Genomic DNA, 56,670 nt, shown 5'->3' on the forward strand with positions numbered 1-56,670 from the left:
TAGCCCATGGCAACCATCAACTCGAAGAACTGCTTCTTACGAACAGGATCCATCGGCTCGGGAAGGGCTTGGTTACCGTCGCGGAGATCGACAGGCACCCACAGCGGTGCCTCGGTCAGCCGTCGGTCCGGCCAGCGACGTTCCGTCAGCGGGATGTCGACCTTCGAGTAGACGTCACGGTAACGATGTGACGGCATCTGGGAGTGCCGCTGCCGATTCCATGTGGGCGCATCGGAGGGGACGGGACCAGCGGGAGTGGACAGGGTGGGAAATGCAGACATGGTGGAGGTACCTGTTCTGATCGGACGGTGAGGCGAACCGGCAGGCATCGGGCTCCACGACGGGGTTGCCGGTCCTGGCTATTCCCCGTCGTGGCCGATAAGGAGAAGGCCCGTGAATGTGCGCATGCGAGCAATGTAGCACCACTCCTCAGACAAGCTGAGGAGTAGGGTTCCGGTGTGAGTGCGATACGCCGAACATCCTTGGCCGATCAGGCCGCCGAACTGCTGCTTGCCCGAATTCAGTCCGGCGAGTGGCCGGTCGGCACCAAACTGCCAGGTGAAACCACCCTTGCCCCCATGTTCGACGTCGGTCGATCGACGATGCGCGAGGCCATCAGGCAACTGGCGGGGCGCGGAATTCTCGTCACCAGGCAGGGCTCCGGAGTCTTCGTCGAATCACTCGACGAGGCACGTACGGAATGGGACCGAGTTCTACAGCGGGTTCACATCACCGCAGTCCTCGAAGCCCGCCTCGCGATCGAAGGTGAGGCCGCCGCCCTCTCCGCAACCAGACGCACCCCCACCGATCTCGACACCATTCGCAGCTCACTCGAAACGCGCAATACGACTCGTAGCGACGCAGTCGATTTGGTGAACGCGGACATGGCTTTTCACCGCTCCATCGTGGTCGCGTCACACAACGACATTCTGCTCGAACTCTTCGACTCCATGGCACCACGTCTTTGCGACGCCATGATCGACATGTTGCGAATCGCCGGATCCTTCGGCGACGATGCAGACCACGACACGCACGCAGACGTCGTCGAGGCAATCGCGGAACGCGATTCACAACGAGCTCACGCCCTCACACGCACGCACCTGCTGGACTTGTCGGACTCGATGAACCCGTCGACGTAACAGGCCGAGGCGGAGGGAGGAACAAGGTGTATCCGGGATGGGACTACGTGCGGAGCAACAGCTTGGTGTGGCGATTACCCTTGTACGCGGACACGATTGTCCCTGAAGGCAATCCCCCGTTCGAGCCACCCGTTGCGTGGACAAGCGCACTCGACGCCGTTGCACGTGACCTCGAGTGCCTTCGATTCGGGCGTGAAGTGAACATGCGCCCACTCGTATGGGAGTTCGAGATCACGCCCCAATACTGCGTGATCATCGGGTGGGCCGGAGCCGAGGGCATGGGAGGTTTTGGCCGAGGCGACGGCATGTCGATGGATTCGACCTATCCCGACGCGGCCGTATGGGTGGCAGAGACAGTACAAACGGAGTTGGCCGGGTACGAATTCGTACAGTGGCCGAGCCACGGCAAGCACTTACTGAAGCCGTCCGCCCACTCGAACGGCCCGCGATGGATAGATCCGCACGACAACACCGTGGTGGCCGATATCGGATCCCTCTGCATTCCCTGAAGACTCTTCACACAGGGTTGAGTCTTGTTCGCAGCAAACAGAATTCATTACCTTCAGGATCGGCGAGAACGTGCCACGACTCCTGGCCGGTCTGACCGATCTGCACTCGTCGTGCGCCGAGGGTAAGAAGTCGCTCGAGTTCGGCGTCCTGTTCCCGGTCGGTTGCGCTCACGTCGATGTGCAAGCGAGGCTTCGACTTTTCGGGATTCTCGTTGCGACTGAGGATGATGGTCGGCTGCGACCCTCCGAACCCGTCGCGCGCACCGATCTCCACGGAACCGTCGTCCTCCCGGTCCAATACGACGAAGTCCAACACCTCACACCAGAACGTGGCCAAGGCCTCGGGATCGCGACATTCGAGCACGAGTTCACTGATTCGACATGCCATGGCGCGAATCTACACCTGGCACGGGGTCGAAAGTGCGTTGACGACCGACCTCCGCCAAAGACCTTTGTTTTCATCGGAATTGCCCGGGTATGCGCCCTGGATGGCCGAACACGCTACCGAACCCGCACCCACCGAAGCAGATCCCGACGATCCCCGTAAGGCGGATTCACCGGCGGATCTGACCAAGCCGTCGTGGATCTACGTACTGAAGAAGACCGCACGTGAGTTCTCCCGAGACCAGTGCACCGACCTCGCAGCCGCGCTGACCTACTACGCCGTGCTCTCGCTCTTCCCCGCGATTCTGGCCATCGTGTCGTTGCTGGGCGTATTCGGTCAAGGGCAGGCCACAGTCGACGGAGTACTGCAGATCGTCGGCGATCTCGGACCCCAATCGGCGGTCGACACCCTGCGTGAGCCCATCGAACAGCTCGTCCAGGCACCTACCGCGGGCGTCGCGTTGATCATCGGTATCGCCGGTGCGCTGTGGTCTGCGTCCGGCTACGTCGGCGCATTCGGCCGCGCGATGAACCGCATGTACGAGGTGGACGAGGGCAGGCCCATCTGGAAGCTGCGTCCGGTGATGCTCCTGGTCACGCTCGTCGCTCTCGTACTCATCGCACTCGCCGCCGTCATGCTGGCGATCAGTGGGCCCGTGGCGAAAGCAGTGGGCGACGCCGTCGGACTCGGCGATACCGCATTGACGATCTGGAACATCGCGCGCTGGCCGCTGGTGCTGATCGTTGTAGTGCTCGCCGTCGCGATTCTGTACTACGCAACACCGAATGTGCAGCAGCCCAAGTTCAAATGGATCAGTTCCGGTGCCGCCGTCGGCATCATCGTGTGGATTCTGGCCACCGTCGCGTTCGGTTTCTACGTCGCGAACTTCTCCAGCTACAACAAGACCTACGGCTCACTCGCTGGAGCCATCGTGTTCCTGTTGTGGCTCTGGATCACCAACTTGGCCTTGCTGTTCGGAGCCGAGCTGGACTCCGAACTCGAACGTGGTCGTCAACTCCAAGCAGGCATCGTCGCCGAGAAGCGATTGCAACTGCCGCCCCGGGACACCCGCGTGTCGGACAAGAACGACGAGAAGGATGCGCAGGCCGTCGAGCAGGGCCGCCGGCTGCGGGAGGAACACAACCCGGAACAGTGAGCTCGGCGGCAGGGCTAGACTTCGCGACGCCGTGCCCGACCACCTTTGGAGTCTCCACATGCCCAAGCTGAAGACCGTCAGCGAATTCACCGGCAAATGGTTTGCCCTGATCGTCGTTGCGGCGGGCGCTCTGGCCCTGATCACCCCCGACACGTTCAGTGGCGGCACACCGGCAGTTCCGTGGTTGTTGTCGGTCATCATGCTCGGCATGGGAATGACGTTGCGGCTCTCCGACTTTGCCGTAGTGGCCCGTCGACCATGGGCACTGCTACTCGGCGTTGCCGCGCAGTTCATCGCGATGCCCCTACTCGGACTGGGCATTGCCAACGTGCTCGGGCTCTCCGCTGCGCTCACTGCCGGAATGGTGTTGGTCGGATCTGCCCCGGGCGGTACCGCGTCCAATGTGATGGTCTACCTGGCCAAAGGTGACACCGCACTGTCGGTGGCGATGACCTCGGTGTCGACCTTGCTCGCACCGATACTCACGCCTCTGCTGGTGCTGTGGCTCGCCGGTGAGTATCTGCCGGTCGACGCAGGTGGACTGTTCGTATCGATCCTGCAAATAGTTCTGGTACCCGTCGTACTCGGAGTTGTACTGCGCCTGCTGTTTCCGAAGATCATCGACCGCATGCTCGATGCCTTGCCCCTGATCTCGGTCGCCGGAATCACCGCCGTCGTCGTCCTCGTCGTGGCCGCCAGCGCGCCGACGCTGCTCTCGATCGGTGCCCTCATCGTCGTGGCCGTCGTGCTGCACAATTCGCTCGGACTCGCCGTCGGCTACGGCATCGGCAAGGCGTGCGGACTCGATGTCGCCAGCCGGCGTGCCATCAGTATCGAAGTGGGAATGCAGAACTCAGGGTTGGCGGCGGCATTGGCATCGGTGCATTTCAGTCCCGCAGCAGCTCTGCCTGCAGCCATCTTCTCGGTGTGGCACAACGTGTCCGGATCACTTCTCGCCAGCTACTGGTCCCGGCGATCGATCGAACCGCGGCCGGCCGAGCGCGCACCGGAGTCGACACACACGACGACCGAGTAGGGCCTGCACGCTGGATTACACACAGAATCCGGTGTAGCTGACCGCGCTGAGCGCGGTGAGCTGCACCGGATTTTTCAGTTCTGCTCCGCGGAATTCCCTTACGCAGGTTCAGTGCCATCGGCGTAGATTCCTTGCGTTATGTGCACTCGCTATGCAATATTTGCGTCACGCTCAGCGTCCGCCGAGCTCAACGTCGAGGAGGCCCCATGATCACAGTGACCAGTGCCGCGGGTGGTGTCGGCCGCTTGCTCGTTCGACAGCTCGCCACGCAGAAAGTGCCGGTTCGGGCGGTAGTCAAGAACACAGCGCAAGCGGAGACCACCCGCAAGGACGGAGCGACCGAGGTCGTCGTCGGTGACCTCCGGTCTCAGGACACGCTCCATACCGCCCTGGCGGGGACCGACATCCTTTACCACGCTGCACCGACGCAGATCATCGACGAAAAGCCGATCATCGATCACCTGATTGCAGTGGGACCGGCAAGCGGGTTGAAGCACATAGTTTTCCATTCCGTAATCCACCCGAACCTGCATCAACTGACGCACCATCACCAAAAGGACATCGCCGAAGGGATGCTGCGAGACAGTGGAATTCCCACTACGGTGCTCAGGCCGTCGCACTACATGCAGAACTACTTGGAAGTGTGGGAATTTCTGCAGGCCGGAGTGATGCCCTACCCGGTGTCACCGGACAGCGTCATGGGCGTTGTCGATGTAGCCGACGTCGCCGAAGCGGCCGCGAACATCCTGATAGACCCATCGCCGCACACGGGTCGCGTCTACGACCTGTCCACCGTCGAGCTCACGCGTCACGAGATGGCAGAGATCTGGTCCGATGTGCTCGGCCACAAGGTAACTGCCATTCGGATCCCGCCGTCGTCGCTGACGAACTCACTGACGGTGCTGCCTGCGCTCGCCTCGGTCGTCGGACACGCGTTGCTCTCGACGAAACTGAAGTCTGTCGGCCACCTCGTTCGTGGTGCCCAGGCAGCGTCCAATCCGCGTGACATGAAGAACTGGCCCGCCGACGCACGCACGGCATACCGCACGATGATGACCCACTACGACGGCCACGGCCTACCGGCAGGAGACCTGAAAGTTCTCCCGACGCTGCTCGGCCACGCGCCCACGTCGTACGAACAGTTCGCACGACGCTCGGCCGCCGAGCTCGGGCGGTCGGATCGATGATCCGCCGAGGCCCTCACTACCGTCCCGGCCGGTCGTTGGTCACCGGCGCGAGTTCCGGAATCGGTGCCGAGTTCGCCCGGGCGCTGGCCGCACGAGGGTCCGATCTCGTACTCGTCGCACGGCGAGAAGACCGACTGACCGCTCTGGCAAAGGAGCTCGAGCAGGCATACGGAATCCATTGCCGCACAGTGGCCTGGGACCTGTCGGAAAAATCGAGTGGCCGCCTCTTGCGTGAATTGGTGCCCGAGCAGATCGATCTCGTCGTCAACAATGCGGGGTTCGCCGTACAGGGACCCTTCGCAGACGGCAATGCCGATGACTTCGAACGTCTTGTCGCCGTCGACATCCGCGCTGTCGTGGACATCTGCTCGGCGTTCCTCCCGGACATGATCGACCGCAGGGACGGGAACATCGTCAACGTGGCCAGCACGACTGCTTTCCAGCCCGTACCGTCGCTCGCTGTGTACGCGGCCGCCAAAGCCTTCGTCCTGAGCTTCAGTCAGTCCCTGTGGTACGAATCGGCACAGAACGGAGTCAGAGTGTTCGCACTCAACCCTGGCCCGACCCGCACCGAATTCTTCGATGTCATCGGAAACTCCGCCGCAGCGACCGGTACCTACCAAACACCGAACGAGGTCGTGGCCACTGCAATGCGCGCACTCGATGCGAAAAGATCTCGACCGCAGGTGATCTCGGGCCGGCGAAACACCGTTCAAGCCATCGCGGCGGGTCTCGTCCCCGCGCGGATTCTCTTGCCCGCCCTCGATCGCATGCTTCGCTAGTTCGACTCCGAACGCGACATTTTCCCGACTTTCCCACCGAAATGTAGTGTCACGAACATGGCCAGGGTCTCCAGATTCACACTCGCCGATCGGCAGGCAGCGGTAGCGCGCGCCTTCGGTGGTGCCGAAACCCCAGCGGCCGTAGCGACGTCGCTGGGCATCCACACCACTACGCTCTATCGCTGGGCCGGGTCGTCGCCCACCGACGATCCAGGGCCCGCACCGGCCAGACTGGTCGAGGCCACCCAGGAACTGCTGCGTCACGACGACTACGCAGACATCACGATCGAAACCGTCGCTGCTCGCTGCGGTCTCGCACCGAGAACCGCATATCACCACTTCCCCACCAAACGTGAGCTCTTCCAAGCCGCAGTCGACGACGCCGCTAGCGTGCTGATAGACCGTATTCACGACAGGTCGGTTGCGACCACGTGGCCGGACACCCCACTCGAGCAATTGCAGACATTTCTTCGCATCGCGGCCGCGAGCATCTACGACACCCCGCGTACCCATGTGCTGTTCCGCAATCTCGGAGTACCGAGATCCGAGGGCTCGGCAGAACGCTGGCACGACAGTTTCGTCGACGCGATCGCCCAGCTACTGAGTGCCGCCGCAGAGGCCGGTCAAATCGACCGCGACACAGACATCGTCGCTGCCGCCCACCTGATCACCGGTGCGATGCGAGGGATACACAGAGCAGTATTCGAGGGCGCGGACGCTGGCACTGCGTTGAGCCTGGTCGAGAGAGTTCACTTGTTGGTCCCACCGCGCTGACATTCGGTGTGGGCCGATGCCGCGTGGAGCCCATAATACCGCTCGACGTGCGAGAATTGTCCGGTCCACGAGCAGGCCGTTCGACAAAGTTGGGGAGCATCATGACCGGTCCGGTTACCCAAGGAAGCGCGATGAAGCGGCGCAATCCCGTTGTCGTCTGGATCCTGTTGCCGCTCATCACTCTCGGCATCTACCACTTCGTCTGGTACTACCTCATTCACCGCGAGATGGCAGACTTCGACCGTCTGAAGGTCAACGCACCCGTCGCCGGGCCACTGCTGGTTCTACTGCTGCTCGGCTGGACGATCATCGCGCCGCTGATCAGCTACTACAACACCGGAAACCGCATCGCCGACGCCCAACGTGCGGCCGGCCTCCAGCCGACGTGCAGCTCGATCGTCGGGCTTCTACTCACGTTCGTGTTCGGCTTGCAGAGCCTCTACTACCAGCTGGAACTGAACAAGATCACGGCGCGATACAACGACGCCGCACCGGGAACCGTTGTGCCGCTTGCGGTGTGACGATCGAGATCAACACTGACGAAACGTACCAATGCCTTCCCTCCACCATGCTCCGCTTGCCGGCGTAGAGCCGAGCACGCTGTACCGAATCATGGCGCTTCGCGTTGCAGTGTTCGTGCACGAGCAGAAGATCGTCGATGAGGTCGAACTCGACGGCGCAGACCTACTGGCGACAACGGAGTTGTTCTGGATACAGGACGAACACGGAGAGGTCTTGGCTACCCTCCGCGTCCTCGTCGAGGACACGGTCCACATCGGCCGCGTCGCGACCGCGGTCGAGGGGCGTGGCCGCGGCTATGCCGGCGAACTCGTCGAGGCGGCACTGAAGGCATACCCCGGGGTGGTCGAGATCTCCGCGCAAGCACATCTCGAAAAGTGGTATGGGCGCTTCGGATTCGTTCGGGTGGGGGAGGACTACCTGGAAGCCGGGATCTCGCACGTGAAGATGCTGACCCGCGCCGGTTGAGTCACGGCCGACTCCTCGGGTGCGAGGCCGCGACGATGGATCCCCCGAGCACCAGTGCATTACCGACCAGAATGCCCGTCACCCCGAACGGCCCGGCGATGGCACCGACCGTCAGTGGGATGAGAATCTGTGCCGATCTGTTGGCCGACATCCGCAGTCCCAAAGCCTCCCCCTGCGTGGATTTCGGGACGATCGACACCACCCACGACATGGTCAGTGGCTGCGGAATACCCAACGCGATTCCGAGTGCGATCATGACTCCGATGGCTCCGACTGCCTGCACGAACGGCAGCACTGCGAGAGCGATCGCGCCCGCCGCCAGCGAAACATTGAGCAGCACAGTGCGACCGAACTTCGCATCGAGTCTGCCGAGGCCTACTCGGCTGACCACCGACACACCGGCACGCAACGCCAGCAGCCACCCCACCGTCGTCACCGACACCCCACGCTCGACGGCCCACGCCGGCACGAAGGCGTAGAGCAGATCGACCGTCACCAGCACTGCGCCGCTGACCGTCAACGACTGCCACATGCCCGGCAGCTTCAGCAATTTCAACCCCGATGCTTCCCCCTCGGCAGGTTGCTGCGCGCGAATGTGGTTGCGGCCGAGCATCAAGAACAGTGCGGTGGGGAGAGCTACCGCGGTGAACGCACCGGCAGTGAGGATGCCTGCCGTCGTGTTCGGACTCTCGACGCTCGCGCCGCCGAATCTCGACGCGACGGCCGTCACCGCGAGCGGACCGACCAACTGACCCATCGACGCGGCGGCAGTCAATGCGCCGAAGGCACTTTCGTTCTTGCCGTCGACGTGGACGTGTGCGACGAACGCCTGCTGCCCGATCATGATGAGCAGATTGCCCAGACCGAACGCGGCCGTGCACGCGAGCAAGGCCCACATTGCCGAAAACGCAACGAGTACACCGGTTGCGATCGAGCACAGAACGATTCCCGATACGATCACCACCGGACCGCCGAACCTGTCGGCGATGCGTCCGATCGGCAGAGCCGCCAATACTGCGGGCGCAGCGAACAGTGCCGCGATCACCGCAAGCGTTCGAGTGTCGGCACCCTCGGCGATCGCCCGATAACCGATCATCAACCGCACCCCGACCCACCCGGCCTGCGCAGTCGTCGCCTGAACGGTCAGAGCAATGGAATCACGAGAAGCCATCAGCGCAAGGGAATTTCGTCGGTTCCTCCGACCAACCTCGATACGTCGTTGATGTCGTCGCGCACCGCCCCGTACCGATCGGGATCGAGGTGGAAGATTGCCAACTGCAGTGCGTAAGCAATGGCAATGGGAATGATGAGAGTGTTGTACTCGGAATCGTCTCCGCGTTGCGCGACGAGGAGATGCGTCGGCGCGGGCCTGAAGTGATAACCCGGCGCATCGCTGATCAGAATCGACGTGCCGCCGCGTCGTTCCGCTTCACGGACCAGAGCAGGCAGCTGAGACGGCGCCTCGCGCAGCGCAAATGCAATAAGGATGGAGTCCTCGGTGAAGCTGACGAACCGCTCGGCGAGGTCCTTTCCCCCGAGACCGAGCTCGACGACGACAAGACCGAGTCGGCGGAGACGACGGGCCAGCATATCCAGGGCCGGGCGTTCGTCGGCCTTGGAGAACAGGTAGACCACCCGCGCCCGATGAATGGAGGTCGCCACGTCCACCAGCTGCTCCTGCGGGATGAAGCTCGACAACCGCTCCAGTGCACGGGCCTCGTCGCGCGCGAAGACAGCCAGTTCGTGACCGGTATCGCTGCGCATCAGAGCCGATGCGGTCACGGGTTCGGGGTTGTCGCGTTCGAGATCTGCGCGCAAGTCCGGGAAGCCGCTGTATCCGAGCTTCTGCGCCAACCGCACGACGGTCGACTCGTGAGTTTGCGCGCGGGCCGCGACGGGAGCCGCTCGCAGACTCGACGGCTCCGGCTCGCCGAGAAGCACCGCAATGACACGTTTTTCGGACGCGCTCAGCGACTTTCCGCTGCTCGCCACCACTGTTCGGAAGCTCATACCCTCCACTTTCCACTGTGTCTGTTGACACACTCAACCACAATCCTGTAAACCTGTGCAAGATTGCAAGTGATCCACAGCACAGCAATCCGGCCGACCTTCTCAGGCCGCATCCGAACATATGTCAGAAAGGCGGCAGGCCGTGAAGGTACTGCTCGGCACACAACACACGATCGAATGGATCGTGCTCGGCGCGACCCTCGTCGTCGGCCTGGCGACGGTCACCATGGCAACCGGGTACGGCGTCACGGCCGACCCCGGCGTCGGGGCAGGCTTCCTGCCTTTGGTGGGCGGCCTCGGCATGATCCTCGGCGGTGCGATGTGGGCAATCCAGCTCGTCCGAGCACCGCGGACGAGCGCGCCCGAACCGGATCCCGAACTCGAGCCCGCTACCTCCGCAGCCGTCGCGTTCCTCTCCAGTGACAACGAGGAGGACGCCGACGAGGCCGAACTGCCCGACCGCGCAGGTTGGGTCAGAATCGGAGTGGTCGTTGCCGCGATCGCCGGAGCCGCACTGGTGCTGCCCACACTCGGCTACACACTGTCCATGGCGCTGATGCTCGCCGTCGTGTTGACGTTCGTCGGCAAGCGCACCCCGGTGGTCGCCGTCGGCGTCGCAGTGGCCACCACCTTGGCCACCCGGCTGGTGTTCGACGTCTGGCTCGGCACGGCACTGCCGGCTTCCTCCATTCCGTTCCTCGCTGATTGGGGGTTGTGAGTCATGGGATTTCCCGATCTGATGGCAGGCTTCGTCAACGTCCTGACTCCGACGCATCTGCTGTTCGCACTCCTCGGCTGCGTGCTCGGCATGCTCGTCGGTGTCCTCCCCGGGTTCGGCCCCGCCGCCGCGGTATCACTGCTGATCCCGATCACCTTCGGACTCGACGCCACCACAGCGCTGATCATGCTCGCCGCCATCCTGTACGGCGCAGCGTTCGGCGGCACCGTCACCGCTGTGCTGCTGCGCATTCCGGGTGAGGCGTCGTCCATCGCCACCACGCTCGACGGCTACGAGATGGCCAAGAGTGGACGCGGCGGACCCGCTCTCGTCGTCGCTGCACTCGCGTCGTTCGTCGGCGGACTGGTCGGCGTCATCGGATTCGTCGTCGTCGCCCCGTTCAGCCGATTCGCACTCGAATTCGGCGCTCCGGAACTGTTTCTGGTCGCACTGCTCGGCATGGCCCTGATCACCAGCTTCTCGGGCAACAACCCCGCGAAGGCACTGATCAGCGTGGGACTCGGCCTGGCGATCGCGTCGGTGGGCATCGATTCCGGCCAAGGCGTCCAGCGATTCACGTTCGGCATGCCGGAACTGTTCGACGGCGTCGCACTCGTGGCCGTCGTGATGGGCTGCTTCGGCCTCACCGAAATCCTCATCCAGGCCCGCTCGGCGGGAGGTGCCGGCCGACGACCACTCGCCGTCGGCAAGCTGCTGCCCACCAAGACCGACATCACCAGGTCTGCAGGCCCGACGATGCGCGGATCGGTCATCGGCTTCTTCATGGGCCTGCTTCCCGGATCTCCGGGTGCCGCAACCTCATTGGCGTCCTACGCGATGGAGAAGAAGCTCACCAAACGTCCTGGGCAATTCGGCAAGGGCGCCGTCGAGGGTGTCGCCGGACCGGAATCGGCCAACAACGCGCTCGCGCTGTCGTCGATGATTCCACTGTTCACCCTCGGTATCCCTACCTCCGCCACCGTCGCCATCATGGCCAGCGCCTTCACCATCAACGGTCTGATCCCCGGCCCACTGTTGTTCCGCGACAACCCCGAGGTCGCCTGGACCATCATCGCCAGCTTCCTCGTCGGCAACATCATTCTGCTGATCCTCAACGTGCCACTGGTTCGTCTGTGGATCGCGGTACTGAAGATTCCGTTCCACTACCTGATGGCGATGATCCTGGCCTTCATGTTCCTGGGCGTCTACAGCATCAACGGCAGCGTCTTCGACATCTTCATCATGCTCGGTGCAGGCGTCATCGGATACCTGTTCCACCTCACCAAGATTCCGCTCACACCCCTCGTCCTCGCGCTGATCCTCGGACCATTGCTGGAAGAGAACTTTCAACGCTCACTGTCACTGTCCCGCGGTGACTACGGAGTCTTCGTCGAAGGCCCCATCAACAAGGTTCTTCTGCTCGTCTTCATCGCAGCCGTTCTGTTCGGAATGCTGCGCCCCGTCCTGGCTCGCATCCTCTCCCGCCGCGCCACCGCGAACCACCCCATCAAGGAGCCCGTCTCATGAGAAAACTGCCCATCCTCGTCGCGGCCATCTCCACCGCCGCACTCATTGCCGGTTGCAGCGGGGGCACAACCGATTCAGGAGCACCGTTCCCACGTGACGGTGCCACTGTCGAATGGGTCGTCCCGTCCGCCGCAGGCGCAGGCAACGACATCCTGGCCCGCATCATGGCACCGGCCATGGAAGCCGAGCTGGGAGTCCCGGTCAAAGTGGTCAACAAAGAAGGCGGCAGCCAGGTCGTCGGACTGAACTACCTGGCAAACGCCGAGCCGGACGGCGAGACCATCGGCTTCACCAACATCCCGTCGATCCTCGGGCGATACCTGGACCCGAGCAAGAAGGCCGGCTTCGATCGTGAAAGCTTTTCGCCCATCGGGTCGTTCGCGTCCAACGGCATCGTGATCGGGGTCAACAAGTCCAGCCCCTACGCGAACATCGGCGAACTGTTCGATGCAGTGAAGGCCAACCCGGGCACCATCACGGTAGGCACCGATTCCCGTGCGGGCGACGACCACGTCAACCTGCGCACCCTCGAAGACACTCTGGGCCTGGACTTCAACATCGTTCACTACAACAGTGGTGCAGACAAGATCTCGGCACTGGTCTCCGGCGAAACCGACTTCGCCCTCGGCGGAGTGTCCAGCTTCTACGGCCAGTTCGCCTCGGGTGAGGTGAACATCCTCTCGGTTCTCACCGAGGAACGGAACAAGCTCATCCCCGACGTCCCGACGTTGGCGAGCGAGGGATACGACGCCCCGTTCATGACCAACAACTTCGCCATCAGCGCCCCCGCAGGCACCCCGGACGCGACTATGACCACGCTGCAGAACGCCCTCGAGACCGCGCTGGCCGACCCGACCGTGGCCGAGAAGCTGACCGGCGCAGCGACACAACCCGATTGGGTCTCCGGGGCCGACGTCGAAACCCTGTGGGAACAGCGTGAAACCGAGATCGAGCCGATCATCGCCGAACTGCTCGCCGACCAGCAATAAGTCACCCGAAAGGCATTGATCTCATGAGTACCGAAACCTATTCCGCCACTGCCGTATCCGACGACATGATCGAACGCTTCTCTCGAGTGCCCGCAGCCAACGTAGGCGATGCCCAGGAGCGTTTCGGGATCATCGCCGGTCTCCGACCGATTTGGGCCGGAGCAGCAGTGACCGGCCGGGCCTACACCGTCTGGACCCGGTCAGGCGACAACCTCTACATTCACAAAGCTCTCGACGACGCCCGCCCCGGTGACGTCATCGTGGTCAACGGCTCGGGCGACGACACCCGCGCCCTCATCGGTGATCTCATCGGGATCCGCGCCAAATCACTGGGCATTGCGGGGTTCGTCATCGACGGTGCCATACGCGACGCCGACGCATTGGCCGAGTTGGGCCTGCCCGTGTTCGCCCGCAGTGTCACCCCGGCAGGACCGTACAAGAACGGGCCGGGCCGGCTCAACGAGCCGGTGGCGCTCGGAGGCGTCGTCGTATCTCCCGGTGACGTCATCGTCGCCGACGCCGACGGCGTGGTCGTCGTGAAGAGCTCCGATGTGGACGTCGTCATCGTCGCTGCCGAGGAAGTAGTGGCACGTGAGGCGTCGAAACGAGAGAGCTTCTCGGCCCGCAGCCACTGAACACCGCCTCAGACGAGCAGATCCACCGCTGCAGGGCGACCGATTCGGTAGCCCTGCAGCAGATCCGCCCCGACCGACATCGCGGCCTCGAGATCGTCGTCGGTCTCGACACCCTCGAACACACATCGCGCGTCGGTCTTGCGCGCGAACTCGAGCACGAGTTCGGCCAATGCCAGCTTCGCCCGGTTCGCCCTCATCTCGTGGACGACGAAGGCATCGAGTTTGACGATCTCCGGTTCCAGCAGAACGAGGTGACGCATACCCGCGTACGCCGATCCCACATCGTCGACCGCCACGGCCACCCCGCCGCGTCTGAGATCGCCCAGTACAGCCACCACCGCATCCTCGTCGTCGAGCGCGGCATGCTCCGTTATCTCGACGACCAGAGGTCGTCGACGAGCGGCGTCGAGCAGCAGTTCGATCAGCGGCGTATCGACCAGTAGCGTTGCAGCGCTGAGATTCACAGCAACGAAGGAGTCGCAGGGTAGACGAGCGGACTCGTCCAAGGCCCGGACAGCCGCCGATCTGTCGAGAGCAGGCCCCAGCCCACAGTGCGCGGCATCGGCAAACCACGCTGCGGTGTCACCGCCGCCGGCCGGAAAGCGGGACAGGGCCTCGTATCCCTCGACGGATCCGTCACACGCGCGGACGATCGGTTGGAACACGACGTTCGGGCCACCGCTTGCGATCACGGCCTCGACCCGACGCCGCGCACGCAACAGCGTCGAGTGCAGCGGTGTCGAGGCACCTCTAGTCGACGACACGGGTCCACACGGGAATCACCGAACACCGCTGAGCAACCACCGCGATCAGTCCAGAGTGCATGCGGATACGGGAATGTCGGCGAACCGGTCCATCAAGAACGTGGCAGCCTCTCCGCCGTAACCGTCGATCAACTGCGGTCCGAAGTGGTTCGGCAACACAGCACCCTGCAGAATCGGCGGCAAGGTATTCGTGCGAAACTCGACCGCGGCACCTCGCCCGCACCAATCCTTTGCCAACTGCCGGGCCTGGCCGTACGGCACCGTGTCGTCGTTGAGTCCGCTGGTGATCATCACCGGTGCGTTCGGTGTACTGCGGCCGATACGCTGCTCGTCCAGGATTCGACCGGCCTCAGGAATGGTGCCCAGGTTCTCGAGCATCGATCTACCGTCGACGGTCAGCGATTCTGTCTTCAGGAAAGGGTATTTCAGAATCGTGTCGCCGATGCACTCCGTGGACAGGTCATCGAGCACCGCTTTGCCATGATCGGTGAGTCGCTCGTCGATGAGTGGCAGCAGACTCGAATCTCGCTCGACGAAGCCGTTGAGGGCATATCCGATCACACCGCCGATCAGCGTCCCGTCGACGGTCTTCAACACCTCGAGCAGATCAGCCGTCGGAGCCCCGGCCCACGTTCCCTTCACGTTCAGCTCGGGCGCGTACTCGCCGGCGAGTTCTGCAGCGGCGGCAGCAGCTCCCCCGCCCTGCGAGTAACCCCAGATGCCGATCGGTGCATTCGCGTCGCCGGCCAATTCTGTTGCCGCGCGGGCACCGTCGAGAACCGCGTGCGCCTCCTCCGCTCTGTTCACGTAGGTGTGCAGGCCGGGCGTCCCCAGCCCGATGTAATCGGTGACGAACACGTTCGCCCCCATGGACCCCCACAGCGTCGACGAGAGCAGTTCCTGATTGAACGAGATCGACAATGGTTGCGCCACAGCGTTGATCGAGGTGGGAAATGCTCTCGACGGCGCGCACTGATCGCCCTGCCCCACGGTTCCAGGGGCGACGACGATGGTCGGTCGTGGGCCCGCACCTCGCCACGGCACCTCGGTCTCGATGAATGTGCCCGACACTGCCACCGGCGCATCGTCCTGTGTTCGAGAGGTGTACAACACCCGTTGCGCCTGGGCCGGATACGAGCCGTCCGTACCCGGCAGTGCAGCGAACAACGACATCGGTTGCGTCCGAACGACGGATCCGGGGCTGTCGGCGAGCTGGGCAGGAGGGACGTAGAAATCGTCGACGACGTCGGCCTGCGCCGCAGAGGCCCCGAGTACGGTTACCGAGGACGCAAGCACAGCAGTTGCGATTACGCCGATCATGGTGCGATACAGATGCATTGGACTCTTTCTACCGAGGGGTCAGATAAATGCGCCGAGGTCGCGGGCGACGATGTTGTCCAGTGCCCGCTCTGCCAGTGCCGCGATCGTCATGGACGGGTTGCAAGCCGCGGTGTTGCCGGGCATCAACGCACCGTCCAGAACGTACAGTCCGCGCTGGCCCTGTACGCGGCCGTCGAGATCGCACACCGGACCCATGTTCGCCCCGCCCAACGCATGCCAGGTGGACGGGAACAACGCATTGGTATCGGTGAGGATGCTGCCCGAACCGGCGATGCGACGTACCGTCGGATCGATGGAGCCGTACTGAATGATGGAGTCGCCGTTGGCCGGCCAGTACAGCTGGGCTCGGTCGCGTGCGGAATCGTAGGCGAAGTGTCCGCGACCGTCACTGACTCCGTAGCCGACGAGCATCGTGCTGTGGGCATCCACGCCCAACGGCGGAATGGATGCCTGAATGACCGTGTGAGCTGTGCGCGGGTCGTCCCAGTTCAAGCTGCCGAACACCACCGGACCACCCTGCGGCGTACCGAACTGCTGCTCGATGCTCGACCACACGTAGATGCGATCTGCGTTGGTTCCCCAGCCCTGCCCGAGTTTGTCCGGTAGATCGGGAATGGATCCGGTGGCCCCGGCACGGACCAGTAGCTTGGTGGTGTTCAGGCTGCCGGCGGCCATGATCAACGCGCCGGTGGTGAGGATCTTGTTCTCCAACACCGTTCCGTCGGAATCGATTCGGTCGACATGGACGGCCCAGCGACCATCGGCAGCACGCTCGATATGCGTGACGTTGTGTTGCGTCGCCACGGTGGCCAGACCCGTCGCCTCTGCAGCTGCAATGTAGGTGACGTCGACCGAGTGCTTGCCTCCGTTGTTCACTCCGAACGCGCCTGCACCGTTGGTGTACGACGGCTTCATCACCCCACGTGTTTCGTCGAGGGCGTAGTTCCAGTCGATCGGCATCGGAATCTTCGACACCGGCAGACCTGCCCGACGCGCACTGTCTGCGAACACCCGTGCCGCTTGGTAATTGGGCGTGGCGATCAACTCGTCCGGAGCTTGCTCGAGCTGCAGCATCCGCGCGACGCGGGGGTAGTGGACCGCGTTCAACGTGGCCCAGTCGAGGTCGACCGGAAAGTGAGTCTCGAACACGGCCTGCGAGGGCTGCAACGTCATTCCCTGGTAGATCAGGGACCCGCCGCCCACTCCGGCAGCGCACAGCGCAGTCATGTTCTCGCCGGAGACTGCCTCGAGCAAGCCAACGTACGGATCGAACGGAACCGGCCTACCGAATAGATTGGGGCTCGAGCCATACCACAGCATCCGCTTGTCCGGCGCGGTCGCGTTGGGGAAGGTATCGGCATTCGGCCCTGTGGGCCAACGCCTTCCGCGCTCGAGGACCAGAACGGGAACACCGGCCTCGGCCAGGCGCAACGCGGCGACACCGCCCCCGAACCCCGATCCGATGACGATTACGCGATGGTCCTCGCGGGTGAGCGGAATCCGGGTCCTGGCGCGGGTGCCCGCATGGGCTACGCCGGTCCCCGCCACTACAGCCAGACCGGCAACCGCAGTAGCGCCCAGAAATGACCGACGGTTCAGATTCGACACGTTCCCCCCACGCTCGCTGACGTGCACGCATCGAGACTCGGGTCACATGTACGTGCGGAGCCAAACTAGACAGAGTGAGGCTTGGGTGTCAAGTTTTCGATGCTAAGCAAAGGGCAGGACCGGAATCAACCACCGTTCGAGGTAGCGCCGCAAACCGTCGTCGTCGTGAATGGACGGGTCGTCGAACAGGATCACCGACAGCCCCACCCGCACGATGACGCCGTCGATGCCGTGGAACTGCGTGGAATCGAAGCCCGGATTGCGTGCGATGTACCCGTCGAGAAACTGGCGAACCACCGGCTGCGCGCGATCCATCATGTCCGCGTCGAACAGTGGGTTCGCGTTGCCCGAGCGCAACAACGAGTTCAGAACAGGTTCGCGCCGAATGAGATTGCGCGCAGCGACCACGGTCTCGACGATGAATTCCGTCGGAGTCTCGGCCTGATCGGCCTTATCCCTGATACCTCCCAACACGTCGACGATCAGTCCCACCATCGCCTCGGAGACCATGTCCTCACGAGTGGTGAAGATCGAATACACCGTCTGCCGCGTGACACCCGCAGCACGCGCCGCAGCCGCGATCGTGACACCCTCGAAGCCGCTCTCGGCGATCAACCCGAGGGTGGCATCGAGAATCTTCTGCTTGGACCGCACGGTCCGATTATGACGGTATTCGAGCGTTGCGGCCTCATCCGATGACGGGGCGGAGACGATAAGCTCGCACCTGTTCATCGAATGGGGGTTCACACGTGAGCGAGAAGACGACACCCGGGGCGACGCTGCGCATCATCACCGGCACCACCAGCGGAGACCTCGAAGCGGTCGAAGCCGACGGGTTGATCCACGCACGGGGAATCCCCTATGCCACCGCCACGCGATTTCGTAGACCCGAACCGCTCGACACCCCGGGGACGACGCGCGACGCCACCCGACGCGGCCCGGTGTGCATCCAAATGCCCTCCCGGCTCGACAATGTCACGGGCCCGATGGTCGACGGACTCGAACAGAGCGAGGACTGCCTCGTGTTGTCGGTGACCGCTCCCTCTGAGGCGGAGGGACTTCCGGTGATGGTGTGGCTGCACGGCGGCGGCTACGTCTCCGGCGGCGGGGAAGCCGAGAGATACGACGCCGACCACCTCGTTCGGGAGGGTGTCGTGGTGGTCAGTGTCACCTTCCGGCTCGGTGGATTCGGTTACCTGACCCCGAAAGGCTCAGGGGACAGCAACATCGGTGTGCAGGATCAGATCGCAGCACTGCGCTGGGTGTCGACCAACATCGCTCGATTCGGCGGTGACCCGCACAACGTGACGTTGTTCGGGCAGTCTGCGGGCGGCGATGCCGTCCTCGCGCTGATGGCGTGCGAGTCGGCCGCAGGGTTGTTCTCGAGGGCAATCGTGCAGAGCGCGCCTCTCGGGTTACGTTCGGGCCGTTCGGCTCTGTACGACACAGCCCGAAAGGCTTTCGCAGCGCACTTTCGTACCGACCCGGCCACCGCGCCCGCGTCGGATGTGCTCGATGCAGAGCGTGCCGTGACGCGTGCCGTGCGCAGGTTCGGTGCCGCAGGCGGAATGCCGTTCGGGCCGGTTGCTCACCTCGAGCCCCTGGCCGATGACCCCGACGCCGCCCTACGCAGAACTGCCCCTGGCGTCGAACTTCTGATCGGTCACACCAGAGACGATGCTTCACCGTTCGTGGACGTCGTATCGAACATGTTGTGGCTGAATAGGTTCGGTATCGTCAGTTCGGTACTGACCGCTCCGGTCGTCCGTCTCGTCACGAACCTGTTGTTCGGCGTCGACGGCATGGTGAAGATGTGGCACCGCGCCGGTGGTCAGGTCGCGTCGTACCGAATCGACTGGGCACCGAAGGGCGCACCGTTGGGAGCGTGCCACAGCATCGATTTGCCGTTGCTGTTCGGTGACGCGTGGTGGGACGCACCGATGTTGGCCGGCCATGCTCCGCCGGATGCCTTGGCCGCCAAAGTACGGCGGACATGGGCCGCGTTCGCCAGAGAAGGAGTGTCCGGGCTACCCGGACGCTCCATGGTGTTCTGACAGTCGTTCCGACATCTCGCCGTCGGCGTATTCTCAATTCGAGATGGGCACGAGGCGTAGGGGAAGTGCCGAGAATCTGTGGATAACGTTGTTCACGGCGATCCGGGGTGTTCCTGCCGATTCGATCCGATCTACGTGGCGCAGCAGAGCACGCAGTATCGCTTCGGTCTCCATTCGAGACAGCCCCTGGCCGGCGCAGCCGTGGACGCCGTATCCGAAGCCGACGTGCGCGGAGGCATCGCGGGTGATGTCGAACCGATCGGGTTCGTCCCACACCAGCTCGTCTCGATTCGCCGATGCGTACATCACGAGTAATTGCGACCCCACAGGCACCGGGACACCCCCGATGATCGAATCGGTCTCGGCGCGTCGGGCGAACGCCCGCAACGGAGACTCGATTCTGATCACCTCGTTGATCGCGTTGGGCAACAGTGCATCCGGGTCTCGCCGCAGCAGCTCCCATTGATCCGGGTTCTCGGCGAACAGCCACAGAGCTGCGGCGATCCCGCTCACCGTGGTGTCGATCGACGGCCCCAGATAGTCCATCAGGAAGGCAGGCAGATCGGCCGCGCGAAGGCGACCCGCATCGATGTGCTCGATCATCTCCTCGGCAATGCTTCCCGGAACCACGTCACGTCTACGGGCGAGGCTGTGCACGAAATACAGCATCCGCAGGCTGGCAACAGTGGACCTCACCGAGACACCGTTGAGCGGGCCGAGCATGTCGAAGATGGCCCCGGCCCATTTCACGAGCTCTTTCCTGCCACGCTGCGGCCAGCCGATCAGGTCCGGCACCACCGTCATCGGCAACTTCATCGCGATGTCCTCGACGCCATCGACGTAGCGGTCGGCCACCGCGGCGCGAACGACCTTGTCGGCGAACGCATCCACGTCCGCACGCATCGGACGCAACGCCCGCGGAGTGAGTCGATGCGCAGCCACCTTCCTCTGTGCGACGTGCGCATCGTCGTCGGACATCAAGAAACTGCGGTTGCCGACCCTGCGAGCAACGGGATTCATCGCGACGCTGCCCGACGAGCGGTATGTCGCATCGTCCGCCAACACCTGCTTGACCTCGGCGTAACGGGGTAGGGCATACATTCGTTGCTTCTCCAGCCACACCACCGGACCGAGTTCGCGCATTGCCCGGTAATGGGGATAGGGGTCCTCGATCGCCGAGACCGAGTACAAGTCCTCGGTGTAGACCGGGAGGCCGGTGGGTGTTCGCCGACGACCGAGGCGGGCCCTCGGTCGATCCTCCGGGCGGGAGCGGCCGGACCCGGAAGCGACCGGGCACTTCTGCACATCGGAAGTTCCATCGGATGACATCGACAAGTCCTTCGGTGTTCGGTGGGATCGATCCTCGGCAGCTATCGGTTCAACTGCAACTCGGCCAGTACCCCCGCCACCACGAAGCCTCCCGCAATGGCGCAGCCAGCCACTCGGGTGCGGCGCGGAAGGTACGCGGTCAAGGCGAATGCACCGGTGTCCCATACGTCGACGGCCACCCCGGCACGCAGCAGGGGGCGCACCAACTTCGGTGCGTACTTCGTGGCGGCGTACAGCCCACCACCGATATAGATCTCTCGAATCCCGAAGGTGCGTGCGGCAGCTCGCGTGGTCGCCACTGCGGCGTCGGGACCGGCGAGGAGTTCGTTGGCCCGCGTGGGGGCGATCATGTGGGCGACGCCGATTGCGGCGCGGCCCAACCCGACGATCTCGGGAAGGCGTCGTACGAGTGTGGAGCCAGTAGCCATGAATGCGTTCCTCAGGTAGTGGAGTGAGTGTTCTCGCGGGCCAGCCGCCGGAGCAGGCCGACGGGTTTCTTGATGCCGAAGGCCACGATGGTGGTACGGCCGTCGTCATGACTCCATTGCAGAAGGGCCGATCCCTCGTCCACGGACCCTTCGAGAACGGTCGGTTCTCCGTCGAGCGGAAGGGGGCCCACAACTTTGATGGACAGCCCGAGGATCTCGGTCCAGAAGTAGTCGTCGCTGGGTGCACACGCCGGGTCGAGGCCGAGCACGGACGCAGCCGCCACTTTGCCCTGCGCGACGGCGTTGGACCAGAACGGGGACCGACCGGACCCAGTTCGGGAGTAAGCAACGTCGCCTGCCGCGAACACGTCGGGAAGTGCTGTGGCGCAGCATTCGTCGACAGCGACACCCCGAGCATCAGCGATACCGGCGCCAGTCAGCCAACCGGCCTCGGGCACATCGCCTGCGCAGGTGACCACCACATCCGCCTCGAGGGTGCGACCCGCGCACTCGATCCCGCAGACGGGGCTGCCCACCAACGAGACCGGGCTGTCGGCACGGACAAACCGAACCGACGCCGCCTCGGCGCGGGCAGTGATCGCGTCGGACAGGTAGGGCCCCAGCAGCCGATGCAACGGGGGATCGACATCGACGACGGTCACCTCGATATCGCGAGCAATGCATGCACTCGCAACTTCCAAGCCGAGGAAGCCTGCCCCGACGACGACTGCTGTTCGAGCCGTGTCCAGTTTCGTACGCAGCGCCCGGACGTCGGCGAAGGTCCGCAACACGTTCTCGCCCGCTTGCTGCGGATCGGCTATCCGTCGGGCCGACGCCCCTGTCGCCACGATGAGGGCGTCATAGGGAACGTCGGTGCCATCGGCCGTTGTCACTGCGCGGCGATCGGTGTCGACCGATACAGCACGATCGCCGATCGAGGTGATACCGAGATCGGACAGATCCCACGTCTCGGCCTCGGCCACATCACCTTTGAGGACGTGCTTCGACAACGGCGGCCTGGCGTAGTAGCCGTCGGGGTCCGCACCGATCATGGTGAGCGCGCCATCGTGACCCCGCGCGCGGAGCTCACGGGCCGCGGTGCAGCCTGCGATGGAGTCACCGACGATGACGATCCGACGTTCAGCGGTGCTCACTTGCTCTCTCGGAGGGCCGCTACCGGACAGACGCCGATCGCAGAACGTGCCCCGGAAGCAAGGTCGTCCGGAATGTCGTTGTCGTCGAAGGCATAATGAAGCTCGCCCTCGTCATCGAGGCTGAAGACCTTCGGAGCTTGATCGGCACAGATTCCATGACCTTCACACCGATCCCAGTCGACGTCGATTCTCATTGCGGTGTCCCTTCTGCAGCCACCAATTTCAGCGGCAGGCGTTCGTATCGGTGAATGACGTTGTTGACGGCCCGTTTCGGTGTTCCCGAGGGGACGAATCGTTCGACCCTGCGCGCCAGTACCCGAAGCATGGTCTGCGCCTCGAGCCGAGCCAGACCCTGACCTGCACACCCGTGCACTCCGGATCCGAATCCGAGTTGCCGAGCGGCGTCACGGGTGACGTCGAATGCATCGGGGTTGTCCCACTCGCGTTCGTCCCGGTTTGCCGACGCGTAGATGACCAGCACGCGTGCACCTTTCGGGATTCGCGATCCATCGATCTCGATGTCGCGCACGGCCCGACGTGAGAACGCTCGGATGGGTGACTCGTATCGGACGACCTCGTTGACGGCGTTGGGGATCAGGTCCGGGTCCTGTCGGATGGCCTGCCACTGCTCGGGGTGGCGAGCGAACAGAGCGAGTGCGCCGGAGATCGCTCCGATCGTCGTATCGAGCGATGGGCCGAGGTAGTCGATCATCAATGCCGGACATGCGGACTTGCCGATCCTGTTCTCGTCGGCGGCTTTCAGCACGTCGTCGCCCATGCTCCCGGGGAGCACCGATCTCTGCCGCACCACCTTCTTGGAAAACGCGAGCATCTCGGTGGCGGCCTTCACGGCCGTGACGGAGTGACGATTGACGGGCCCGAGCGAGTCGAATGTTGCTCCAGCCCAGCGGAGAAGCTCCTCGCGACCGTCTTCGGGCCACCCCACGAGGTCGGGCACGACGGACATCGGCAACGCCGTGGCGAGATCGTCGACACCGTCGACGAACGTCTTGCTCAGAGCCGCATCGACGATGCTCTCCGCCTTCTCCTCCACTGCAGCCGACATCTTTCGCACGGCCTTCGGCGTCAAGCGGTGCGCGAGGACCGCACGCTTGGTCGCGTGCTCCTCACCGTCGCTGTTGAGCGTCGTGCCGCGTCCGAGCCTGTTGGCAACCGGATTGAGTGCGACTCCGTCGCCCGAAATGAAGGTCTCGTCGTCGAGCAGCACTGCCTTGCACTCTGCATAGCGTGAGATGGCGAACGCCTGCTGCCGTGGTAACCACACCACCGGGCCGAGCGCCCGGAGCCTCGCGTAATGCGGGTACGGATCGAGGATCGCATCGGTGGAGTAGATGTCGGTGCGGTAGTCCGGGATCGTTGCGTTCGTTGTCATGGGGTCCTTCGCCAGGAAGAGTAAGTTCGCGCTGCCCAAACGGGTTATTGACGATATCGTCACCCATGACACAGCCGCCCGTCAAGCTTTTTGACGAATTCGTCATGATTCGAACGCGATAGGCTACCCTCACGCACACCGCAGAGCAGGAGCAGACCGTGACCGAAGGCAACCGCGTCGAGCGCCGCAAGGCACGCACCAGAGCCGCGCTCGTCCGCGCAGCTCAAGGGCTTCTCGCCAGCGGAAACACCAACGCACCGGTCCTCGAGATCACACAGGCAGCCGACGTCAGCAACGGATCGTTCTACAACTACTTCGAGAGCAAGGAAGAGCTGTGGCAAGCGGCCATCGACTCCGCCCTCGAATCGGCAGGTGACTATCTCGACTCGCTCACCGTCGACCTGGACGACCCGGTCGAAAAGTTCACCCAGTCCTTTCGATTGTCCGGACGGCTCTTCCGCCTCGAACCGGAACTGAGTCGTGTCCTGCTCAACTCCGAGGCCGCGGCATTCGCCGCAGCCGGGGGCCTGGCCCCGCGTTCGCGTCGTGATATCGAATCAGCCGCCGCACAAGGACGATTCGATGTGGACGACGCGGATGTCGCACTCGCCATCGTGGCCGGTTCTCTGCTGTCGATGGGTCGACTGCTGCTCGCCCAACCCGAACGCGACGAAGCGGCAACCGTGGACGGCACGACACAGCGCGTTCTACGGGCACTCGGAATCTCTGCAGACGAAGCCGAAACCCTCTGCAGCCGAGAACTTCCGACGTCGTACAGCGGCGGAGTTCACGCAGCGATCGACCCCTCGGGCCAGCCGATCACATAGCCGACCAGAGTCAGTCGTCCACGGCCCTGAGCGCGACGCTCAGGGCCTCTTGCGCCGATATGTCCGCGTCGATCGCACTGCGCAACTCGGCATCGTCGAGGTCGACCGACAACGGGACATCGGTGTCGGACTGTCCACGTAGATCGGCCAGTACGTGCTCCCGATCCTTTGCTCGCCGATAGTCGGCAAGGGCCTCGTCCTGCTTCTCTCGTGCGGTGGCCACGACGTCAGGCCCGATGGTGTCGCGCCGGGACGTGTGCAGGCATCTCGACAGGCACCGGTGAGGCTCCGCGTTCGACCTTACGATCACTACCTCGCGTGCTCATCTTCATAAAGTTCTGCAGTTCGTCGTGGATAGGTGTGTCGGTCATGAGACTCGACCTTCTCGACCTACGATGCGCAGGTCGGTTCGGTTTCGCTGAACCATTGTGTGCGCTGAACGAGCGGCGTGACACCGACCCTACGGCCTTTCCTCCAACTCGGTCCACGCTGCGCCGAACATCGTCGACCGGAACTCCGTTGCTATCGACGAGCGAGGGGCTCGGAGTCTACTGTCGGTCACACGTCGACTAGGTCGATCGCGAAGAAGCGGCAGTCGATGGCCGACCCTCCGTACACGGCGCAGGGTAACGGCGACTCGAACCTCGGCAAACCTTCCTACCGAGGACACATGCTGTTGGCCCGGCGCACGTGCGGCAGCGGCATTCGACGTACAGGATCGAGTCCCCAGTGCTCACCTACAGCTTCAACCTCGAATACCGAGGCGTGTGCCCACTATGCCAACGAATCACGTTGGGCGAAAACGTCGTATCCTCTCCGCTCCGAGGACCGGTCACCAGCCGCATCTATGCCTCCTGTGACGCCTGCGGATGGGAAGGGCCCGGCTGACAGCTCAGCCGATCACCGGCAGGCGATCCTTCGTCAATTCGTCGAGTTCTGCCTGCATCGCCGAGTGCACGCGGTGCGCGAAATCCTCTGCGGACTCGTCGGGCTCGGGACGCATCGGCGCCAGAACCGACGTCTGAAGCTTCGTCGGTAGAGGTAGATACGGAAGCAACCCGACCACCCCCACATTCACGCCCCAGGGAATGGATACCGACAGCGGCAGCGTCTTGACCCGAAATGCCGTCTTGTCCAATCGGAGCGCCTTGGCGATACGACGTCCACTGCTGAGGACGAGGAGTGACTCACCCGCGCCCGCGGTCACGACCGGAACTATCGGCACCCCGGCTTCCATTGCGAGACGCGCGTAACCACTGCGTCCGGCGAAGACGATTTCGTTTCGGTGCCGCCACGACTTCAGCGCATCGAGGTCACCGCCCGGAAAGACCAGGACATTGTGCCCCTCTTCGAATGCGTCGAGAGCGTTCTCTCGAGCGGCCGGCCGCGCGCCGAAGGGCTCGAGCAACTTTCCTGCACGCAGTGTCCACGCGATCTGGTGCGTCAACGCGATCACTTCCCTCGACAGGCCCAGATCGTCGTACGCTGCCGCGAACGCGAACACGTTCAGATCGATCACGCCGCCAAACCCGTGATTACACACGAACAACACCGGCTCATCGGGAACCGGTTGCGCGACGGACACTTCGAGGCGGTTGTAGAGACGGACCGCATTGATCCCCATGGCCCGAATCGCGCGAGGTACTTTGTGCATGCGCGCACTCTAGCCGGGCGCACTCGCATCCATACCGAGTTCGAGCTCTGTCTGTTGCCTCGACCGACCAGTCGGTGGATGTATGACGTCACACCGAATCGGTATAGCGCAAGCCGTTGTGAAACGGGGTTCGGTGGTGAAGATTCGTCAGTGCTGCCGCTCGTCCGAGCGAGTGAGCGGAAAGGTCTTCGATGCCAGCCCATCCAGTTCGACACATCGCGGTGATGGGCGTATCGGGGTGCGGTAAGTCGACTGTTTCACAACTACTTTCGAGAGAAATCGGGGCCATCTTCTCCGATGCCGACAGTCACCACCCCGCTGCCAACATCGACAAGATGACACGAGGGTTGGCGCTCGACGATGCTGATCGTGCACCTTGGCTCGACGTGCTGCGTGAGTGGGTCTCGCATCAGGATCGGCTCGGCGGTCGCACGGTACTGGCCTGCTCCGCCCTCAGACGTAGCTACCGTGATCAGCTCCGATCCGCGGTCCCCGCACTGGTCTTCGTGCATCTCTGCGGCACCCGCGAGACGATTTCGGCCAGGCTTCGCGATCGCGCCGGTCACTTCATGCCGTCCCAACTTCTCGATTCTCAGCTGTCGAGCCTGGAACCCCTCGGTGCCGACGAAGCAGGCGTGACGATCGATCTGGGTCCCCCTCCGACCGAGCTCGTTCGCCGAATCGTCGACGCGCTCGCACTCCCACGAAAGGTATGCCCGTGACCGGCCACAACGTGTTCGACGTCAACAGCAAGATCGCACTCGTCACCGGCTCGAGCCGTGGGATCGGTCTGGCACTGTCCGCAGGGCTCGCCGAGGCGGGCGCGGTAGTCGTCCTCAACGGACGAGACGCCGAATCCCTCGAGGCCACCCGCGCCCAACTCGCTGAGCGCACCGGTGCAACCGTGCACGCGTACGCATTCGACGTCACCGACTCGGTTGCAGTCGCGCGGGCCGCCCGGACCATGGAGAACGAGGTCGGGCCCGTCGAGATCGTCGTCAACAACACCGGGGTACAACATCGTGCCCCTCTGCTCGAATTCGCCGACGACGACTTCCGTCGAGTCCTCGACACCAACCTCACCAGCGCCTTCTATGTCGGGCGCGAATTCGCCCGAGGCATGGTTGCTCGCGGACACGGCAAGATCGTCAATGTCTGCTCCGTCCAGAGCGAGCTGGGCCGAGCCGGAATCGCGCCGTACGCAGCGAGCAAGGGCGGCCTGAAGATGCTGACCCGCGGAATGTGCGCCGATCTAGCGCCATTCGGTCTTCAGGTCAACGCACTCGCACCCGGTTACTTCGACACCGAACTCACCAAGGCTCTCGTCGACGACCCCGACTTCACGCAATGGCTGGCGAAGCGGACGCCCGCCGGACGGTGGGGCCGTACCGAAGAACTGGTGGGCTCGTTGCTGTTCCTCGCCTCGAGCGCCTCCGATTTCGTCAACGGACAGATTCTGTACGTCGACGGCGGCATGACCGCCGTCGTCTGAGAGAAACGAGAAATCGATGACAGCTCCCCGCATATATCTCGGGCCACAGGGCAATGCCGCGGTGGCCGAGGCGGTTACCTCCTCCGGCGGCATCCTCGGTCCGATCGAGACCGCCGACGCCGTGGTCTGGACGGCCGGACCCGACAACTTTCCCTCGAGCCTTCCCGATTCGATTCGCTGGGTGCAACTTTCGTCGGCTGGGGTCGAGGCCTGGATCGACAGTGGAATCGTGGACGACCGTCGGGTATGGACCTCGGCCGCAGGTGCCTACGCGCGCACGGTGGCTTCGCACACGATCATGCTGCTGTTGGCCGGAGTTCGAGGCCTGCCGGCGCAGCTCGCCGCAACCTCCTGGCGTAAGGATGAATTCGACCCGCTCGTCGGCACTCTGGACGGTGCAACAGTCGCGATCGTCGGCTGTGGCGGCATCGGCCGTGCCCTCATCCCATTCCTGCACGCGGCAGGCGCGGATGTTCTTGCGGTGACACGATCCGGAGTTCCGGTAGCCGGTGCGGTCGACACGCTACCGGCCGAGCGAACCGGCGAGGTGTGGACTCGCGCAGACCATGTCGTCATCGCGGCTCCGGCCACCAGTGCCACCGCCCACCTCGTCGATGCCGCCGCGCTCGACCAGCTCGGACCGAAGTCATGGATCGTCAACGTCGCCCGTGGGTCACTCATAGATACCGAGGCAGCGACAAAAGCACTACAGAACAACAGAATAGGCGGTCTCGCACTCGACGTCACCGATCCTGAACCACTACCGGACGGACACCCTCTATGGTCCTTGCCGAACGCCATCATCACCCCGCACATCGCCAACCCGGCATCGGGGTTGTCGTCGGCGCTGGCGAAACACATCGGCCGGAACGTCGAGAAGTTCACAGCCGGTGAAGAATTGGCTGCCCGGATCGATCTCTCTCGCGGCTACTGACAGTCAGTCAGCAGGTTTGGAGTGCACAGTGACGTAATCGGCGAGGACTGTTCGTAGTACTTCCCGGACAGCCTCTGCCGGTTTCGACAGCGGTTGGTTCGCCGGTGTGCCGAGCGATACCTGAACCTGGATCGACGGTTCGATACGGCGAAGCTCCAGGCCTTGTACGTTCATCATTCGGCGGGCCACCGACAACGGCAGAATCGTTGCGCCCAAACCGCTTCGGACCGCCTGCGCCATCAGCGTCACCGATTCGACCTCGCCGACGATCTTCGGCTGCGTCAATGTCGTCTCGAACGCCAACTCCACCATCTTGCGGATGGTGTGCATCCGTCCGGGGAGCAGGAGCGGCACATCTGCCAGCTCGAACAGTGACACTGCGCTTCCGGTTTCCCCTGGCAAGCCGGTGCCCGACGGTGCCACCACCATCAGTTCCTCCGTGAGCAACCGCTCGAACGTCACTCCTTTGATCGGACCGGCGTCGTAGAGCAACGCCATGTCCATCCGTCCCGTCATCATCGCCTCGCTGAGCACACCACCGAAGTTCTCGTTGATGTGCAGCAGGATGCTCGGATAACGTGCCCGCACCGCAGTCAGTAATGGCAGCGCTATGGCCGTGACCGTGCTGTACGGCGCGAGCCCCACGGACACCCCGCCTGCCAATTCCCTTCCCACGACGCTGACTTCGGCTTGAGCGCTCTCGACCTGACGCAGAATCACCTGCGCGTGACGATAGAGCGCGCGACCGGCATCGGTCGGCTCCACACCCTGTTTGCTTCGGATCAGAAGCTGCTGGCCGAAATGCGATTCGAGCGCCGTCATCTGCTGACTCAATGCCGGTTGCGCAATATGCAAAATGTCCGCGGCGCGGGTGATGCTGCCGGCATCGACGATACGAACGAACGAGAACAGACGTCGGGTATCCATGGGCTACAGGACCTCCCGTCGGTCTCGATCATCGGCATTCACGAACATGTTTCCTCACCGTTTCAGACGAACGACAGCAATGTACCGATTTGCGGCACAGCGGCCGGCGCGGGCCACGAAACCCCACGTCAAAGAGCATATGCCTTTCCTATTACATCACTGCGAACGGGTATTAACGCGGAATCGTCGTTCCTGCGTAGCGTCCACAACACGAACACGACAGTGAGCGTTCGACCTTCCGACGCTTCCGGTTCACCTTCCGAAAGGCACCGCAGAAATGGCCATCAGTATCGATCTCGTCGCAGACCTGGGCGAAAGCTTCGGCGCGTGGACAATGGGTGACGACGAGGCGCTTCTCGATGTGCTGACCTCTGCCAATATCGCGTGCGGATTCCACGCAGGCGATCCCCGCACGATGGACACCACCGTCCGTCGCTGTGTCGAGCGCGGAATCGGAATCGGTGCCCACCCCAGCTTCCCCGATCTCGCCGGGTTCGGCCGCAGAGCAATGGACCTCACGCCGGACGAGGTTCGCACCGACATGCTGTACCAGATCGGCGCTCTCCAAGCCTTCGCCTCGGCACACGGAACCACCGTCGCGCACGTCGCTCCGCATGGACGACTCGGGAACCTGGTCGCTACTCGCCGCGACTACGCGACCGCGGTAGTCGACGCCGTGGCCTCGCTCGATCCCACGTTGGTCGTGCTGGCCCAGGACGGTCACCTCGCCGACGAGGCGAAAGCGAGAGGGATTGCGGTGGGCATCGTCGGCATAGCCGACCGAGCCTGTCGGCCCGATGGCACACTCGTCCCTCGCAGCGAGACCGGCGCAGTCATCGACGATCTCGACGAACTCGTCCGGCGGACAGTCAGAATGGTGACCGCCGGCATCATCGACGCGGTCGACGGCACCCCGATTCCGATCTCGGCAGACACAGTGTTGTTGCACGGTGACAGCGCGAGCGCAGTGGATGCTGCGGTGGCGATTCGTACCGGTCTCCTCGCTGCGGGTGTCGACATCGCCCCGCTGAACCAGGTACTCGAAGCGAGGCGAACAGCATGACCGCCCCAGCTATCGCCGACTGCGGCGACTCCGCATTGCGCATCACCTCGGCCGCCGCCACACCGGACGAGCGGTGGCGCGAGGTTCATCGCATCGCTGCCGCGGTGGATGCCGCAGGTATCACAGGAGTCCTGGGCACAATCGCCACTTACGACGCGGTGCTCATCGAATTCGATTGCGCAACAGTGGCTCACCACGATATTCGTGCAGCCGTATCCGAGCTCGATACCAAGACGTTCGGTGCGGCGAGGCTGCCGCGCCGATTCGAGATTCCCGTCGTGTACGGCGGGGAACACGGACCCGATCTGGCCGTCGTCGCAACACTGCTCGACGTGAGCGAAGCCGACGTGATCGCACGTCACTGCGCCCGCCCACTCACCATGCGCTGCTACGGATCCCCAGGGGGCGCACCGATGCTCGACGGGCCCGACTTCGGACTGCCCATTCCGCGCCGAGCCAGCCCGCGCTCCAGCGTCCCGGCAGGAGCCGTCGCCGTAGCCGGGCACCAGGCCGTGGTCTCCGCGCGACCGGCACCGGGCGGATGGCAGGTCCTCGGCAGGACGCCGGTGACGTTGGTGGACATCGCATCCGATCCGATTTCTGCCTACGCACCGGGCGACACATTCCAGTTCGTTCCGATCTCCGCCGCCGAGTGGGGCGATCACCATGAACTGTGAACGCCTCTCCCGACGTGGGACGATCACCGTCCTCACACCGGGCCTGTCGGTCCTTCAAGATCTGGGCCGGCACCGCGGCAGCCGTATCGGACAGATGACCGGCGGCGCACTCGATCAATACAGCGCGCGAGCCGCCAACACCCTCGTCGCAAGCGATCCCGACGCACCGCTGATCGAACTGACGGCACTCGACTTCGCGGCCGCCACCGATACCCACATGCTCGTCGCCGTCACCGGTGCACCGGCCGACATCCGCGTCGACGGTGTGGCAGTACCGCAGTGGGAACCTCTGGTGTTGCCGGCAGGCAGCACACTCACTGTGACGAACATTCGCCGTGGGCTCCGCAGCTACATCGCGGTGCACGGCTCGGTTCACGCCGACCGACTACAGAACAGCTGCGCGCCCGATACCGTTCTCGGATTCGGACGTCCCCTCTCCGGTGGCGACCGCATCGAGATCGATGTGGACGGCACGCCGATCCGTCACCCGCACTTCGACATTCCGTTGTTCCGGCTGGGTGCGATGCAACCGGAGTTCGGCGATACCTGGACGATCCCGGTCACCGACGGGCCCGACATCGAGGACTTCGGCGACACCGCCGACCGATTGTTCACCACGGAGTTCACGATCGGCAACGCCAGCAATCACATCGGCCTTCGTCTCGCACCCTGCATCGATCGTCCTCTCCCGCAACGCGTCACGGCGTCGGAAATGCTCTCCCGCGGCGTACCCATCGGGGCCGTCGAAGCACCCGCCGGTAACGAACTCCTCGTCCTCCACCGGGGGCGCGGAGTGACCGCCGGATACCCGGTCCTCGCCGTCGTCACCACGCTCGGCCTCGACCGGCTCGGCCAGGCTCGCCCTGGCAACAAGGTCATCTTCACCCGGGTGGGCATCGCCGATGCAGTCGAAGCCCACCGAGCCCGGCAGCGCAGTCTCGATCAACTTCGCTGCCGAGTTCGCACCGTGTTCGAAGCTCTGTCGATCCCCGATCACATCAGTCATTCCCAAGACCCGTGCACTGCCCTCACACTGGAGTCAGCATGACCAACTCAGTAGTCCCGGACAACACCGACACCGCACCCGCACCTCCGGACCCCCAGAAGATCCGAAAGGTCGTTGCCGCCGGTTGCGTCGGCATATTCGTCGAGCTCTACGACAACGGCATCTTCGCCTTCATGGCGACCGCGCTCGCAATCGTCTTCTTCGACGTATCCAAATCCTCCGACGCACTCATGCTGGTCTTTGCCGGCTACGCGATCTCGTTCTTCGTTCGCCCCCTCGGTGCCGTCGTCTGCGGCATCCTGGGAGATCGCATCGGCAGGCAGAAGATGCTGGTGTTCGTCATCCTGCTCATCTCGGTCGCCACCGCGGGCATCGGGCTGCTCCCCACCTACGAGGCCATCGGCATCGCAGCCCCGGCACTGCTGATCTTCCTGCGCATCCTGCAAGGCTTTTCGGTCGGTGGTGAGGCCGCGGGTGCGATGACATTCCTGGCCGAGCATGCCCCGGCGAACAAGCGCGGCCAGATCACCAGCTACGCCCAGATCGCATCGTTCCTGGCACTTCTGACCGGCACCATGGTGGCGTTCGCGATGTCGCCGTGGCTCAACGAAGCGGCCATCAACGGCGGTGGGATCGCAAGCTGGGCGTGGCGTGTTCCGTTCCTGGTCGCAATCCCGATGGGTGTCATCGGTTGGTACATCCGCAAGGCGATCAGCGACACTCCGAACTTCGAGAAGCTCAAGGCCGAAGGCGGACTGTCTCGGAACCCGCTCAAGGAAGCGTTCTCGTCACCCGAACACCGCCGCGCCATGATCCTCGCTCTGTTCATTCCTCTGATGAACGGTTCGGGCTACTACGTCCTGTTCTCGTACATGCCCACCTTCCTCAAGGGTGACAAGATCGGATTCCCGACCAGCACTGCCCTCCTGGTGACCGCAGTGTCACTGGTCGCGATCTGCATCGCGATTCCCTTCATGGGCGCACTGTCCGACCGAATCGGCAGGAAGAAAGTCATCGCCGGTGCTGCCGCGGCCATGGCAGTAGCGGGCATCCCGTGCTACGCCTTGATCGCAACAGGAAGCCTGCCGCTGGCCATCCTCGGAGCCTGCATCATGGCGGTCATCTTCGCCGGCCATACGGCCGTCATCCACATCCTGATCGTCGAACTCTTTCCCACCCGAGTTCGCTACTCCGCATACGGCCTCGGCTACAACATCTCGTCGGCGCTCTTCGGCGGCACTGCTCCGCTGCTGATGACCTGGCTGATTCCGCACTTCGGGATCTACGTTCCTGCGTTCTACGCGGTGATCACCGCCCTCGGCACCCTCATCGCCGTCAGCACCATCACCGACCGCGCCCACCAGCCACTGCGCGACACTCTCTGAGGACACAGCATGACTTTCAGCGACTACCACACCGCACTCGTCACCGGAGCCAACACCGGAATGGGTGCTACCACAACCGAACTGCTCACCAAACGCGGCCTGACCGTCTACGGCGTGGCACGCAACAAAGACAAGCTCGACGACATCGCCGGCCGCACCGGAATGATCCCCCTTGCCGTCGACATCAGTGATACCGCGGCCCTCGCCGAGGCCGTCGCGGGCCTCGAGATCGACATCCTGATCAACAACGCGGGTGTCTCGGCCACCGGCAACATTCTCGACGCGTCCGAAGAGTCGATCGACGCCATGGTCGACGTGAACCTGCGCGCGGTGTTGCACCTGTGCCGGTTGCTCCTACCCGGCATGGTCGAGCGCGATCTGGGCCACGTCGTCAACATCAGCTCGATCGCAGGCCTGTACAACTTCTACGGGCACACCGCGTACCACGCCACCAAAGCAGCGGTGCATCAAATTTCTCGGCAGCTGCGAAACGACACCAAAGGCAAAAGGATTCGGGTGACGGAGATCTGCCCCGGACGCGTAGAGACCGAGATCTTCGGACGCAACCTCGGCGGGACACCCGAGGCGATGCAACAAGCCTGGGACACCTTCTACGAGGGATTCGAGTCCATCACCACCAAGGACATCGCCGACGCCATCGAGTTCGCAATCGACGCACCCCGCCACGTCAACATGGGCCTGATGGAAATAATGCCGACATTCCAGGTGCCCGGCGGTCTCGACTTCGTTCGACGCAATGACTGACTCGACCACCGTCCCGGTCACGACCCTGGGTGTAGTGGCGCACGCCGCGAACGATCTACGTGTCGAACAAATTTCGGTACGCGTGCCCCGAGCTCACGAGGCCGTCGTCGAGGTGGCGTTCGGTGGCGTGTGTGGTTCCGATCTGCACTACTGGACCCACGGCGCGGCCGGGGAGTCGATTCTGCGGGCCCCGATGTTGCTCGGGCACGAGGTCGTCGGCACCGTGGTCACCGCCGCCACAGACGGCTCGGGCCCGAGCTCGGGCACACGCGTCGCCGTGCACCCGGCCACACCGGCACCGGGAGCATCCCGTTACCCGCAGGATCGCCCCAACCTGTCGCCCGGGTGCACCTACCTGGGCAGCGCGGCACACTTTCCGCACACCGAGGGAGCGTTCGCGAAGTACTCGGTACTTCCGTCCCGCATGCTCCGACCGCTTCCGATCGGCCTCGACTTCCGCACCGCCGCAGTTGCGGAGCCCGCCGCGGTGGCCTGGCATGCCGTCGCCAGGGCCGGCGAGGTGGCGGGCAGGAGCGCATTGGTCATCGGCTGCGGACCGATCGGCGCACTGGTGGTCGCGGTGTTGACTCGAGCGGGGGCTTCGTCGATCACCGCGGTCGACGTACACGAGTTTCCTCGCAGGATCGCCGCCGAGCTCGGAGCGACCGCCACCCTGGATGCGGCCGACTCCGACGCCATTGCCGCCGTAGACGCGGATGTGGTGATCGAGTGCTCCGGCAACCGATTCGGGCTGGAGTCCGCCATCCGCGGCACAACTCGCGGTGGCCGGATAGTGATGCTCGGCCTGCTTCCCACCGGGATGCAACCGGCTCCCCTGTCACTGGTGATCACCCGTGAACTCGAGTTGGTCGGATCCTTCCGATTCAACGGTGAAATCGACGAGGTGCTCGGCGCACTGGCCGACGGCTCGCTCGATGTAGGAGCCGTCGTCACCCACATCTATCCCGCCGACGATGCCCTGAAAGCCTTTGCTGTCGCCAAAGATTCGGCTGCATCCGGCAAAGTACTTCTCGAATTCTGACTCGACCTCGCCTCTTTCACAGGAGATTGCCATGCCCTCCCAGACCCTCGCCTCCCGCGTCACTCGCATGCGTGAGTCGCCCAGTGTTGCTGCTGCCCAACGTGTCCGAGAACTCAAAGCGCAGGGCCGCGCCATCCTCGACCTGACCGTCGGCGAACCCGACTTCGACACACCCGAGCACATCAAACGTGCAGCCGTCGCAGCCATGAACGACGGCTTGACCAAGTACACCCCCGTCAACGGAATCGCCTCCCTCCGAGAAGCGATCTCGAAGCGACTGCACCTCAAAACGGGATTGGACTACGACTCCAGCCGCATCACGATCGGCGGCGGAGCCAAGCAGGTGATCTTCCTGGCGCTCATGGCAACCGTCGAGGCCGGGGTCGAGGTCATCGTGCCGTCCCCCTACTGGGTCTCCTACCCGGACATGGTCGCCGCCCACGACGGCACACCCGTCGTCGTGGATTGCCCCGAGTCCGAACAGTTCCTGCTCACCCCGGAACGTCTGGAAGCCGCCATCACCCCGGCCACGCGCTGGGTCATCCTGAACACCCCGTCGAATCCGACCGGGGCGATCTACACCGCCCAGCAGCTCGCCGGGCTGGCAGAGGTACTCGATCGGCATCCGCAGGTCCATGTGCTGTCCGACGAAATTTACGACGAGATCACGTATCTCGATGCACCCGTCCCGAATCTGTTGGGCGTCGCCCCGCAGCTGCGCGATCGAGTGTTTCTCACGAACGGTGTCTCGAAGTCCTACGCGATGACCGGATGGCGTCTGGGCTACGGCGTCGGGAATCCCGAGTTGGTCGGTGCCATCAACAAGCTGCAGTCACAGTCCTCGTCCTGCCCCTCGTCGATCAGCCAGGCGGCCGCGGCCGAAGCACTGGCCGGCGATCAGAGTTTCGTCACCGAATCCGTTGCCAGCTACCGTCATCGCCGCGACGTCACCTTCGAGTTGCTCGATCGGATCGACGGTCTGAAACCTGTTCTTCCGCAGGGCGCGTTCTATCTGTTCGTCGGTTGCGCGGACCTCGTCGGTGCTCGCACCCCCGACGGCACGGTTCTGAGAAGCGATCAGGACGTCGTGCTGTATCTGCTCGATCATGCGTCCGTCGCAACCATCCAGGGCTCGGCCTACGGCGCGGAAGGCTACTTCCGCGTCTCGTTCGCCACGTCCGAGGACACTCTCCGTGCCGCAGCCGCGGCCATCTCTTCAGCGGTCTCCGCCCTCACTCGATAGGAAGTCTCATGGTTCACGTCACCACCAAGATCGATCGCGCCGATCGGCAGCTCATCGACGAACTCGGCACGTTCTCGGCCGCCACCATCCACGAGGCACAGGGTCGCTCCGGTGCACTCGACGACGCGATCAAGCCACTCGATCGGGACATGTCGTTCTGCGGGTCCGCCTTCACCGTGGTCTGCCATCCACGTGACAACATCATGCTGCAAGTGGCCATCAGCTACGCCCAACCCGGAGATGTCCTCATCGTCTCTTCCGGCAATCAGCCCGCCGGACAGTTCGGCGACGTACTCGCCAATGCCTGTGTAGCCCGAGGAATTACCGCACTCGTCACCGACGGCGGAGTCCGCGATTCGCGGGAGATCCGCGAACTCGGATTTCCGGTGTTCAGCAAGTACCTGTGCATCCAGGGCACGGTCAAGGAATCCCTCGGCCCGGTCAATCAGCCGCTGGTCTTCGGTGGTCAGCTGATCTACCCCGGCGATGTCATCAAGGGTGACTGCGACGGGGTGGTGCTGACGCGCCGCGACGAGGTTCGCTCGGCGATCGACGCGTGCCGCGCACGGGACGCCGCGGAAGCCGAGTTCATCGAGCGATACAAGCGCGGCGAGACGCCGATCCAGGTCAGCAACCTCGGTGCCGTGCTCGAAAGCAAAGGGTTGACCGTCGACGCCTAGGCGCGCGAGCGGCCCAAGGGTCATTGCACGGCTGCGGCAGTGAAGTAGCGGCCCCACTGCGAGGTCAGGAAACGCTCGAGTTCGGAACCGCTATCGGAGGCCGAACCTGTTGTACGCCATGCCACATGGCCGTCGGGGCGAACGAGCACCGCCCCGGTCTCACCCACCTCGTACAGGTGAATCAGCTCGTCACGATCGACACCTGCCGGTACTTCGGCAGAGATCAGAGCGACGCCGGGCCCGACATTCTCGAGTTCCGACACCACGCCTGCCCAACTGTCGCCGGCAAAGGTGAACAGCGACAACTTGTTCGGGGCGAGTGTCTCGTGCACCGGCACCTGCGCTCCGCCTACCGAGACCACCGCGTGTGGGAGTCTTGCCCCCGGGTATGTCGTGGGTAGATAATCGACCACGTCTTCGGCGGGTTCGACCGAGGGATCCCGTGCGATCAACGGACTGGCGTAGAGGTAGCCGAACTGCAAGCCGATCGACACGAAATGCTCGACCTGAAGTGGGATCGCGTCGGCGATCTCGCGACGAAGCCGAGCGGACCCGGGTGCATCGGGATCGACCTTCTGCGAGCGCGCCATCTGCCGCCGTGTCGCAGCGGCGGCCAGTGGCGCGATCAACTTCCCGGGGACCTTGTTCAGCGGCGGACGCCCCATCACCTGAGTGGCTTTCGCCAACATCTTGTTGGTGATGCCCACCCTCTTTCCGATGTCGTCCATCCGGAAATGGTTCGCCACACTCTGCTCGGCGAACTTCTCCACCACCGGACGGCGCTCGGTCTCGTAAGTGTCCAACAAAGACGGGGACGCGTTGCCGGACAGAACGGCGTCGAGCTTCCAAGCCAGATTGTGGGCATCCTGAACACCCGAGTTCAACCCGAAACCACCGGTGTGCGGAAACCGGTGCGCGGCATCGCCGAGCAGGAGCAGACGGCCACGACGGAACGCATCGGCGGTCTGTGAGGTCATCACCCACGTCCCGGTCGACTCCAGATCGAACTCGTGGTTTCCCAACACCTTCGGCAGCGTGCGTGACCAGTAGGCTCGACTGTCCTTGGCGATCTTCTGTTCGGGGTGCAGGTACGCCGTCATCAGGATGTATCGATGGTCGGCGTGCGCGATCATCACTCCGCACAACTCCGGCGTGAAGATCCAACTGAGCAGCGGCCGAGCGTCATCGGGAAAGAGTGTCTTCGAGGTGAAGAAGGCACTACCCATGTTCGCAAGGACCGGTCCGGTCAAGCCCACACCGGTGCCGTCTCGTGTCGCGCTGTTCGCACCGTCGCACGCCAGCACGTACTCGGCCTCGATCTCGGCTGCTCCGTTCGCGCAACGCCCGCGCACACGTGCACCGGACGAGTCGGTGTCGACGGACTCGACAGCGCATCCGCGTCGAAACTCGATCAGCGGTTCGGCGTCGAGCGCATCCCACAGTGCCGGCATCAGCAGATGCTGGCCGATGTGCGAGACCAGGAACGGACTCTGGCTCTCGACGATTGCCTTGCGCTCGGGATCCGAGAGTAGGTCGATGGACCCGATGGCCTCGTCCGCGAGATCCCCGTACCAGCTGATGAGGTTGACGGTCTCGTGCGGCGGCGACATCGCGGCGATCGATCGCGCCAGCTCGGGGCTGTATTCGTTCCAGATCTCGAGGGTGCGGGCGTTGATCACGTGCGCGGCGGGATGAAAGAGCGGCGCGTCTCGTCGCTCGAGCACGACACTGCGAATCCCTCTGCGCGCCAACAGCAAAGCGGCAGTGCAGCCGGCCGGTCCGGCCCCGACCACGACGATCGGCACGGTCATCGGACCACCGTCTCCTGCGCACCCAGATCGATGACTCCGTCGGCGGTCTTGATTCCGGCGGTGATCACATCGTCGACCGAGAGATACTTCGGATTCTTCGCCTGCCGGGCGAAGAAGAACTTCCACTTCAGCGCCGGCGGAATCAACTCACCGATCTTCTGCACGGCCTTGGGCGGCGCGGAAATGGCGGTGCCGATCGGTGTTCCGGTCAGGAGTACGTCACCGGCGGTCATGTTCTGGAAGCGCGCAAGCCGCGTGAGTGCCTCGGCCGGCGGAGTGATGAGATCGTTGCCGATCGTCTGGTCCTGGCGCGTCTCGCCGTTGACCGCCAGCGTCATGTGCAGCTCGGGGATTCGACGAAGCTCGTCGTTGTCCAACAGCACCAACCTGGGGCCGAGCGGGGTGAACGTGGGATACGACTTGCTCTCGTACACCTGGACTTTCGTCAACTGGATCTCTCGCGCGGACACGTCGTTCGCCACGATCACACCGGCTACGTAATCCGAGAGGTTCTCGTCGGTAACCGTCGTACCGATGGGAATCTCGGCACCGATGACGATTCCGAGTTCGATCTCGTAGTCCAGCAGCGCCACCTCGGGTGGCTGGCGGATGGGATCGAACGGGCCACTGACCGACGCCGAGGACTTGCGAAAGAATGTAGGCTGCAACGTGTTCGGATCGGAGCCTGCATCGATCGCGTGCGATCGATAATTGAGCAGTTGCGCCACCACCCGGCACGGTGTGGTGACCGGAGATACGAGCTCGAGCTCGTCGACACTCGACCCCGCACCCGATGTGCCGGTGATGGCGTCGCGATCGGCGAGAAGTTCGCGGGTGGTCTCGGCCGTCGTCTCGATACGGATTGCACGGTCGCCATCGAGGCGCCACCAGCCGTCGATGGTCCGGACTACGTTGACAGACATGTGAGTCTTTCTCCCCCTTGTTGGTTCAGCAGCTGATCAGGTCACAGAGTTTTCGGCGTGATGGTCTTCTTGTTCGCGACGACCGGATGCCCGGGCCGAGTTCCGGCCTCGCGTCGGCGAAGTTCTTCGTGCGGCACGCCGTTGCGCAGCTGGCTGAGCAAGTAGTCGGGATCGATGTTGACGCCGATCGGGTTCTGGGCGAACTCCTCGGTGAAGAAGAATGCCGCGGTGTTCTCGGCATCGAAGTTCTCGACCTGGAACTCGAGGCGCACTCCATCGGGATCCTCGTAGTAGAGCGAGATCGTCGGTCCGTGATTGATCGACCAGACGGGCAGAATGCCCAGCCGCTTGAGCCGCACGTAATTCTCCAGCAGTCGTTCGAGCGAGATGAACGTCAGCGCGATGTGGTCGATGCCGTACGCCTTACGCCTGAACTTGGCGAATGGGAACAGGAACCGGACGGGCTTCGGCACCGCAATGATTGCCAACCGGTGCGACTCGTCGTCCCAGGTCAGGAAGGTGATTCCCTCGTCCTGATAAACGATCTCGGCACCGAACACCGCTCCGTACCACCGCACCATCTCCTCGGTGCGAGCCGACTTGACCACCCAGTGGGCGATGAGATCGGGCGCCACCCTCGGCGCTTTCCGACTCCCTGCATCCTGCGTCGTACTCATCGAACGACCTTTCTTCGAATCACCTGTGTGTGACCGACGCTACGTCCACTTTGACTGCCAGTCAAGAATTTGAACGAGGGTCAGGAGGGTCCGCGGATGGTGCGCTAATGTCGGATCGGTGTCGACCAACCCGCCTCCCGGAGCCGAGCGGTCCCACCGTGCCCGCCCTCGCAAAGACCGTCGTCAAGCCCTGATCGACGCCGCGATCGAGCTACTGGCCGAGGGCAACAGCGCCGACATCAGCGCAGCGGCCATATCGCGTCGCGCTGGGGTGGCCCACGGGCTGCTGTTCTACTACTTCACCGACAAACAAGGCCTGGTCGCGGCCGCACTGGCCGACGTGTTGTCGAAGTTGTCGGACTTCCAGGAGCCGGCCGCCGACGAGGAGTCCGTACGGGCACGCATGGAGGGTTTCGTGCGACGCCACATCGAATTTCTCGAGCGCCACCGCGCGCTGTACGTCCGTGTGGTTCGGGAGGGAGAATTGGGCGATTCCGTCGTCGAACATGCCGTCCGAGAAGCACGGGCCGAGGGTGCGCTGCAGGTCGCAGCACTCGCCGAACTTCCGGAACCCTTGTCTCCGTTGCAAAGTGCCGCAATTTCGGGCTGGACCGGCTTTCTCGATCGGACCGCAGACGCGTACTTCGACACCCCTGATCTCCAACTCGACGCCGTCGTCGCGCTCGTGGTGGACACTTTCGAGGCGGTTGTGGGTGCGGCGCAGTCCCGACCCGACCCGACGACCTAGAGGTCAGGACGACCAAGTTTCGCAGCCCTGAACGGTCCGAAACCGTGCAACCTGCGCAGTCTGCAAAGCACTGCTTGCGCAACACGGGATGCGGCTGGTCCACTGTCCGTCATCGCAGCTCAGTTGCATCCCCTCGGCGATTCGAAACCCGAACGCCCGTCCGGACCGCAGGACCACACTCGGCCCCCTTCGTCCGCTCCGCCTTTTCTTGCCCCGGCACATTCGACGTCGATTCAGGAGCACCTGTCATGACCAGCATCAGTCCCGCCGACCGCCGCTCGCCCACCGGTGAACACCACGACCTGCACGAGCTCGCCCAGCGGGTGCTGTGGTTGTCGACGTCGATGATTCACCATGCCAACCGAATTCGGCCCAACCCGACCGGACTCAAGGTCGGCGGCCACCAAGCGTCCTGCGCGTCGATGGTCTCGATCATGACCTCACTGTGGTTCGAACAGCTGCAACCCGGCGACCGCGTGTCGGTCAAGCCTCATGCCTCGCCGGTGCTGCACGCCATCAACTACCTGCTGGGTGAGTTGGACCAGAAGTACCTGACGACACTCCGCGCCTACGGCGGTCTGCAGTCCTACCCCTCGCGGGCCAAGGACCCGGACACCGTCGACTACTCCACCGGATCCGTCGGCATCGGTGCCACGGCCCCGATCTGGGGAGCGATGTCCCGACGCTTCGTCGAGGACCGGTTCGGCCCGGAGGAATCCACACCGAAGACGCCCGGCTTCAGCGGACGGCAGTACTCGTTGGTCGGCGATGCGGAACTCGACGAAGGCGCGGTCTGGGAGGCAATCATCGACCCGGGCATTGCCGAGCTCGGCGAGATCGTCTGGATCGTCGACCTCAATCGTCAGTCCTTGGACCGAGTGGTCCCCAACATCGCTGCGCGTCGCCTCGAGAAGATGTTCGACGCCGCAGGCTGGCAGGTCATCACCGTCAAGTTCGGCCGGTTGCTCGAAGATCTGTTCGCCAAGCCGGGCGGCGATGCGCTGCGTACGCGCATTCTGGACATGCCGAATCCGGAATACCAACGCCTGCTGCGCTGCACCGCCGACGAGGTGCGCACCAGACTTCCCGGATCCGGCCCCGACGCCACTGCCATTGCCGACCTGATCGCCGATCTCGACGACACACTGCTGACCGAGTCGATTCGCAACCTCGGCGGACACGATCTGGATGCGTTGCGCGACGCCTACTCTCGCATCGACGACACCCGGCCCACCGTGATCGTCGCGTACACGGTCAAGGGATTCGGCCTGCCCACTCAGGGACATCCGCAGAACCATTCCTCGCTGTTGACCGTCGAGGAATACGCCGAACTCGCACGTACCCTCGGCACCGATCCCGAGCAGCCCTGGGGCCGCTTCGACACCGACAGCGGACCCGGTCGGCTGTGCGCTGCCACCGCGGAACGGATACGCCGCGAACCGATTCCGGCATCGACGCCACCTGCCGTCCCCACCGACATCGGACGCACCCCCAAGGGCACAGCCACTACGCAGGCCGCATTGGGTCGCACCCTGATCGACCTGACCCGGGAGGCTCCCGACGCGGCTCGACGCATCGTCACGGTCAGCCCCGACGTCAGTTCGACCACAAACCTCGGCGGTTGGGTCAACAAGGTCGGCGTGTGGTCGTCGTCGGATCGACACGACTGGTTCGGCGACGACGCCGAGACGATCATGCACTGGCGCGAAGGACCGTCCGGTCAGCACATGGAACTCGGTATCGCAGAGACCAACCTGGTCGGCCTGATGGGCGAGCTCGGTGCCACGTGGAGCCGTTGGGGGGAGCCTCTGTTCCCGATCGGCGTCATGTACGACCCCTTCGTCGAGCGCGCACTAGAGCCGTGGTCGTACGGCATCTACGCGGGTGGCCAATCGATTCTGGTCGGAACGCCGTCGGGAGTCACCCTGGCCGCGGAAGGTGGTGCACACCAGTCGATCAAGACCCCGTCCATCGGATTGGAACAGCCCGGCTGCATCACCTACGAGCCCGCATTCGCCATCGACGTCGAATGGACACTGCTCGCGAGCATCGGTCGACTCGGACGCCCCGACGGAACCTCGGCATACCTGCGTCTGTCGACACGTCCCGTCGACCAGTCGAAGGCTGACGTCCCGAGCGATCCGGCTGCACGGGAACGCAGGCGTCGTCAGGTCGTTGCAGGCGGTTACCCACTGGTGCGCCGAGACGGAGCGACGGTGACCATCGCAGCGATGGGAGCGTTGATGACCGAAGCCCTGGACGCCGCAGAGCGTTTGGAGCAGATCGGCGTCATCGCGGACGTTCTGTGCATCACCAGCCCGGGCGAGCTCTACCGCGCGCTGCAGGCCAGGCAAGGACACCACGTCGGCGAATCCTGGATTCTCGATCAACTGCTGCCCGCCGAGCGAGCGACCCCGATGGTGACGGTGCTCGACGGACATCCGCACACCCTCGCATTCCTCGCTACCGTCAACCGGGTTGCGTCGACGTCGTTGGGCGTCAGCAACTTCGGACAGGTGGGCTCACTCGACGAGGTGTACAAGCACCACCGAATCGACACCGATTCCATCGTCGGGGCAGCTCTCGACGTGACAGGTCAGTGACAGATCCATTCCGACAGCGAAGGCAGCCATGACAGCGACAGTCACGACCACCACTGTTGCGATGCCCTCGCTCGGTGAGAACATTGCCAAGACCGCGGCCGACCGCGTCGAAAAGCTGCCGCGCATCCGGCGGACCATCGCAACCCGGATGGTTCGATCCCTGCAGACCGCAGCTCAATTGACGACTGTCGTGGAAGCCGAGGTGTCCTCGATGGCGCGGGTACGCCGCGAGAACAAGGACGCGTTTCTGAGCCGCACCGGACACAAGCTGTCGTATCTGCCGTTCTTCGTAGCAGCCGCGGTGGAGTCGTTGGCGGACAACCCCGTCGTCAACTCCGCACTCGACGCCGACGTCACCACCGTGACCTATCACGGTGCCTGCCATCTCGGAATGGCCGTCGACGGCCCGAAGGGGTTGATGGTCCCGGTCATCCGGAATGCGCAGGCGCTTTCGATCACCGCCCTTGCGGCCGAAATCGCCAGTGCTGCAGAGAAAGTGCGCAGCGGCACTGTCACCGCGGACGACCTCTCCGGGGGCACCTTCACCATCACCAACACCGGAAGCCGCGGCGCACTGTTCGACACGCCCATCATCAATCAACCGCAATCGGCGATCCTGGGTTTCGGCTCGGTCGTCGAACGTGTGGTGCCCGTCCGAGACGCCACAGGAAACTTGACCATCACCGCGGTTCCGACCGTGTACCTCTCGCTGTCGTACGACCACCGCATCGTCGACGGTGCCGATGCTGCCCGCTACCTCGGCGACGTCAAGAGTCGGCTCGAAAAGGGTTACGCTGCTGATCTTCTCGACTGACGAGTCGAACTGTCCGATCGCCCCGCTCGCAAGTGCGGGGCGATCGGCGTTTCACCCGAGGTACTCCGCGAGTCCGTTCAGGGTGGCGGTGAGCTTCTTCTTGAACGTTCCCTGCAGCGCCTTGCCCACCACTCCGAACAACAACGGACTGGTCACCTCCAGCTCCAGGGTGACGGCAGAGCCGCTTCCGCGAGCGGCGCAGTTCATCGAGAGCCGGATCTTCGATCCAGTGGACCCGGCACCCACCAGGACCAGCGCCTCCGGTGCACGCAGACTTTCGACCTGGAACTCGATGGTATCGGTGATGCTCGCGATCTTGATCTTCTCGACCATCGTCGACCCGACTTCGAGGTCCCTCGGGGGCGTCTCCACCCACTCCTCGTGCAGGGCATGCCACTTCTCGAAGGTGCTGACGTCGGACAGAGTTGCCCACACCTCGTTCTGAGAGGCGGGCAGTTCCTGCGTCATGGTGATGTTCAGCATCCGGGTTCCTTCGCTCGAAGACGGTGTTTCACAACTACGCCACATTGTTGATCGCAAGTCAATATTGACCTGAAGTCAAATAGGGCTTAGCTTCATGAGACACGCCTCACAGCCATGGGGCCGAACGAAAGACGAGCCATGACGACGACCGAAGCGCTATCCGTTGCAACCGCCACCGATGTGATCGCCAATCTTCGAGCTCTCGTACCCGACCTGAAGGCCGGAGCAGCCGAAAACGAGAAGGCGCGACGCCTCTCCGAGGACACCGTCGATGCCCTCCGCCGCGCAGGCGCATTTCGGATTGCAGCACCGGCGAAGTTCGGCGGACTCGAGACCGATCTGCGCACCATGCTCGACGTCTCGGCGATCATCGCCGAAGGTGACGCGGGTGCCTCCTGGGTCACCACCCTGTCCAACGTGAACAACTGGGCTGCAGGCCTTTACAGTGACCAGGCTCAGGCCGAGATCTACGCGAACGGACCGGACGCCGTCATTGCCGGCGTCGTCACCCCGGGCGGCACTGCCCGCAAGGTCGAGGGCGGCTATCAGCTCACAGGCACCTGGCCCTATGCCTCGGCCAGCCTGCACTCGGAGTGGTTCACCGGCGGAATCATCATCAACGACGAAGACGGCGACATGCTGGACCAAGGCATGGCATTGCTGCCCCGCTCGGACTACCGCATCGACGACACCTGGTACGTAGCTGGCATGCGCGCTTCCGGCAGCAACACCGTCGTTGCAGAGGACGTATTCGTCCCCGAACACCGCATGCTCTCGATGATTCCGGCGTTCAGCGGTGCCAACGTGGCGGAGCGTACCGACTCCGCGTTCGCTCGCTCGGCTTTCGGCCCCATGCTCGTCATGGTGCTCGTCGGACCGCAGCTCGGAATGGGACGTGCTGCAGTCGAACTCGTCAGAACGAAGGCGTCACAGAAGGCCTTGGCCTACACGGTGTTCGACCGGCAGGCCGATTCGGTGGCCTTCCAGATGCTGCTCGCCGAAGCCGCATTGAAAGTCGACACTGCGCACCTGCACGCCTACCGCGCAGCAGAAGACGTCAAGCGTTGGGCCGAGGCCGGTGAGTACCCGGACCTGCTCTCCCGCGCCCGCGTTCGCGGCGACGCGGCCGTTGCGCTACGAAGCATCAACGAGGCACTGAACATGCTCGTCGACGCCACCGGCGCCGGAGCCTTCGCCGAAGTGAATGCTCTGCAACGTATTTGGCGTGACTCGAGTGTCGGTGCCCGCCATGCCGTCATGCTGCCGCGAGTGTCGATCGAGACCTACGGCAAGGCGCTGCTCGGCTTCGATCTGCACGACCACATCACCCCGATCATCTGATGACGCCCTAGGCTCGTACCGAGCCCTCGGTGACAGCCGGACGGGCAGGCCCAGGCAGATTGGACATTCGGTGCCAGATCGTTCCGCCAAGCCGGTTGCCCGAGTCAACCGGGCCACCGCCCGAGCTGCCGAAACTCGGCAGCGAATCGTCGACGCAGCGGCGAGCCTGTTCGCGGAGGCCGACTACGACAAGGTCGCCGTCTCGGACATCGTCGAGTCGGCCGACGTTGCCCACGGCCTCCTGTTCCACTATTTCGGTAACAAGAGGGGCATCTACCTCGAGGCGATGCGGGCCACCGCCGCGGCCATGTCGGAGGCCTTCGCAGACATTCCCGATTCGACACCCGACGTCCAGATTCGGGCGGCCCTGACCAGCCACCTGAACTATCTCAGCCTGCACCGCGGGCTGGCATTACGAATGGTGTTGGGCGGCAGAGGCGCCGACCCCGAAGCATGGGAAGTTTTCGAGAGTGCCCGAACCGCAGTGCTGGCGGCAGCGGCCACGCAACTCGGATTCGACGCGGAGAACGCCAGCGTCAGACTCGTCGGGCACAGCATCGTCGCGGCAATCGACGGCGCGACGGCCCGATGGCTCGAAGAGGACGTCAGCGTCGACATCGAGCAGATGGTGGATTGGCTGGTGCACCTCATCGTTGCGTGCCTGCGCACCGCCCCGGTCCTGGATCCCACCCTCGATGTAGACGACGCAATCGAGACAATCCTCGGAACCGGCTAGCCCACTACTGTGTCGGCATGACGTGGCGATACGCGACAAGACTGTTCCTTGTCGTTGCCGTCAACTCAACGGCTACGCCCCACTTCAAGCCTCGGCAGAAATTCTGTCTGAATTTCGGTAGGGGCGGTGATGTGAAACCCCAGGCATCGGCCGAACGCGGCTTCTTTCTGGTAGACACGCCGTGTGCTCTCCTACTCCCGTTCGATGTCCGCTGTCGTCTGCTGCCTCGCGGTAGCAGTGACAGCGGGGTGTGGCCCCGCCAACGATCCCGACACCACGCTCGGTGAACTGACGACAACCACCGCCCAGGCCCCGCAGTACGACCTGACGGGCGTGCCGGGCACTGTTCTCCAATACGAGGACTTCGGTGAGCGATCCGCCGAACTTTCGAACACAGGCGCAACGCTGTATCGCTTCGTGTACGAGTCGACGTCGGGTGTCGACGGTTCCCCGGCGGCGGTATCCGGTGTAGCGGCCGTTCCGGCAGGCACCGCACCCGAGGGCGGCTGGCCGATCGTCGTCTACGGGCACGGCACCACCGGCATACAGGCCGACTGCGGACCCACCCTGTATCCCGACCTGATCGGGTACCAATTCGCAGTGCAGGATTTCACCGCACTCGGGTACGTCACCGTGCTCCCCGACTACCAGGGACTGGGCACCGGCGGTGGAACGCACCCGTACCTGGAACCGCGAACCACCGGCAACAACATGATCGACGCGGCCCGCGCAGTCCACAATGCGCTGCCCGAGACGTCCGCACGCTGGGCCGCAGTCGGCCTGTCGCAGGGTGGCCAAGCAGCATGGGCTGCAAACGAACTCGCTGCCTCGTACGGCCAGGGGCTCGACCTCGTCGGATCGGTATCGCTCTCACCACCGACCGACCTGACGCCTCTCGTTCGATCCGGTATGGACGGAACTCTCACCACACCGCAGAAGGAACTGTTGCCGTACTTGCTCTACGGCGCACAGCAAGTGGACCCCGCCATCGATCCTAAGGACTACAGCGGCAGCGTCGCCGAGGCCAACAACGAGCTGCTGCTCACCTGCCAGGGCGGAGACACAGAAGGCAAGGCTCGGGCAGTCCAGGCGATGGCGCCGGACGAGTTCGCCGCCGACTCGGCAGAATCGGAGCAGAAGCTCCTCGACGTCGTCGGACGTTATACATTGCCGCAAGTGAGGAGCGAGGTGCCGATGTTCGTGGCCTACGGTGCAAAGGACGATATCGTGTTACCCCAGTGGACTGCCGAAGGCGTCGAAAGAGCATGTGCCCTAGGCGATTCAATCGTAGCGCAGGAACAGCCCGAGCAAGGCCACGATGTCAGCGACGAAGCGGCCATGCAGTTCCTGGCCGCCGTGTTCGCGGGCCAGTCGGTGCCCAGCACATGCTGACGAGCGGCTCCTCGGTGGAGCGAATCACCGAGTACACCCACGACGGTCTGGTGTTCGACGTCATCGATCAGGGACCGCTGGACGGCCCGGTTGTGTTGCTATTGCACGGCTTTCCCGAGCGAGCGTCGTCGTGGTCCGCAGTGATGACGATCCTGAACGATGCCGGTTTCCGGACTGTCGCACCGGATCAGCGCGGATACTCACCGCGCGCCCGGCCGACGCGGCGTCGCGACTATCGTGTCGGAGCATTGGTGGGCGACGTCGTCGCTCTCATCGACAGGATCGGGACTCCGGTACATCTGGTGGGGCACGACTGGGGAGCGAACATCGCATGGGTCACCGCAGGCCGACGACCCGACCTGGTGTTGTCGCTGACGGCATTCTCGGTTCCCCACCCCGGTGCGTTCATGACCGGCTTTTTCAACTCGAAGCAAATACTGCACTCCTGGTACTTCGCGTTCTTCCAGTTGCCGATACTGCCCGAGAAATGGATGACGCGGCCCGGCGAGAGAGCCGAAAAGTGGTACAGGGCAAGCGGCATGGCCGAAGAGGACCTCGAACGCACGAAGACGGACATCGTCGACTACGGCGCGCTGCCCTTCGCTGTCACCTGGTACCGCGGACTGCCGTTCTCGAACCCGGGCATCGGTCGTCTGCGCATCACCGTGCCGACCTCGATGGTGTGGAGTGACGGCGACACCTTCATCGGCCGTGCTGCCGTCGACACCACCCAGAGGTATGTCGATGCGGCGTACACGCTGACAGTGCTGCCCGGGATCTCGCATTGGATTCCGACGCAGGCCCCCGATGCGGCTGCCGCCGCAGTGATGCGGTCGATTGCTTCCCATGGCATTTGACCGCACCACTGCCGCAGGCCTGCTCGCCGAGCTGGTCACGCAACGCACCGTGTCCGGAGACCCGGTGCCGCAGCGTTCCTCCATGGATGCCGTCGTCTCCGTACTCTCGGCACACACAACCGGCATCGCGGTCGAGGGACATCGCGACGGCCCGCACCCGTGGCTGTTGATCACCAATGATGCGCCTCCAACGGCGGCGAGGCTGATGTTCGCCTGCCACGTCGATACCGTCCCGGCGGGCGATCTCTCGAACTGGCAGTTCGATCCGTTCGCCGCAGACGTCGAAGACGGTGTGTTGCGGGGCCGAGGTACGTCCGACATGAAGGCAGGCCTCGTGGCCGCTACGGCCGCTGTGCTCGACGCCTTCGAAAACGGTGTTCCCGCAGCGCTGTTGCTCACCAGCGACGAGGAAATCGGATCGCTCGGCGCACTTGCCGCTCGTCACGCCGTGGCCGAATGTTCGGTGGGTGCGGTGGTGGTGCCCGAGGCAACAGGAAATCAGGTACATCTGGGCCATCGCGGTGCCTTGTGGGTCGACGTCACAACCAAAGGTATTGCTGCACATGGCAGTACACCGCAGCGAGGCGAGAGCGCCATCATGAAGCTCGTCGACGTCCTGGCACGGGCTCGCGACGAACTCCCGTTGTCGACGGATGCGTTCCTGGGCGCAGAGACGTTCAACGTCGGGATGATCGACGGTGGATCGGCCCCCAACATCGTTCCCGACACCGCACACGTCGTCGTCGATCATCGAACCGTCGGTGACGGCTCGACACTGCTGTCGTGGTGGCGCGATCAACCCGAGGTCGACCACGTCGAGGCGCGAATCGACCTGCCCGGCGTGAGGACGGCGGGTGGAAACAGCTGGGTCGACGAGCTACCGCACTCCGTTGCGCCAGAACCGGTCACGTACTTCACCGACGCATCCATCATCGCCGCGGCGGCCCCCGGTGCGCCGATCGTGGTGTGGGGACCGGGGACGCCGGCCCTGATGCATGCCGCCGACGAAACCGTCGCACTCGAGGAACTCGATGCCGCCATCACCGCCTACACCGCAGTGACGCGCGCCTGGCCTACCGTCGACTGACGCACCACCAACTCCGGCTGCAGAGCGATGTGCGCAGTACCCGTCTCGTCGCTGTTCATCGCCTGATCCAACAGCCGAGTGGCCTCCGCCGCGATGCGTTCCTGCGGCTGCCGGACGGTCGTCAGAGGCGGATTGCTCAACGCCGAGAACGGTATGTCGTCGAACCCGGTCACCATGACATCAGCGGGAACCGACAAGCCCAGCGCCTGGCAACTCTGCAGAACGCCGAGTGCAATCAGATCGTCTGCACACACCACCGCGTCGGGACGTGAAGACGCTCCGAGCATCGACCGCGAGGACTCACGTCCCCAGTCGATCGAGTAGTCGCCCAACAGCGTCCACTCCTCTCGCGTCTCGATTCCCACTCTCTGCGCGTGACGGAAGAAGCCGGCCCGACGCAGCTCGGTCGACGAGTTGGTCAGCTCGGAACTGATGAAGGCTGCACTCCGAACACCCAGCGCAGCAAGATGATCCATGACCAGCGCCTGCGCAGCATCGTCGTCGACGCCGACCCAGTCGGTGTGGGTGTCGAGCGCGAAGCGGTCGAGTTGAACGACAGGAATGGCGCGGGCCGTGGTGCGCACGGCCTCTGCGGACCGCTCCCCGTGGCACGGGCTGATGATGATGCCGTCGACCTGACGCGAGACCAAGCTGCGCAACCTCTGCGCTTCGACCTCCGGATCGGATCGGGAATCGCACAGGAAGAGTTGCAGGCCACGCTGCGACAGCACGTGCTCGACGTTGACGACGAGCGAGGTGAAGAAGGGGTTGGCAATGCTCGGCACCACCATGCCGACCGTGTCCGTTCTGTTGCGGCGCAGCGAACTGGCAATGATGTTGCCCGAATATCCCAGATCCTCGGCCGCCTGCCGGATGGTGGCAGCGATCTCCTCCGAGACCGGACGTGAGCCCGACAGTGCTCGAGACACCGTGGCCGTCGAGACACCTGCGCGCTCGGCAACGTCGCGAATGGTTGCTTTACGCATCCAACTCCTACTCTCACGTGAGGACCCGAGGTTATCGAACCGCGCAGTCGCTTGCGTTGCTGTTTACACAGTAGAGGTAATCGTTTACATAAACGACTCCGGAATTCCTTGACATGGATGGGTGTCGATCCTTTACGGTGCATACATGCGAGGTAATCGATTACATGCCCTCGCCCGACGATCACCCGAGGAGTTCCCTACGTGAGTACGTCCCTGTCGGACCAGCACCCCGAGCAATCGCTGGGAGTCTTCCCGACCAAGCCGTCGGCTCTGGCCGAGATCTTCACCTCGGCACCAGCGCTCATCGGTGCCATTCACCTGCCCGCTCTACCCGGCAGCCCGCATTACAAGGGTCAACCCGTCTCCGAGATCTCGGCATTCGCCCTGGCAGAGGCACACGCGTACATCGACAACGGCTTCGACGGTGTCATCGTCGAGAACCATTGGGACATACCGTTCCTCAAGCCGGGCGAACATGGCTACGAAACCGCGGCCAGCATGGGCGTGGTCACGGCCGCCGTCGTCGGCGACTTCGGCAACCGAGTCGGCGTGAGCATCCTGTCCAATGCCGGCGAATGCGGCGTGGCCGCAGCGTGGGCAGCGGGCGCGAGCTTCGTGCGCGTCAACCAGTGGGCCAACGCCTACATCGCCAACGAAGGATTCATCGAGGGCCAGGCCGCCAAGACCACCCGCTTCCGTCACCGCATCGGTGCCGATCCGGTCAAGATCTTCGCCGACGTGCACGTCAAGCACGGCGCACATGCCATCGTCGCGGACCGCACCATCGCCGAGCAGACCGAGGACGCCGAGTTCTTCGACGCCGACGTCCTCATCGCCACCGGCTCACGAACCGGAGATGCCGCCTCGGTCGACGAGGTCTCGGTGATCAAGAACAACACGATGCTTCCGGTCATCATCGGCTCCGGCATCACCGCCGCCAACGTGGGCGACCTCATGAAGGAATGCGACGGTGCCATCATCGCCTCCTCGGTGAAGGAGAACGCTCGCTGGTGGGGACGCGTCGCAGGCGAGAAGGTTCGCGCCGTGGCCCGCGCGGCAGGCAAATAGCCATGATCGTCTTCTTTGGCTACGCCAACAACGATGTGACGGTGCATGTTCCGCATGTTCCAGTTCTGGGCGAGCGAGTGCAGGCAACGGCCATCGACTCGATCGACGGCGGCATGAACGCGAACGCCGCGGTAGCCGCAGCCCGTATGGGTGCCCGCGTAGCCTTCGCTGGCGCAGTGGGCCCAGACGCCCGATCCACCGAGTTTCTCGCCGGGCTCAAGCACGACGGAGTCGACACCAGCTGGGCACCGCGTGACGCATTCCTCTCCACCGCAGTCGTTCTCATCGCCGACGGAGGCGACCGTTCGATCATCAGCCAGGACGACGCCAACGACGCACACCGACTGACGACCGTCCTCGACGCCCTCTCCATCGATGGCGGACGACTGTTCGTCGACGGCTACCGAGCAGAGATGCTCCCACCCGAACTACCCGACAACGTCAGCCTGGCCATCGACCTCGACGGCTGCGACGATCTCGACGCCGCACTGCGCGCTTTTGCCCTCGCCGATCACGTCATCGTCGGACGCAGTCTGTGGCAGAACAACTTCGGCATCGATGCCGAACGGTGGTCGATGCTGACCGCCCAGCACGACACCCACCTCGTCGTCACCGACGGCGAACACGGATGGACCCTGGTGACACCCTCGGGTGAGACGATCACCGAACCCGCAGTATCGGTCGACGTCGTCGATGCCGTCGGCGCCGGAGACTGCTTCTGCGGTACGTACATCGCCTTCGTCGACGCAGGCGAACCTCCCGCTCGCGCAGCCCGACTCGCCGGAGCGTCGGCAGCTCTCGCCTGCGCGACGGCCGGACCACGCGGATGCCCCAGCATCACCGAACTCAACGAATTCACCGCCACCCTCGCTACTGTCGATCTTCAGGAGATCCGATGATCAAACGCGCACTTCCCCTCGTTCTCGGTGCGGCACTTGCCCTCACCCTCGTATCCTGTGACTCCGCCTCCACCAGCGACACATCGGGCGGCACCGACGCGGCCGCGTCGTCCATTCCGGATCCGTCCCGAGTCGCCGACACGTGCGACGGCAAGAACGGCAGCCTGAAGGTCGGTCTGGTCACGATCAACCTGCAGGCGCTGTTCTTCAACCAGATCAACAACGCCGCCCAGAAGGTGGCCGACGAAGCCGGGGTCGATCTCCAGATCATCAGCGGAAACGATGATTCCGTCACGCAGGCCAACGCGTTCGACAACCTCATCGCCTCCGGTGTCGACGCCATCATCGTCGACGCCATCGACACCGACGGCATCAAGCCATCCGTCGCCAAGGCCGCCGCAGCAGGTATCCCGGTGGTCGCCGTCGACGCCACCGTCGACGCCCCTGGCGTCTCCACCCAGGTCGGCACCGCGAACGCCGAGGGTGGCGCTCAGATCGGCAACACCCTCACCGAACTCGCGAACAACACCGGGACCGTCGGCATCGTCGGTGCGCTCAACAGCACCATTCAGCTCGAGCGTCAGAAGGGATTCACCGACACCGTCTCCGCTGCAGGCATGACCGTCGGAACCGTTGTCGACGGTCGCAACATCCAGGAGAACGCGCAGACCGCCGCGGAGAACCTGCTCACCGGCAACCCGGATATGGAGTACGTCTATGCCACCGGTGAACCGGCACTCATCGGGCTGGTTGCCGCAGTGAACAGCCAGAGCGCACAGGACCGGATCAAGGCCGTCGGCTGGGACCTGTCGGATCAGGCAGTGTCGGCACTGCAGGCCGGCTGGCTCGAAGGCGTCGTGCAGCAGAACACCTTCGAGTTCGGTTACGAAGCAATGAATGCCGCCATCGACCTCGGCTGCGGACGCACCGCACCTGCGGACATCCCGGTTCCCACGCAGATCGTCACCCCCGCCAACGTGGGCGACTACATGTACTACCTGGAGAAGTAGCCCATGGCACAACAAGATCCGACTGCGCCACTGATCGAACTGTCGGGAATCACCAAATCGTACGGACCGGTGAAATCGCTTCGCGGAGTCGATCTTCGGCTCGCGCGCGGCGAGGTACTCGGGGTCGTCGGAGACAACGGTGCCGGCAAGTCGACGCTCATGAAAATCCTAGCCGGCGCCGTTCAACACGACGGTGGTGAGATGCGAGTCAACGGAGAACCGGTTCGCTTCTCGACGCCACTCGATGCACAACAGCAGAAGATCGGCATCGTCTATCAGGACCTGGCACTGTGCGACACCCTCGACGTCGCCAGCAACCTGTTCCTCGGGCGCGAACCCCGCAAGGGACCGTTTCTGGACCGGCACGGTATGCACGAGCGCGCTGCCGAAATCCTGGCGGACCTGCATGTGAAAGTGAAGTCGACGTACCAGGAGATCGGGCAGCTCTCGGGCGGGCAGCGGCAGACCGTCGCGATCGCCCGCGCCGTGTCGTTCCGCCCCGACGTGTTGATCCTCGACGAGCCAACGGCTGCACTGGCCGTCGCCGAGGTGGAGTCGGTGTTGAAACTCATCACCGACGTTGCGGCACAGGGCGTCGGAGTCATCCTGGTGACACACCGGCTGCAGGATCTGTTCCGGGTGTGCGACCGCATCACCGTCATGTACGAGGGGCAGAGCGTGGACGACGTACCGATCGGTGACCTCAACATCGAATCGCTTGTCGGACTGATCACACGCACTCCGGTTCCCCAGCGTTCACCGTCCTCGCCGGAAGGCCGACCATGATCACACTCGACAAGAACGCGCAGCCCAGCGTCGCCAAACTCGCTGCGCGCCCATCACTGTGGCAACAGACCAACAAGCCGACACTGGCCATGCTGGCTGTCACCGTCGCGGTGGCCATCGTCTTCTCGGTCACCACGTCCTCGTTCCTGACCTTCACCAACATCTCCAACCTCGCGACGCAGATCGCACCAGTCCTGATCATCGCCGTCGCCATGACATTCGTGATCACCACCGGCCAGATCGACCTCTCGGTGGGAGCAACCGTCGCCTTCGTCGCCGCGATGAGTGCAGAGCTCATTCAGGCAGGCGTGGACTCCTCGGTGGTGTTCATCGCGGCCCCGCTGATGGGAGCGGCTTGGGGCCTGGTCAACGGTTGGCTCGCTGCCTACCAAGGCATTCCACCATTCATCGTCACCCTCGCCACGCTGTCCATCATCCGCGGAATTGCGCTCTACCGCACCGAAGGGTTCTCCGTCCCCATCACCCCGGGCACCGCGTTCGCGAAGCTCGGTACTGCGTCCTGGTTGGGATTCTCGGCAAGTGCGTGGATCGCGTTGGCCGTGGTGATCATCGGCGCAATCGCCCTCAACCGCACCCGCTTCGGCCGCTACGTCACCGGAATCGGTTCCAACGTGGAGTCCGTTCGACGCTCCGGCGTCAACACTCGCCGCGTGCTGATGATGACGCTGGTGTTCACCGGCCTGGCCGCCGGCATCGCCGGCCTACTCATCGCTGCACGGCTCGGCTCGGGATCGGCCAACTCCGCCAACGGTTTCGAGCTGACCGTCATCACCGCGGTGGTGCTCGGCGGTACCAATCTGTTCGGTGGACGAGGCACCGTGGTCGGCA

Annotated in this window: 59 protein-coding genes and 1 pseudogene (2 of these 60 running past the window's edge); 39 read left to right on the plus strand and 21 right to left on the minus strand. The window is 63.8% G+C overall.

Annotated elements, in window-relative coordinates:
* Positions 1-281: the 5' portion of a 2-isopropylmalate synthase gene (locus CH294_RS06640; protein WP_094737418.1), read on the minus strand. The gene continues 1,480 nt to the left of window position 1, outside the view; 281 of the gene's 1,761 nt are visible here — the first part of the coding sequence; its start codon is at positions 279-281; the stop codon falls past the left edge of the window.
* Positions 282-458: 177 nt separating this feature from the next.
* On the opposite strand from CH294_RS06640, the gene CH294_RS06645 reads away from it, so the two are divergent.
* Both CH294_RS06645 and CH294_RS06650 read left to right on the plus strand, forming a co-directional pair.
* The gene (locus CH294_RS06645) at positions 459-1,139 is read left to right on the plus strand and encodes a FadR/GntR family transcriptional regulator (RefSeq protein ID WP_094737419.1); all 681 of its coding nucleotides are present in this window, start codon (positions 459-461) and stop codon (positions 1,137-1,139) included.
* 203 nt (positions 1,140-1,342) lie between these two features.
* Positions 1,343-1,648, plus strand: a complete 306-nt coding sequence (locus tag CH294_RS06650; protein WP_249305115.1) for a hypothetical protein — start codon at positions 1,343-1,345, stop codon at positions 1,646-1,648.
* A gap of 7 nt (positions 1,649-1,655) precedes the next feature.
* Here CH294_RS06650 and CH294_RS06655 read toward each other — a convergent pair whose 3' ends face one another.
* Positions 1,656-2,036 carry a VOC family protein gene (locus CH294_RS06655; RefSeq protein ID WP_094737420.1) on the minus strand — a complete coding sequence of 127 codons (381 nt, stop codon included), beginning with the start codon at positions 2,034-2,036 and terminating at the stop codon, positions 1,656-1,658.
* A 100-nt stretch (positions 2,037-2,136) separates the two neighbouring features.
* Between CH294_RS06655 and CH294_RS06660 the strand changes: the two genes are divergently transcribed.
* The 7 genes from CH294_RS06660 (at position 2,137) to CH294_RS06690 (ending at position 7,955) form a co-directional block, all read left to right on the plus strand.
* Positions 2,137-3,189, plus strand: a complete 1,053-nt coding sequence (locus CH294_RS06660; protein WP_094737421.1) for a YihY/virulence factor BrkB family protein — start codon at positions 2,137-2,139, stop codon at positions 3,187-3,189.
* Between the two features lie 58 nt (positions 3,190-3,247).
* Positions 3,248-4,225, plus strand: coding sequence for a bile acid:sodium symporter family protein (locus tag CH294_RS06665; protein WP_094737422.1), 978 nt, complete (start codon positions 3,248-3,250; stop codon positions 4,223-4,225).
* A gap of 206 nt (positions 4,226-4,431) precedes the next feature.
* A complete protein-coding gene (locus CH294_RS06670; RefSeq protein WP_094737423.1) occupies positions 4,432-5,412 on the plus strand; it encodes an NmrA family NAD(P)-binding protein in 981 nt (326 codons plus the stop codon).
* Entirely contained in the window at positions 5,409-6,194 is a 786-nt protein-coding gene (locus tag CH294_RS06675; RefSeq protein WP_094737424.1) for an SDR family oxidoreductase, read from the plus strand. The genes CH294_RS06670 and CH294_RS06675 overlap by 4 nt, the downstream gene beginning before the upstream one ends.
* Before the next feature lie 57 nt (positions 6,195-6,251).
* Complete coding sequence (locus CH294_RS06680; RefSeq protein ID WP_094703073.1) at positions 6,252-6,968, plus strand: TetR family transcriptional regulator; 717 nt, start codon at positions 6,252-6,254, stop codon at positions 6,966-6,968.
* Positions 6,969-7,069: 101 nt separating this feature from the next.
* A complete protein-coding gene (locus CH294_RS06685) occupies positions 7,070-7,489 on the plus strand; it encodes a DUF4234 domain-containing protein (protein WP_094737425.1) in 420 nt (139 codons plus the stop codon).
* 31 nt (positions 7,490-7,520) lie between these two features.
* The gene (locus tag CH294_RS06690; protein ID WP_032405351.1) at positions 7,521-7,955 is read left to right on the plus strand and encodes a GNAT family N-acetyltransferase; all 435 of its coding nucleotides are present in this window, start codon (positions 7,521-7,523) and stop codon (positions 7,953-7,955) included.
* 1 nt (position 7,956) lies between these two features.
* Here CH294_RS06690 and CH294_RS06695 read toward each other — a convergent pair whose 3' ends face one another.
* Together CH294_RS06695 and CH294_RS06700 are read right to left on the minus strand one after the other, a co-directional pair.
* Positions 7,957-9,126, minus strand: coding sequence for an MFS transporter (locus tag CH294_RS06695; RefSeq protein WP_052077912.1), 1,170 nt, complete (start codon positions 9,124-9,126; stop codon positions 7,957-7,959).
* Positions 9,126-9,965 (minus strand): MurR/RpiR family transcriptional regulator, encoded by an 840-nt coding sequence (locus CH294_RS06700; RefSeq protein WP_080739000.1) that lies wholly within the window; start codon positions 9,963-9,965, stop codon positions 9,126-9,128. Before CH294_RS06700 ends, CH294_RS06695 begins: the two co-directional genes overlap by 1 nt.
* 142 nt (positions 9,966-10,107) lie before the next feature.
* Here CH294_RS06700 and CH294_RS06705 point away from each other — a divergent pair, with 142 nt between their 5' ends.
* The 4 genes from CH294_RS06705 to CH294_RS06720 are packed head-to-tail and all read left to right on the plus strand — an operon-like array spanning position 10,108 to position 13,834.
* Entirely contained in the window at positions 10,108-10,683 is a 576-nt protein-coding gene (locus tag CH294_RS06705) for a tripartite tricarboxylate transporter TctB family protein (protein WP_170944618.1), read from the plus strand.
* A gap of 3 nt (positions 10,684-10,686) precedes the next feature.
* A complete protein-coding gene (locus CH294_RS06710; RefSeq protein WP_037147174.1) occupies positions 10,687-12,210 on the plus strand; it encodes a tripartite tricarboxylate transporter permease in 1,524 nt (507 codons plus the stop codon).
* Positions 12,207-13,199 (plus strand): tripartite tricarboxylate transporter substrate binding protein, encoded by a 993-nt coding sequence (locus CH294_RS06715; protein ID WP_094737427.1) that lies wholly within the window; start codon positions 12,207-12,209, stop codon positions 13,197-13,199. The genes CH294_RS06710 and CH294_RS06715 overlap by 4 nt, the downstream gene beginning before the upstream one ends.
* A 23-nt stretch (positions 13,200-13,222) precedes the next feature.
* Positions 13,223-13,834, plus strand: coding sequence for a methyltransferase (locus CH294_RS06720; RefSeq protein WP_094737428.1), 612 nt, complete (start codon positions 13,223-13,225; stop codon positions 13,832-13,834).
* An 8-nt stretch (positions 13,835-13,842) separates the two neighbouring features.
* Here CH294_RS06720 and CH294_RS06725 read toward each other — a convergent pair whose 3' ends face one another.
* The 4 genes from CH294_RS06725 to CH294_RS06740 form a co-directional block, all read right to left on the minus strand.
* Positions 13,843-14,598: an EAL domain-containing protein gene (locus CH294_RS06725; protein ID WP_094737429.1), complete on the minus strand. Its 756-nt coding sequence runs from the start codon at positions 14,596-14,598 to the stop codon at positions 13,843-13,845.
* Positions 14,599-14,643: 45 nt separating this feature from the next.
* Positions 14,644-15,936 (minus strand): lipase family protein, encoded by a 1,293-nt coding sequence (locus CH294_RS06730; protein ID WP_249305117.1) that lies wholly within the window; start codon positions 15,934-15,936, stop codon positions 14,644-14,646.
* Positions 15,937-15,957: 21 nt separating this feature from the next.
* The gene (locus CH294_RS06735) at positions 15,958-17,547 is read right to left on the minus strand and encodes a GMC oxidoreductase (protein ID WP_094737430.1); all 1,590 of its coding nucleotides are present in this window, start codon (positions 17,545-17,547) and stop codon (positions 15,958-15,960) included.
* Positions 17,548-17,649: 102 nt separating this feature from the next.
* A complete protein-coding gene (locus tag CH294_RS06740; RefSeq protein WP_032405343.1) occupies positions 17,650-18,201 on the minus strand; it encodes a TetR/AcrR family transcriptional regulator in 552 nt (183 codons plus the stop codon).
* Between the two features lie 95 nt (positions 18,202-18,296).
* On the opposite strand from CH294_RS06740, the gene CH294_RS06745 reads away from it, so the two are divergent.
* Positions 18,297-19,601 (plus strand): carboxylesterase family protein, encoded by a 1,305-nt coding sequence (locus CH294_RS06745; protein WP_249305119.1) that lies wholly within the window; start codon positions 18,297-18,299, stop codon positions 19,599-19,601.
* A 33-nt stretch (positions 19,602-19,634) separates the two neighbouring features.
* Here CH294_RS06745 and CH294_RS06750 read toward each other — a convergent pair whose 3' ends face one another.
* Genes CH294_RS06750 through CH294_RS06770 form a run of 5 tightly spaced genes read right to left on the minus strand, consistent with a single transcriptional unit; the run spans position 19,635 to position 23,905 of the window.
* Complete coding sequence (locus CH294_RS06750; RefSeq protein ID WP_349290427.1) at positions 19,635-20,930, minus strand: cytochrome P450; 1,296 nt, start codon at positions 20,928-20,930, stop codon at positions 19,635-19,637.
* Positions 20,931-20,971: 41 nt separating this feature from the next.
* Positions 20,972-21,358, minus strand: a complete 387-nt coding sequence (locus tag CH294_RS06755; protein ID WP_094737431.1) for a hypothetical protein — start codon at positions 21,356-21,358, stop codon at positions 20,972-20,974.
* A gap of 11 nt (positions 21,359-21,369) precedes the next feature.
* A complete protein-coding gene (locus CH294_RS06760) occupies positions 21,370-22,512 on the minus strand; it encodes an FAD-dependent oxidoreductase (RefSeq protein WP_094737432.1) in 1,143 nt (380 codons plus the stop codon).
* Positions 22,509-22,706, minus strand: a complete 198-nt coding sequence (locus CH294_RS06765; protein WP_032405340.1) for a ferredoxin — start codon at positions 22,704-22,706, stop codon at positions 22,509-22,511. Before CH294_RS06765 ends, CH294_RS06760 begins: the two co-directional genes overlap by 4 nt.
* Positions 22,703-23,905 (minus strand): cytochrome P450, encoded by a 1,203-nt coding sequence (locus CH294_RS06770; protein ID WP_094737551.1) that lies wholly within the window; start codon positions 23,903-23,905, stop codon positions 22,703-22,705. Before CH294_RS06770 ends, CH294_RS06765 begins: the two co-directional genes overlap by 4 nt.
* 158 nt (positions 23,906-24,063) lie before the next feature.
* Between CH294_RS06770 and CH294_RS06775 the strand changes: the two genes are divergently transcribed.
* Entirely contained in the window at positions 24,064-24,732 is a 669-nt protein-coding gene (locus CH294_RS06775; RefSeq protein WP_032405339.1) for a TetR/AcrR family transcriptional regulator, read from the plus strand.
* A 10-nt stretch (positions 24,733-24,742) separates the two neighbouring features.
* Here the strand turns inward: CH294_RS06775 and CH294_RS06780 are convergent, their stop codons facing one another.
* The gene (locus CH294_RS06780; RefSeq protein ID WP_032405338.1) at positions 24,743-24,955 is read right to left on the minus strand and encodes a hypothetical protein; all 213 of its coding nucleotides are present in this window, start codon (positions 24,953-24,955) and stop codon (positions 24,743-24,745) included.
* Positions 24,956-25,624: 669 nt separating this feature from the next.
* Positions 25,625-26,386 carry a lysophospholipid acyltransferase family protein gene (locus CH294_RS06785; RefSeq protein ID WP_094737433.1) on the minus strand — a complete coding sequence of 254 codons (762 nt, stop codon included), beginning with the start codon at positions 26,384-26,386 and terminating at the stop codon, positions 25,625-25,627.
* 191 nt (positions 26,387-26,577) lie between these two features.
* On the opposite strand from CH294_RS06785, the gene CH294_RS06790 reads away from it, so the two are divergent.
* From CH294_RS06790 to CH294_RS06800, 3 genes are read left to right on the plus strand one after another with little or no spacing between them, the layout of a single operon-like run.
* Positions 26,578-27,108 (plus strand): gluconokinase, encoded by a 531-nt coding sequence (locus tag CH294_RS06790; RefSeq protein ID WP_080737406.1) that lies wholly within the window; start codon positions 26,578-26,580, stop codon positions 27,106-27,108.
* A complete protein-coding gene (locus tag CH294_RS06795; protein ID WP_094737552.1) occupies positions 27,105-27,878 on the plus strand; it encodes an SDR family oxidoreductase in 774 nt (257 codons plus the stop codon). Before CH294_RS06790 ends, CH294_RS06795 begins: the two co-directional genes overlap by 4 nt.
* A 16-nt stretch (positions 27,879-27,894) precedes the next feature.
* On the plus strand, positions 27,895-28,812 hold the full coding sequence (locus tag CH294_RS06800; protein ID WP_094737434.1) for a D-isomer specific 2-hydroxyacid dehydrogenase family protein: 918 nt from the start codon (positions 27,895-27,897) through the stop codon (positions 28,810-28,812).
* 3 nt (positions 28,813-28,815) lie between these two features.
* On the opposite strand, the gene nac is transcribed toward CH294_RS06800, so the two are convergent.
* A complete protein-coding gene (gene nac / locus CH294_RS06805; RefSeq protein WP_170944619.1) occupies positions 28,816-29,739 on the minus strand; it encodes a nitrogen assimilation transcriptional regulator NAC in 924 nt (307 codons plus the stop codon).
* A 277-nt stretch (positions 29,740-30,016) separates the two neighbouring features.
* Here nac and CH294_RS06810 point away from each other — a divergent pair, with 277 nt between their 5' ends.
* Genes CH294_RS06810 through CH294_RS06845 form a run of 8 tightly spaced genes read left to right on the plus strand, consistent with a single transcriptional unit; the run spans position 30,017 to position 37,600 of the window.
* Complete coding sequence (locus CH294_RS06810) at positions 30,017-30,802, plus strand: 5-oxoprolinase subunit PxpA (RefSeq protein ID WP_094737435.1); 786 nt, start codon at positions 30,017-30,019, stop codon at positions 30,800-30,802.
* Complete coding sequence (locus tag CH294_RS06815; protein WP_094737436.1) at positions 30,799-31,479, plus strand: carboxyltransferase domain-containing protein; 681 nt, start codon at positions 30,799-30,801, stop codon at positions 31,477-31,479. Before CH294_RS06810 ends, CH294_RS06815 begins: the two co-directional genes overlap by 4 nt.
* Positions 31,469-32,527: a biotin-dependent carboxyltransferase family protein gene (locus CH294_RS06820; protein WP_094737437.1), complete on the plus strand. Its 1,059-nt coding sequence runs from the start codon at positions 31,469-31,471 to the stop codon at positions 32,525-32,527. The genes CH294_RS06815 and CH294_RS06820 overlap by 11 nt, the downstream gene beginning before the upstream one ends.
* On the plus strand, positions 32,524-33,870 hold the full coding sequence (locus tag CH294_RS06825) for an MFS transporter (protein ID WP_037173152.1): 1,347 nt from the start codon (positions 32,524-32,526) through the stop codon (positions 33,868-33,870). The genes CH294_RS06820 and CH294_RS06825 overlap by 4 nt, the downstream gene beginning before the upstream one ends.
* 9 nt (positions 33,871-33,879) lie before the next feature.
* The gene (locus CH294_RS06830; protein ID WP_094737438.1) at positions 33,880-34,635 is read left to right on the plus strand and encodes an SDR family oxidoreductase; all 756 of its coding nucleotides are present in this window, start codon (positions 33,880-33,882) and stop codon (positions 34,633-34,635) included.
* Positions 34,628-35,677, plus strand: a complete 1,050-nt coding sequence (locus CH294_RS06835; protein ID WP_094737439.1) for a zinc-binding dehydrogenase — start codon at positions 34,628-34,630, stop codon at positions 35,675-35,677. The genes CH294_RS06830 and CH294_RS06835 overlap by 8 nt, the downstream gene beginning before the upstream one ends.
* Positions 35,678-35,708: 31 nt before the next feature.
* The gene (locus CH294_RS06840; protein WP_032405327.1) at positions 35,709-36,920 is read left to right on the plus strand and encodes an aspartate transaminase; all 1,212 of its coding nucleotides are present in this window, start codon (positions 35,709-35,711) and stop codon (positions 36,918-36,920) included.
* Between the two features lie 8 nt (positions 36,921-36,928).
* Positions 36,929-37,600: a 4-carboxy-4-hydroxy-2-oxoadipate aldolase/oxaloacetate decarboxylase gene (locus CH294_RS06845; protein WP_032405326.1), complete on the plus strand. Its 672-nt coding sequence runs from the start codon at positions 36,929-36,931 to the stop codon at positions 37,598-37,600.
* Positions 37,601-37,620: 20 nt separating this feature from the next.
* On the opposite strand, the gene CH294_RS06850 is transcribed toward CH294_RS06845, so the two are convergent.
* Genes CH294_RS06850 through CH294_RS06860 form a run of 3 tightly spaced genes read right to left on the minus strand, consistent with a single transcriptional unit; the run spans position 37,621 to position 41,011 of the window.
* Positions 37,621-39,411, minus strand: coding sequence for an FAD-dependent oxidoreductase (locus tag CH294_RS06850; protein WP_094737440.1), 1,791 nt, complete (start codon positions 39,409-39,411; stop codon positions 37,621-37,623).
* Positions 39,408-40,334: a fumarylacetoacetate hydrolase family protein gene (locus CH294_RS06855; RefSeq protein ID WP_094737441.1), complete on the minus strand. Its 927-nt coding sequence runs from the start codon at positions 40,332-40,334 to the stop codon at positions 39,408-39,410. Before CH294_RS06855 ends, CH294_RS06850 begins: the two co-directional genes overlap by 4 nt.
* A gap of 41 nt (positions 40,335-40,375) precedes the next feature.
* On the minus strand, positions 40,376-41,011 hold the full coding sequence (locus tag CH294_RS06860; RefSeq protein WP_032405324.1) for a VOC family protein: 636 nt from the start codon (positions 41,009-41,011) through the stop codon (positions 40,376-40,378).
* Between the two features lie 118 nt (positions 41,012-41,129).
* On the opposite strand from CH294_RS06860, the gene CH294_RS06865 reads away from it, so the two are divergent.
* The 3 genes and pseudogenes from CH294_RS06865 to CH294_RS06875 all read left to right on the plus strand — a co-directional run.
* Positions 41,130-41,759 carry a TetR/AcrR family transcriptional regulator gene (locus tag CH294_RS06865; protein WP_032405323.1) on the plus strand — a complete coding sequence of 210 codons (630 nt, stop codon included), beginning with the start codon at positions 41,130-41,132 and terminating at the stop codon, positions 41,757-41,759.
* 248 nt (positions 41,760-42,007) lie between these two features.
* Complete coding sequence (locus CH294_RS06870; protein ID WP_094737442.1) at positions 42,008-44,362, plus strand: pyruvate dehydrogenase; 2,355 nt, start codon at positions 42,008-42,010, stop codon at positions 44,360-44,362.
* 106 nt (positions 44,363-44,468) lie between these two features.
* Positions 44,469-45,176, plus strand: a pseudogene (locus CH294_RS06875) (2-oxo acid dehydrogenase subunit E2); the annotation flags it as partial.
* Between the two features lie 51 nt (positions 45,177-45,227).
* Here CH294_RS06875 and CH294_RS06880 read toward each other — a convergent pair.
* A complete protein-coding gene (locus CH294_RS06880) occupies positions 45,228-45,659 on the minus strand; it encodes an SRPBCC family protein (protein WP_170944620.1) in 432 nt (143 codons plus the stop codon).
* Positions 45,660-45,797: 138 nt separating this feature from the next.
* Here CH294_RS06880 and CH294_RS06885 point away from each other — a divergent pair, with 138 nt between their 5' ends.
* The 5 genes from CH294_RS06885 to CH294_RS06905 all read left to right on the plus strand — a co-directional run bounded on the left by CH294_RS06885 (position 45,798) and on the right by CH294_RS06905 (position 51,072).
* A complete protein-coding gene (locus tag CH294_RS06885; RefSeq protein WP_094737445.1) occupies positions 45,798-47,000 on the plus strand; it encodes an oxidoreductase in 1,203 nt (400 codons plus the stop codon).
* A 70-nt stretch (positions 47,001-47,070) separates the two neighbouring features.
* Positions 47,071-47,736, plus strand: a complete 666-nt coding sequence (locus CH294_RS06890) for a TetR/AcrR family transcriptional regulator (RefSeq protein ID WP_170944621.1) — start codon at positions 47,071-47,073, stop codon at positions 47,734-47,736.
* Between the two features lie 204 nt (positions 47,737-47,940).
* Positions 47,941-49,128 (plus strand): lipase family protein, encoded by a 1,188-nt coding sequence (locus CH294_RS06895; protein WP_141216467.1) that lies wholly within the window; start codon positions 47,941-47,943, stop codon positions 49,126-49,128.
* On the plus strand, positions 49,122-49,985 hold the full coding sequence (locus CH294_RS06900; protein WP_094737448.1) for an alpha/beta fold hydrolase: 864 nt from the start codon (positions 49,122-49,124) through the stop codon (positions 49,983-49,985). Before CH294_RS06895 ends, CH294_RS06900 begins: the two co-directional genes overlap by 7 nt.
* Entirely contained in the window at positions 49,975-51,072 is a 1,098-nt protein-coding gene (locus CH294_RS06905; RefSeq protein WP_094737449.1) for a M20/M25/M40 family metallo-hydrolase, read from the plus strand. Before CH294_RS06900 ends, CH294_RS06905 begins: the two co-directional genes overlap by 11 nt.
* On the opposite strand, the gene CH294_RS06910 is transcribed toward CH294_RS06905, so the two are convergent.
* Positions 51,033-52,058 carry a LacI family DNA-binding transcriptional regulator gene (locus CH294_RS06910; protein WP_094737450.1) on the minus strand — a complete coding sequence of 342 codons (1,026 nt, stop codon included), beginning with the start codon at positions 52,056-52,058 and terminating at the stop codon, positions 51,033-51,035. The genes CH294_RS06905 and CH294_RS06910 overlap by 40 nt on opposite strands.
* A 201-nt stretch (positions 52,059-52,259) precedes the next feature.
* Between CH294_RS06910 and CH294_RS06915 the strand changes: the two genes are divergently transcribed.
* The 5 genes in view from CH294_RS06915 to CH294_RS06935 are tightly spaced (at most 3 nt apart) and all read left to right on the plus strand, a layout consistent with a single transcriptional unit that may run on beyond the window.
* Positions 52,260-53,126 carry a BtpA/SgcQ family protein gene (locus tag CH294_RS06915; protein ID WP_230592645.1) on the plus strand — a complete coding sequence of 289 codons (867 nt, stop codon included), beginning with the start codon at positions 52,260-52,262 and terminating at the stop codon, positions 53,124-53,126.
* 2 nt (positions 53,127-53,128) lie between these two features.
* On the plus strand, positions 53,129-54,025 hold the full coding sequence (locus tag CH294_RS06920; RefSeq protein WP_094737451.1) for a PfkB family carbohydrate kinase: 897 nt from the start codon (positions 53,129-53,131) through the stop codon (positions 54,023-54,025).
* The gene (locus CH294_RS06925) at positions 54,022-55,035 is read left to right on the plus strand and encodes a substrate-binding domain-containing protein (protein WP_032405317.1); all 1,014 of its coding nucleotides are present in this window, start codon (positions 54,022-54,024) and stop codon (positions 55,033-55,035) included. Before CH294_RS06920 ends, CH294_RS06925 begins: the two co-directional genes overlap by 4 nt.
* Positions 55,036-55,038: 3 nt before the next feature.
* Positions 55,039-55,821 (plus strand): ATP-binding cassette domain-containing protein, encoded by a 783-nt coding sequence (locus CH294_RS06930; protein WP_037147221.1) that lies wholly within the window; start codon positions 55,039-55,041, stop codon positions 55,819-55,821.
* On the plus strand, positions 55,818-56,670 hold the 5' portion of the coding sequence (locus CH294_RS06935; RefSeq protein WP_032405316.1) for an ABC transporter permease. It continues 182 nt past the right edge of the window; the window shows 853 of its 1,035 coding nt (coding positions 1-853); the start codon lies at positions 55,818-55,820; its stop codon lies beyond the right edge, outside the window. The genes CH294_RS06930 and CH294_RS06935 overlap by 4 nt, the downstream gene beginning before the upstream one ends.

The organism is Rhodococcus sp. 14-2483-1-1, assembly GCF_002259335.1.
Taxonomy (GTDB): Bacteria; Actinomycetota; Actinomycetes; order Mycobacteriales; family Mycobacteriaceae; genus Rhodococcoides.

Coding starts and splice junctions, on each gene's coding strand:
- CH294_RS06650 (WP_249305115.1), top strand. CDS start 1,343: ATGCGCCCACTCGTATGGGAGTTCGAGATCACGCCCCAATACTGCGTG.
- CH294_RS06655 (WP_094737420.1), bottom strand. CDS start 2,036: ATGGCATGTCGAATCAGTGAACTCGTGCTCGAATGTCGCGATCCCGAG.
- CH294_RS06660 (WP_094737421.1), top strand. CDS start 2,137: ATGGCCGAACACGCTACCGAACCCGCACCCACCGAAGCAGATCCCGAC.
- CH294_RS06665 (WP_094737422.1), top strand. CDS start 3,248: ATGCCCAAGCTGAAGACCGTCAGCGAATTCACCGGCAAATGGTTTGCC.
- CH294_RS06670 (WP_094737423.1), top strand. CDS start 4,432: ATGATCACAGTGACCAGTGCCGCGGGTGGTGTCGGCCGCTTGCTCGTT.
- CH294_RS06675 (WP_094737424.1), top strand. CDS start 5,409: ATGATCCGCCGAGGCCCTCACTACCGTCCCGGCCGGTCGTTGGTCACC.
- CH294_RS06680 (WP_094703073.1), top strand. CDS start 6,252: ATGGCCAGGGTCTCCAGATTCACACTCGCCGATCGGCAGGCAGCGGTA.
- CH294_RS06685 (WP_094737425.1), top strand. CDS start 7,070: ATGACCGGTCCGGTTACCCAAGGAAGCGCGATGAAGCGGCGCAATCCC.
- CH294_RS06690 (WP_032405351.1), top strand. CDS start 7,521: ATGCCTTCCCTCCACCATGCTCCGCTTGCCGGCGTAGAGCCGAGCACG.
- CH294_RS06695 (WP_052077912.1), bottom strand. CDS start 9,126: ATGGCTTCTCGTGATTCCATTGCTCTGACCGTTCAGGCGACGACTGCG.
- CH294_RS06700 (WP_080739000.1), bottom strand. CDS start 9,965: ATGAGCTTCCGAACAGTGGTGGCGAGCAGCGGAAAGTCGCTGAGCGCG.
- CH294_RS06710 (WP_037147174.1), top strand. CDS start 10,687: ATGGGATTTCCCGATCTGATGGCAGGCTTCGTCAACGTCCTGACTCCG.
- CH294_RS06715 (WP_094737427.1), top strand. CDS start 12,207: ATGAGAAAACTGCCCATCCTCGTCGCGGCCATCTCCACCGCCGCACTC.
- CH294_RS06720 (WP_094737428.1), top strand. CDS start 13,223: ATGAGTACCGAAACCTATTCCGCCACTGCCGTATCCGACGACATGATC.
- CH294_RS06730 (WP_249305117.1), bottom strand. CDS start 15,936: ATGCATCTGTATCGCACCATGATCGGCGTAATCGCAACTGCTGTGCTT.
- CH294_RS06750 (WP_349290427.1), bottom strand. CDS start 20,930: ATGTCATCCGATGGAACTTCCGATGTGCAGAAGTGCCCGGTCGCTTCC.
- CH294_RS06755 (WP_094737431.1), bottom strand. CDS start 21,358: ATGGCTACTGGCTCCACACTCGTACGACGCCTTCCCGAGATCGTCGGG.
- CH294_RS06765 (WP_032405340.1), bottom strand. CDS start 22,706: ATGAGAATCGACGTCGACTGGGATCGGTGTGAAGGTCATGGAATCTGT.
- CH294_RS06770 (WP_094737551.1), bottom strand. CDS start 23,905: ATGACAACGAACGCAACGATCCCGGACTACCGCACCGACATCTACTCC.
- CH294_RS06785 (WP_094737433.1), bottom strand. CDS start 26,386: ATGCACAAAGTACCTCGCGCGATTCGGGCCATGGGGATCAATGCGGTC.
- CH294_RS06790 (WP_080737406.1), top strand. CDS start 26,578: ATGCCAGCCCATCCAGTTCGACACATCGCGGTGATGGGCGTATCGGGG.
- CH294_RS06800 (WP_094737434.1), top strand. CDS start 27,895: ATGACAGCTCCCCGCATATATCTCGGGCCACAGGGCAATGCCGCGGTG.
- nac (WP_170944619.1), bottom strand. CDS start 29,739: ATGGATACCCGACGTCTGTTCTCGTTCGTTCGTATCGTCGATGCCGGC.
- CH294_RS06810 (WP_094737435.1), top strand. CDS start 30,017: ATGGCCATCAGTATCGATCTCGTCGCAGACCTGGGCGAAAGCTTCGGC.
- CH294_RS06815 (WP_094737436.1), top strand. CDS start 30,799: ATGACCGCCCCAGCTATCGCCGACTGCGGCGACTCCGCATTGCGCATC.
- CH294_RS06820 (WP_094737437.1), top strand. CDS start 31,469: ATGAACTGTGAACGCCTCTCCCGACGTGGGACGATCACCGTCCTCACA.
- CH294_RS06825 (WP_037173152.1), top strand. CDS start 32,524: ATGACCAACTCAGTAGTCCCGGACAACACCGACACCGCACCCGCACCT.
- CH294_RS06830 (WP_094737438.1), top strand. CDS start 33,880: ATGACTTTCAGCGACTACCACACCGCACTCGTCACCGGAGCCAACACC.
- CH294_RS06835 (WP_094737439.1), top strand. CDS start 34,628: ATGACTGACTCGACCACCGTCCCGGTCACGACCCTGGGTGTAGTGGCG.
- CH294_RS06840 (WP_032405327.1), top strand. CDS start 35,709: ATGCCCTCCCAGACCCTCGCCTCCCGCGTCACTCGCATGCGTGAGTCG.
- CH294_RS06845 (WP_032405326.1), top strand. CDS start 36,929: ATGGTTCACGTCACCACCAAGATCGATCGCGCCGATCGGCAGCTCATC.
- CH294_RS06850 (WP_094737440.1), bottom strand. CDS start 39,411: ATGACCGTGCCGATCGTCGTGGTCGGGGCCGGACCGGCCGGCTGCACT.
- CH294_RS06855 (WP_094737441.1), bottom strand. CDS start 40,334: ATGTCTGTCAACGTAGTCCGGACCATCGACGGCTGGTGGCGCCTCGAT.
- CH294_RS06860 (WP_032405324.1), bottom strand. CDS start 41,011: ATGAGTACGACGCAGGATGCAGGGAGTCGGAAAGCGCCGAGGGTGGCG.
- CH294_RS06870 (WP_094737442.1), top strand. CDS start 42,008: ATGACCAGCATCAGTCCCGCCGACCGCCGCTCGCCCACCGGTGAACAC.
- CH294_RS06880 (WP_170944620.1), bottom strand. CDS start 45,659: ATGCTGAACATCACCATGACGCAGGAACTGCCCGCCTCTCAGAACGAG.
- CH294_RS06885 (WP_094737445.1), top strand. CDS start 45,798: ATGACGACGACCGAAGCGCTATCCGTTGCAACCGCCACCGATGTGATC.
- CH294_RS06895 (WP_141216467.1), top strand. CDS start 47,941: ATGTCCGCTGTCGTCTGCTGCCTCGCGGTAGCAGTGACAGCGGGGTGT.
- CH294_RS06900 (WP_094737448.1), top strand. CDS start 49,122: ATGCTGACGAGCGGCTCCTCGGTGGAGCGAATCACCGAGTACACCCAC.
- CH294_RS06905 (WP_094737449.1), top strand. CDS start 49,975: ATGGCATTTGACCGCACCACTGCCGCAGGCCTGCTCGCCGAGCTGGTC.
- CH294_RS06910 (WP_094737450.1), bottom strand. CDS start 52,058: ATGCGTAAAGCAACCATTCGCGACGTTGCCGAGCGCGCAGGTGTCTCG.
- CH294_RS06920 (WP_094737451.1), top strand. CDS start 53,129: ATGATCGTCTTCTTTGGCTACGCCAACAACGATGTGACGGTGCATGTT.
- CH294_RS06925 (WP_032405317.1), top strand. CDS start 54,022: ATGATCAAACGCGCACTTCCCCTCGTTCTCGGTGCGGCACTTGCCCTC.
- CH294_RS06930 (WP_037147221.1), top strand. CDS start 55,039: ATGGCACAACAAGATCCGACTGCGCCACTGATCGAACTGTCGGGAATC.